Raw genomic sequence first — 53,677 nt, 5'->3', positions numbered from 1 at the left:
GAGCAGCTGACTCTTAATCAGCGGGTCCTTGGTTCGAGCCCAAGTGCGTCCACCATTTCCGTACCTTACGCGGCAACGCGTGTGGACGCATAGCTCAGTTGGTAGAGCAGCTGACTCTTAATCAGCGGGTCCTTGGTTCGAGCCCAAGTGCGTCCACCACCGCCTCCCCTTACAATTTACTAGGCGACAGCCATTCGGCATTGAGCCTTCTGCTGCTCTGTCGGCCATGGCCCGTCGCCTCGATCAGCTTTCGCCGGATCAGCTTTCGGCAGCCGACAGGTTCCGGCGCATGACGGGAATGCCGTAACGCAGCGCCATATCCTCGATCACGGCTTTCGGCAGGGAATTGCGGAAAGCCATGCCGACCCGGCCCTCGCGGACCCAGCGCACTTCCGCTTCCACCGCCTTGAGATTCGCCATGCGCAGCGCGACGCGCTGGCCCTGAACGAAATCCTCGGCCGTACCCACGACGCAGCATCCGCCTTCGGAAATGTCCGCGAGTTCGACGCCGAAGACGTGCCAGCTCGACTTGCGGCAACGTGCCTCCAGCAGGACGGCGTGGCGCGATGTAAGCCTGCCGCAATCGTCCCGTACCTGCATTCCAGCCCCTATTCAGATACCGATGTTCACCGACGACGATCACCGGCGAGACGCGATCTCTAGCAGCGAGAGGTAAACCGTCGGTTGCGTCTAGTCCTTCGAACCCTCTTCTGCCGGAGGTGTAGCTGTGCCCGTGCCCGCGATCTGGGCGTCGATATCACGGGCACGCTTGGCGATCCTGTCATTCGCCGCCTCGTAGCGCTCCTCGAAGCTGGGCTCCTTGTGGCAGCCCGACAGCGCGGCGAGACCTACAAGCAGGATGAGGACCCTGCCCATCAATAATCCTTCTTGATGCGGATATTGAGGCTGTTGACGCCCGAACCGCCTGCCTGGCTCAGAACCGAGAGCCACTTGGTCACGCTCACTTCAAGCTGTGTCGCGGTGAAGCCGCGGGCATCGGTGATCAGTTCCACATAGATATCGTCGGTCAGGTACTGGCCAGCCGCCAGCGCCGTACCGCGACCGCTCGCCTCGTCCGGGCTGAGAATGCGCAGACGGTCGATGCCCGCCGCCGAACGCAGCTTGCCCAGCGGATTGACGCCGCCACCGGTGGCCCGCAGCGAATTGAGCGAGGTCGCCAATTGCACCGCCTGGATCGCCGAGAGGTTCTCGATCGAACTGCCGAACAGGATGCGCGACAGCACTTCGTCCTGCGGCAGGCTGGGATCGGAGCTGAACTCGATCTGCGGGTTATAGGCGCGTCCGCTAACGGTCACCGTGACATCGACGTCATCGATCGTCTCGGTGGCCGTGATCGCCACGCTCGGGTCGATGGTCTGGCCGCCGTTGAAGGAAATCAGACCGTTGGTCAGTTCGAACGACTTGCCCGCGAAACCGAGCGTGCCGCGCACCAGCTTCACTTCGCCGGCCATGATCGGTGCCGAACTGGTGCCGGTCAGCCGGAAATCGGCGCTCCATTCGGATTCGAGGCCCATTCCCGAGACATAGAGCTTTTCCGGAGCCTTGAGATGAAGGTCGAGCCGGACCGACGAGAAGGCGCTGCTGATCTGCGGCGCCGGTTCGTCACCGGTCACGCGCATTGGGCCTGAGCGGGGCTTGAAACGCACGCCAGTAAGGTGCGGCACGTCGACCGCGCCCTGACGGACGATCTCGTAGCGGGTTTCCGGCAGGCGCAAGTCGCCCGAGAGCAGCGGGGTCTCGCCCGCGCGCTTGGTCAGGTTGAGCGTGCCGGTAGCGCTGGCCGAAAGCGAATCGCTCCGCGCCAGCCGGGCCTTGTCGAGCTTGACGTTGAGGTCCATCGGATAGCCCGCATCGGCCGCGAGGCTGAGGCGACCGTTCGCGCTAACCGTACCGCTGCCCGCGTTGGCGTTGAGCGAGGTCAGTTCGAACGAGTTGCCGCTGAACTTGCCCTCCAGCGTCATGTTGGTCAGGCGCGTACCATAGGCCTGATATTCATAGGTCAGGTCCTTGCCCTTCACGAGACCGGTGATGCACGGGTCCGAGACACGGCAGGAGAAGTCCGCCGCCAGGCCGACCGATCCGGTCAGCGTCTGCCCGGGCTGGCCAGCGAAGGAGAACAGGGTGTCGGCCGGACCGTTGTAGCGGATGCCGCCGCCCAGCGGAGCCTGGAGCAGGCGCGTGGTCCAGGCTCCCTCGCCCGGAGGCAGCGGGCTGAGCGTGGCCGCCAGACGGCCGATCACGCTGCCCTGCTTGCGGAACACCGCATGGGCCTCACCGCCGTCGGGGTGGAGCTTGCCGACGAAGTTGATGTCGACCGGCTGGCTCACCGTGCTGGAACTGGTGCGGGTGAAGTTCACCAGGCTCATGCGGGCATCGGCGCGTGGGAAGGCGGTGGCGCTTTCCTGCTCGAAGTCGAGGCTGCCGTTGGCCTTGCCGCCGAGGCCGTAGCCGGGAACGAAGGCATTCACGAGCGCGACGTCGATGTTCTCCAGCCGGCTCTGGAACTTCATGCCGGTGCCGTAATGGCCGGAGACTTTCGCCGTGCCCGAACCGAAGGCGATCGTCGTCGGCAGCAATTCGTAGCCGCCGTCCTTGGGCACGATCCGCGCCGGGGACTGGGTCTTCAGCCCAAGCCCGCGCACGCGTCCCTGCAAGGCAACGCGCCAGAGTTCGGGAGTGAGATCGGCATTGAGACCGACGCGGAACGGCACGCCGCTCACGCCTTCGATCAGGCCCTTGGCCTTGCCGCGCCCGTCGCGGTAATCAACGATCACGCGTGCGGCGGCAAGGTCGACGGCGCCGAACGAGGTTCCGGCAAGCTGGGCATCGGCGACGACGCTGGGCTTGTCATAAAGCACCGCGCGCCCGTCGATGATGGCCGAACCGATCGTCAGCTTGGCTGCACCGGGGAACACTGCATCCTTGGCGCGCAAGTTGAAGTCCACGGCCTGGTACTTGCCCTCGGCATCGAGCTTCAGCGCGCCGCCGATGCCGTTGCCCTTGGCGGTGAGTTCGCCCGCGAATGGACCCGCCTTGGTCTGGACCATGCGGCCCGCGAAATCGACGCCGGAAAGGTTCGCGCTGTTGATGTCCACCGACATCTGCGATCCGAGGCCCAGCGACACGTCAGCTTTGAGCGGGCCGTAGTCAGTGTCACCCGTCACGTCGAAGCGATAGCCGCCGCGAACGCCGGTGATCCGGGCATCGAGATTGGCAAGGCCGATGCCGAGGCCCGGCCGCTCGGCGGTGACATGGGCGTCGGGATTGGCGATCGTGCCGTTCACCCGCACGCCGATGGCGCCATAACGGTTCGAACTGCCGCGCGCGGTGAGAGAAATCCGGCCGTTCGGAGACCAGCTCCCCTGCCCGCCCGTCACCTTGAGATCCGGGGCGTTCAATTGGAGCGAGGAAAAGCGCACGACGCCGTCAGGGCCATAATGAACACGCGAGGATGCCGCGAAATTGCCGCCGAGGTAAGTCTGGAGGCTCTCGTTCAGCAGCTTGGTCGACCGTGCGCGCACGGTACCGTCGAGCGCGAAGCCGCTGCCCTCAGTCTTGAGGTCCATGTTCGTGCGGATGTTGAAGATGCCGACGCTGTCGAGACGGTAATTGTCGATCTTGCCGTCGATCGCGCCAGTGTAGAAACCCTTGGCGAGATCGGCGACGAGGATCAGCCCGGCGTCGATTCGGTCGGAGCGCAGACGCATGTTGTCGGAAAGGACGCGGGTCCCGTCGATCGCGAGATCGCCGTCGAGGCGGACATTGGCCAGCGAACCGCCTGCCACCGTATCCAGCCCGGTGATGCGCTGGACGCGCGCGGAGACCGGGATCAGGATCTTGTCCGCATCTACCCGTGCCGCGCCGCTTGCGGTCAGGCGTTCCAGCCCCATGTCGTTCATCACCACGCGGGCGGCATTGATGCGATAGGCGACCTTGGGGGTGGTGAACGCGCCGTCCAGCGCAAGCGAGGCGGTCAGCCCGGCGCCGCTGAGCTTCGGCGCGATAGCCGCGGGCTTGAGCAGGGCGAAGTCCAGCTTCAGATCGTCGAAGCTGTTGTCCGAGAGGTCCACCACGCCGTTCGGCGTCAGGTTGAAGGCGTCGCTCCAGATCCGGCCGGTGACTTTCGCCCGGCGCTGGTCAAGCGCGGCAGTCACGTCGAGATTGGTGACCGGTCCCAGGAGATTGGCGGTCGGCCCGGTGACGAGCCGCGCCACTTGCGTCGGCCCCTTGATCGTGAAGGTGCCGTCGCGCGCGACGAGGTCCAGTTTGGCAAGATCGCCGCCGCCGAGACCGGCATCGAGCTTGCCGTTCCAGGCCTTCCAGTCGCCCTTGCCGCCGAGCTTCACCGTGAGCGGCTGCTTGAGCCCGCCCAAGGCGGCGATCACACCACCGGTCGGGGCATTGAGGTCGAGGTCGATGGCCAACCGGTTCTTCGAGGGGACAGCGTCGAGCAGGAGGTTGAAGCGGTCTCCGCCTTCCTTGCCCTCGATCGCGATCGTGCCACCCTTGGCGGAGACTTGTGCGCGACCGTCGGAAATGTGCGCCTTGCCGTCGATCGTGACGATACGGCGATTGCCGGAAACCGGCGGCTCGGAGATGAAACGGTCGATGCGCAACTCGCCAACGTCGACGTCGATATCGGGCAGCAGCGGCGCATCGCTTGGCGGCGTGGGCTTGAACTTGGGCACCCGGCGCAGGATCATCCGCTCCGCCACGGCGCTGCGCACGTCGACATGGTTGCTCAGGTAGGCGAAAGGCCGCCAGTCGACATGGATTTCCGGCGAAAACAGGAATTCGCCCTTGGGGTCGCTGACCGAGAGGTTGCGCAAGGTCATGCGCCGGTAGAGCGAACCTTCGATGCGCCCGACCTTGATCCGCATGCCGTTCTCGAAACGCAGGCCCGCGATCTGTTCGGCCACGAAGCGATGGCCCGGCCCGGTGTCGATGCCGAAGATGACGGCGGCGGCCAGCACGACGACGCCCAGCACGAGGCCGACGACCGTCTTGAGGATGCGAATCTGCACGCGGCGCCAGACCGTGGGCTTCGGCTTTCCGCTATCGCCGGCGGTTCCGGCTGAAGTTTCAGGCTCGTCGGCCGGGATCATGGTGTCATCGTCCGACATCAGAAAGCCTGTCCGATCGAAACATAGAGATTGAAGCGGGATTCACCCGGTTGGCGGGCGACCGGCGTCGCGATGTCGAGGCGGACCGGGCCGAAATTGGTATAGAAGCGCCCGCCGATACCCACGCCGTAGCGCAAGTTGTTGAACTGCGGCATCGTCTCGCGATAGGCCTGCCCGGCATCGACGAAGGCGACGACACCGTAGTTGCCGAAGCGATAACGCGCCTCGACCGAGCCTTCATTGAGGCTGCGTCCGCCGACGGCCGTACCGTCCGCGGCCTGCTCGCCCAGCGCCTGGTAGGCATAGCCGCGCACCGAACCGCCGCCGCCCGCATAGAGCCGCCGCGACGGCGCGATGTCGAAGAGACCCGCGCCCTGGATCGTTCCGAAGCGCAGGCGCCCGGCCAGTACCAGGCTGTCGGTCACCGGATAGTAGGCCGAAGCGTCGATCCGCGCCCGCACGTAAGGATCGAAACCGTTGCGAACGGTCGCTTCTGGCTGGATCAGGGTGGTCAGGCGATAGCCCTTGGTCGGATCGAGCAGGCTGTCGCTCCGGTCGAGCCCGATCTGGCCATTGACGCCCGCCACATAGTAAAGCTTGCGGTCGCGATTGCCGGTCGTGCGATTGTAGTCGGTTTCCGCCGTGGCCAGCATTTCGACGCCGAAGGCGTAAGTATACTTCTTCTGCCAGATCGGCGTGGAATCGCGCGCGATGCGGGCCGCGATGCGGCCGGTATAGGCACTGTAGGCATCGTAATCGTTGTGGAAGGCCTCTGCGACCACCTCGAACGTGCGGTCGCGTTTGCCTGCATTGGAGCGACGGAAGGTTACGCCCGCACCCTGCTGCCGTGTACCGGCGATGGCCTTGGCGATCAGCGCGCCTTCCGGCGGGAACATGTTGCGGTTGGTCCAGGTCGCCGCGGCCGTGATGCCCTCGCCCGTCGCATAGCCGAGCGACCCTGCGATCGTACGCGGCGGCCCCGCATCCTGCTGGATATGGAGATCGACATACTGGGTATCGTCCGAGGCCGCCTCGCCGGTCTTGCGCGGCTCGACGGAAACGGTGGAGAACAGGCTCGTCGCTACCAGCGCCTTGCGCAAGTCGTCCACCTTGCGGCTGTCATAGAGTTCGCCGCGCTTGAAACGGGCCAGGACCCCGACGTGCTCGGCGTCGAAGGCAAGGTCGCCCGAGGTGGTGAAACCTCCGAAGCGGCCTCTCGGTCCCACGTCGATCGGCAGCGTGTAGACGCCCTCTCCGGTGTCCTGATCGAGCAGGATGTCGCGGTCGCCGACTTTCGCGAAAGCATAGCCGTTCTCCGGCAGCGCCACGGCCACTTGCGCCTCAGCGCCCTGCACCCGCTCGGCGACGATCGGCTCGCCGACCTTCAGCGCCAGGTTCTTCGCGATGAGATCGGCGGGAACGGTAGGATCGGCCTTCACCACGATTTCGGAGAAATTGTAGCGCTTGCCGGGGCTCACCTTGATCACCGCGACCAACGGCGCGCCCTTCGTGCCGTCGACAGTCCGCTCGACACGGCTGGTCACGATCGGCGAGTACCAGCCTTCCGAAGCCAGCACCGTCTGCATCAGCGTGGTGTCTTCGTTCAGGCGGGCATTGACCATCGCCAGGTTCGCCGCCTTGCCGTCACCCTTTTTCAGCGCCGAATGGGTGCGGAACTCGCTGCGCAGATCGGTGCCGGTTTCGTCGTCGGCAGATTCCAGTCCTTCGATCCGGGTATCGTAGGCAACCTCGACGTCCTTGCTCTCTTCCTTCTTCTCCGCGAACTGGACCGGGGTCACCTCGAACTGGTCGATCGGCGGCAGCGGCGCAGTGAGTTCGGCGTCGCGTACCGGGGCATCGCCGATCGGGATATCCGCCGAGGCATTGGCAGCGCCATCAGTCAGAACAGGGCCGGTTGGAACGGGCGCGGCGACAGGCGCCGCCTGCGCGTCCTTCGGTTTCGCAGCGGCAGCCTGCTTGGCCGCCTCCTGCTCGCTCGCCATGCGGCGCTCGAATTCGTCGATCGATTCGAGCGGCTTGTCGAGTTCCGGATCGTCCTGAGGATCGAGCCGGGGAATGGACCTGTTGAACTCGTCATCGGGAATGATCGGCTTCACTTCGGGCAGCACGACATCCGCCGGCGGAGCAGGCACGACCAGCTTTCCAGCCTGGACCTGGTCGTCCTCGTCCGCAGTACTCGGCGTATCAGGCGTGTCCTGCGAAGTCTGCGCAGACGGCTGCGTACGCTCCTCCTGCGCCGATGCCGGGTTCACCGACAGCGCAAGGAGCAGGGAAATCGTGGCCAGTCCCGCACCGTCGCGCAGCGAGAGGGAACAAGCCGGCTTCTGATTGATTAGCCAAGGCATGAGCAGCGCGATGTAACACCCCCTGTCGAGAATGGGCAACAGGCCCCCTCGTGGAATACCCTATCGCATTGCAACAGCGAAAGTTCCCTGCCGCAAGTGGGTAAGCGATGAAATCCGACGAACCCTCCCCGCCGTCAACCGCCAAGGAAAAGATGTCTACACCGTCCATGCAAATTCAGGCCGGAACCGACGCGAATGCGCCCTGGCAAATTCCGGGCAAGGCCTGGTGGAAGATCCTCAAGCGCGTCTACGTGATGAGCGGTTTCCACGAACTGGGCCTGCTGGCGGGCGGTCTGGCGTTCTATTGCTTCCTGGCCCTCACCCCGCTGATCGGCGCGACGGTGATGATCTACGGCCTGTTCGGCAATGTGGAGAGCGTCCATTCGCAGATGCAGAGCATCGTCGAAGTGGTCCCGCCGGAAGTCGCGAAGATGCTGGAACAGCAACTCGTGCAGATCGTCACGACCAGTCGCGGCGTCACCGGATTCGCACTGCTGATCGCGCTGTTCTTTGCGATATTCGGCGGCATGCGTGCGGCGAACGGCATGATGAGCGCGCTCAACATCATCAACGAGGAGCGCGAGACGCGCGGCACCATCGCGCTCACCTTTCGCGCGGTGGGGCTGACGCTCTCAGCCGTGCTCATCGCCTTGACGGGCGTTCTTTCCGGCGGCGTCTTCGCCTGGCTCCAGACCCAGACCAGCGTCTTCCTCGGCGATGCCACCGCGATTCTCTTCAAATGGCTGACCTGGATCGCTGCCGTTGCCCTCGGCAGCGCCGGTTTCGCCCTCATCATGCGCTACGGACCGGACCGGCGCCCCGCGAAGTGGCGCTGGCTGGCCCCCGGTTCGCTGCTGGCGACGCTGCTGTGGATCGCCGTCTCGTTCGGCTTCTCGCTCTACGTCGCCTATATCAGCGACTACAACGCCACCTACGGCTCGCTATCCGCCATCGTGGTGTTTCTCATGTGGCTCTATCTCTCGGCCTATGGCGTGCTGCTGGGCGCGCTCGTCAATGCCGAGATCGAACGACAGACCTTCTGCGACACGACGACCGGCCCCACGCTTCCCGCCGGAGAACGCGGCGCGGTGCTGGCCGACCTGATGGAAAACCGGGTGCCGTCGGCGTCGGAACTCGAACGCAACAAGCGGCGCCGGGCCGAACAGGTTCGTCGGCAGGCCGAAGTCTAGGAGATCGCTATCGGCCGCCGCCGTTCGTCAAGGCGAATGAGCAAGTCGACACGCGGCGGCATTTCCGCGAGGATCCAGCGGGTCAGCCGCTCGTAATGGGCGATGAAGCGGCCGATCCGCTCTTCGTCCATGACCCGCGCGCCGCCGCCACTAGCGAGAAGTTCACGCTCCTGCTCCAGCCTCCAGTCATGGACGACCGCGAAGCCCGGTGCGGCAAGAAGGACCAGACGGTCAATCCGTGCGAACAGACGCTGATAGGCATCGCCGAGCGCATCGTTGACATAGGCCCGCCACCGCCCGTCCGCGTCCTCCTCCGCTTCCAGCGCGTTGACCGGATGCGCAAGTTCGCCGGCAGGCTGCGGAAAGGCCCCGAGGCACCAGCCTTCAAGGATCAGGACTTCCAGACCGGGCCCGACGATCGGCCAGTCCTGTTCCGGCGCGCGGTCGTCAGCCCCCTTGTCGAAACGGGGCAGCGCTACCGGCATTCCGCTTTCCAGCATATCCAGCGTGTCCAGCCCCAGCGCGATATCATGCGTGCCCGGCACGCCCCGCGTCACCAGCAGAGGATGAACGGTACGCGAGAGTTGCTGCCGCTCCGCATGCGTCAGATAGAGATCGTCGAGCGACAGGGCGGCGCCCTTCAGCCCCTCGCTCGCGCAGGCACCGAGGACGGCCCGCGCCAGCGTCGTCTTGCCCGAACCCTGCGATCCGCACAGCCCGATGACGACAGGACGATGGCCGCCGCTTCCGAGCGCCGAACGGACCTGCCCCATCACGGCGGCAATCACTTCCGGTGCCGGACCTGCCTTTTCGGTATTCCGTCCGTTATCCATGCGCTCTTCCTCGAAATCGACAGATCGCGCCTAGAGCGTTTTCACATGGGGTGAAAACTCCCCGTTCTCCCGATACCGGATTTTCCAGGCCACCGACCGTAAACGGTCAACTTGAAAATGCTCAGACAAAGCCCTGCCTACGACGCGAGACGACAACCTGCATCGTGCCCGCGATCAGCCTCCGCGACGGTTGAAGGCGCACCCCTTCCGGGACTAGCTATCCTCCAAGAAAAATTCACGCGGCCCGGTGCGATCACGCATGCCCGCGAGCGGCGAGAGGAGAACAGGAAGATGACCGACGTTCTGGGTTACAAGGGCAAGCGCGTAATCGTCAGCGGATGCTTCTCCGGCATGGGCGAAGCGACCGCGCGCATGCTGGTCGATCTCGGTGCCGAAGTGCATGGTTTCGATTTCAAGGAAAGCGCCGTTCCGATGGCCTCCTTCACGCAGATCGACTTGCGCGATCCCGCCACGATCGAGGCCGCGGTCGAGGGCGTCGGCGGCAAGGTCGATGCCTTGTTCAACTGCGCGGGCCTGCCGGGCGGCGGCGGCTTTCTCCCGATCGATGTCATGAAGGTCAACTTCCTCGGTACGCGTCACCTTACCGACCGGGTCGTGCCGCTGATGGGCGAAGGCGCCGCCGTGGTCTCGATTGCATCGACCGGCGGTCTCGGCTGGAGCCGCCGCATCCCGGTCCACATGCAACTTCTGGCCACCCAGGGCTTCGAGGCCGGTCTCGCCTGGTGTGAAGCCAATTCCGATCAGGTGGCGGAAGGCTATGCCTTCTCGAAGGAAGCGGTGATCGTCTGGACGCAGTTCATGGGCGCGCAGCTCATCAAGAAGGGCATCCGCATCAACTGCTCGCTGCCCTCGCCCACCCAGACGCCGATGATGGCGACCTTCCATGCGACTTCGGGCAAGGACGTGGTGGATGCCGCCGCCGAGCCGCTCGGCCGCTACACCACGCCGGAAGAACAGGCCGGTCCGCTGGTGCTCATCAATTCCAGGCTTGCGGGCGTCGTCAACGGCATCGTCATGCCGGTGGACGGCGGCTTCATGGGCGGCCTTGCCACGGGACAGGTCGATATTTCCCGGATGATGAGCAGGCAGCCCGCCTGACCTTCAAATCCATCGCCGGGGTGGATGCCGCGACATCCACCCTTTTACCTATGCGTCAACCTGCTAAGCCCTCCGGCAAACGGAGAAGGATCAAGGCGCATGGCAGACGCGGTACTCTACGAAACCGACGATGAAGGCATCGTCACCCTCACGTTGAACCGCCCGGACATGCGCAATCCGATCTCGGACCCGGAAGTGATCGAGGGCCTGCTCGGCGCGCTCGAACGGCTGGACAGCGATCCGGCGGCGCGCGTGGCAATCCTGACCGGCGCGGGCAAGGGGTTCTCCTCGGGCGGCAACATCAACGAGATGAAGCCCGGCGGCAACGTCAACGGCGGCGTACCGACCCGCACGCGCCTCAACTACAAGCGGGGCATCCAGCGCCTGCCGCTGGCCTTCGCGGCGCTCGAAGTGCCGGTGATCGCCGCCGTCAACGGCGCCGCGGCAGGCGCGGGCTGCGACCTCACCTGCATGTGCGACCTTCGCATCGCCGGCGAGAGCGCGCGCTTCGCCGAGAGCTTCGTGAAGATCGGCCTGATCGCGGGCGACGGCGGCTCCTGGCTGCTCCCGCGCGTCGTCGGATGGTCGAAGGCCGCGGAAATGGCCCTTACCGGCGACATGATCGACGCCGCGGAGGCCCTCGCCTGCGGGCTCGTGTCCAAAGTCGTGCCGGACCACCAGCTGATGGATGAAGCCCGTGCATTGGCCCGCCGCATCGCCGCCAATCCGCCGCACGCCGTGCGCATGACCAAGCGGCTGCTGTGGGAAGGCCGACGCAGCGATCTGGCTACCCTGCTGGAAATGGCCGCCGCCATGCAGTCCGCCGCCCACGCGACGGACGATCACGCCGAAGCGGTCGATGCGTTCCTCGAAAAGCGCAAGCCGGTCTTCAAGGGGTCTTGAATTTCGATGTGATCGGTTCATATGGCGATCACATCGAAATGTGAAAATTGGATTCCTGCAATGGCTGCTAATGTGATCGAACAGGTCCGCAAGCTCGTGACCGAAGGCGGCATGAGCAAAGCCGGCCTCGCCCGCGCCGCCGGGCTTCACGCCAACACCCTGCGCGACTGCGCCGAACCCGAGTGGAACCCCACGGCGGAAACGCTGACCAAGCTCGAACGCTTCCTCAACGCCAACGACGACCGCCAGGTCCTCGTGCCGATCGAGGAAATCATCGACGAGGCGCGCAACGGCCGCATGTTCATCCTGGTCGACGACGAGGACCGCGAGAACGAGGGCGACCTCGTGATCCCGGCCCAGATGGCGACCCCGCAGGCGATCAACTTCATGGCCACCCACGGCCGCGGCCTGATCTGCCTCACGCTCACCAGCCAGCGCGTCGAGGAACTCGGCCTCGACCTGATGAGCCGCCATAACGGCACCCGCCATGAAACGGCCTTCACGATCTCGATCGAGGCGCGCGAAGGCGTGACCACCGGCATCTCGGCAGGCGACCGCGCGCGCACCATCTCGGTCGCGATCGACGGCACCAAGACCAAGGCCGATATCGTCACCCCCGGCCATGTCTTCCCGCTGCGCGCCCGCGACGGCGGCGTGCTGGTCCGCACCGGCCACACCGAAGCGGCGGTCGATATCTCGCGCCTCGCCGGTCTCAACCCTTCCGGCGTGATCTGCGAGATCATGAAGGACGACGGCACCATGGCCCGCATGGACGACCTGATCGCCTTCGCCCGCATTCACGATCTCAAGATCGGCACGATCCGCGATCTCATCGCCTATCGCCGCAAGCACGACCGCATGGTCGAAAAGAAGAACGAGATCACCTTCCAGAGCCGCCACGGCGGCCAGTGGCTCGCCCGCAGCTACTTCAACAAGGCGACCGGCGAAGAGACGCTGACCCTCATCAAGGGCCGCATCGATCCCGAAAAGCCCACGCTCGTCCGCATGCACACCCTGTCGGTCTTCGCCGACCTGCTGGGCGAGGAAGCCACCGATCGCGGCGATCTGCTCCACCGTTCGATGGAAATGATCGCCGAGGAAGGCACCGGCGTGATCGTCGTGATCAACCGCCAGATGAACGGCTCCATCTCGCGGGTCATGGACATCAAGAACCAGGTTCGCGCCGGCGAAACGCCGGATCTTGAGGAACTGCGCGATTATGGAGTAGGCGCGCAGATCCTTGCCGAACTCGGCATCCACGACATGATCCTGCTGACCAATACCCATCACTCGCTCGTCGCGCTGGAAGGCTATGGCCTGAACATCGCCGGCGAACGCCCCATCACCGCCCCCGAAGGAGCGAACTGACATGGCCCGTTTTCTCATCGTCGAAGCCCGCTTCTACGACCATCTCAATGACAAGCTGATCGCTGGCGCCAAGGCCGCACTGAAGGCTGCCGGTCACACTGGCGAAGTGATCACCGTGCCCGGCGCGCTGGAAATCCCGGCCGCCATCTCGCTGGCCGACTCCACCGGCGACTATGACGGCTATGTCGCTATCGGCGTCGTCATCCGCGGCGAGACCTACCACTTCGAGATCGTCGCCGGCGAATCCGCGCGCGGCATCATGGCGCTGACCATGGACGGTATCCCGATCGGCAACGGCATCCTGACCGTCGAGAACGAGGAACAGGCCCTCGTCCGCGCCGAACCTTCCCAGAAGGACAAGGGCGGCGAAGCGGCCAAGGCAGCCGTCGCGCTCTACGACCTCAAGGAAAAGTTCGCCTGATCGCGCAGCCGTGCCCGACATGGCAGGCCTGATCTCGCAGGCCCAATAATACAAGGAGGAGCGGGCCCGTCCGTTCCTCCTTTTCTTTTGCAAAATCAGATGCCTCTCGAAGAGAAGCGATTGTCGTCAAGCTGTCACCCGCTGTGAATAGCCGGCGATTCTCCGTTTCTTCGAAGGCTTCAGCATGATCGAATCTCCATTTTCCCGCCGCTCGCTCATCCGCACCGGCGCCGGAGTTGCCGCAGGCACGTTCGCCGCCTCGATCATGCCCTCTGCGATCGCAGCGCCCGTCCCCGCCGCCCGCCAACGTCCGGCCAAGCCGCTGGTTATCGGTCATCGCGGTGCCAGCGCCCTGCGGCCCGAACACACTCTGGCATCCTACGCCAAGGCGATTGCCGACGGCGCCGATTTCATCGAGCCGGATCTCGTCGCCACCAAGGACGGCATGCTGATCGCCCGGCATGAGAACAACATCGCCGAAACCACCGATGTCGCCGATCATGCCGAGTTCGCCGCCCGCAAGACCACCAAGACCATCGACGGCGAACAAGTCACCGGCTGGTTCACCGAAGACTTCACGCTTGCCGAGATCAAGACGCTCCGCGCGAAGGAGCGCCTCGGCCCGCTCCGTCCGGAAAGCCACGGCTATGACGGCCGGTTCCAGGTGGTGACTTTCGAGGAAATCGCCGATTTCGCCGCTGCCGAAGCTGCCGCGCGCGGACGCGTGATCGGCGTGATCCCCGAGATCAAACACTCCACCTATTTCGCCTCGATCGGCCTGCCGCTCGAACAGCGCTTCCTCGACCGCGTCCACGCCAGCGCCTATCTTCAGACCGCCCCGCTGATCGTCCAGAGCTTCGAGGTCTCCAACCTCAAGTGGCTGCGCCAGCGTCTGGACGGCCTCGGCAAAGTCCAGCTCATGCAGTTGACGGTGCCCGGCAAGATGCGCCCGGCGGATCTGGCCGCCAAGGGTTCAGGCCCGAGTTTCGACGATCTCCACACGCCCGCCGGCCTTGCCGAGATGGCGACGTACGCGGACTGGATCTCACCCTACAATCTGGCCTTGATCGCGCGCGACAAGGACAACCGCCTCGCGGCGAAACCAAGCGATCTCATCGCCAATGCCCACAAGGCGGGTCTGCTGGTCTCGACCTGGACATTCCGCCCGGAAAACTACTTCCTCCCGGCGGACCTGCGCAGCGCTGGCGGCGACGGCTCCCGCAACCCCGAGGGCAGCATCGCCGAAATCCGCCGCTATCTTGCACTCGGTCTGGACGCCTTCTTCACTGACGATCCGGCGATCGGCCGCAAGGCGGTCGACGAACGCGCCTGAACTTTTCAGCACAATAAAAAAGCCCGCGAAATTCGCGGGCTTTCTTGTTTTTGGTGCGCCCGACGGGATTCGAACCCATGGCCCCCAGATTAGGAATCTGGTGCTCTATCCGGCTGAGCTACGGGCGCACTCGAGGGGCGTCCTAGCTTGCGCGGAAACGCTTGGCAATCCGTTTACATTGGCCGTTACATCGGCCGTTCAGTTCGCCTGTTCGGGCGGAGTGACCGCAAACGGCAGAGGCGTAAGCGCAATGCCTTCCTCGATAAGTTCCTTGGCCTGCTCCACGCTCGCGCGGCCGTGGATCGATTCCGCTTCGCGTTCGCCATAGTGCATGGCGCGGGCGTCTTCGGCGAAGCTATCTCCCACGAACCGGCTCGATTTGAGCGCTTCGGCCTGCATCACCGCCAACTTCTGGAGCACCTCGATCGCTTGCGGAGGCAAGGGTGCTGCCGGCGCTGGAGGAACTGGTTCCGGCTGAGACGAGGCTGCTTTTGTCGGGGCTTCCGAACGCTGGTTTCCCTTGCGCGCGAGGCGCGGGGCCTGGACCGCCTTGCCGACATCGGCCGACCCGCAGTGCGGGCAGGCAACCAGCCCCCGCTCCTGCTGGCGCGTGTAATCGTCCGAGGACTTGAACCAGCCCTCGAAACGGTGCTGCGCGGAACGGCATTCGAGATCAAAAACGATAGGCATCGCCGCCTATTTGGCGATCTCGCGGCGGTTGGCAAGACTGGGAAGTTGCGCGCGCACTGCGCCAATCCGCGCCGGGTCGAGATCGACGAAGCCCACGTCTGCCCGCTCGCCGCCCATGTCGAGCAGGATATCCCCCCAGGGATCGATCGCCAGCGAGTGGCCGTAAGTCTCGCGGCCGTCCTCGTGACGGCCCACTTGCGCGGCGCTGAGCACGAAAGCGCTTGCCTCCACCGCGCGGGCGCGTTGCAGAAGATGCCAGTGCGCCTTGCCGGTCGGCACGGTGAACGCAGCCGGTGTGGCGATCACGTCGCACCGTGCCCGGCCGAGCGCCTCGAACAGCGCCGGGAAGCGCACGTCGTAGCAGATCGCCAGCCCCAGCCTGCCGAGCGGAGTCTCCACCGTCACGACTTCGTTACCGGGGGCATAAGCGTTCGATTCGCGCCAGGATTCGCCGGTGGCGAGATCGACGTCGAACATGTGCATCTTGTCGTAACGGGCGCGAATCTCGCCGTCCGCATCGATAACGAAAGCCCGGTTCGCATAGCGGCCGTCACCGGGTTCCTCGCGCCGCACCGCCAGCGAGCCGATATGGACCCATAACCCCTCGCGCGCTGCCGCATCGCAGGCCGCGGCGAGAACGCGGTCGTCCGCCTCCCGCACGATATGGCTGGCCGCCCGTTCACGATTGCGGTCAAGCAGACCCGACATTTCGGGCGTAAACAGCATGGCCGCGCCGCCTGCCTTCGCCTCGCGGATCGCAGCGACGATCGCGGCGGCATTGACCTCGGGATCGACGCCCGAAGTCATCTGGAATAGCGCAGCGCGGCCCATCGCCGTCAGAGACCCAGCACCGGATCGAGCTTGCCCGCCCGGTCGAGCGCGCTGATGTCGTCGAAACCGCCATAGGGCTTGTCGTCGACCAGCACCTGGGGAACCGTCATGGCGCCGGGAACGCGCTCGACCATCTCGGCGCGCTTCTCGCCGCCCATCGTCACGTCGTATTCCTCGTAAGTCACGCCTTTGCCGTCCAGCAGAGCCTTCGCCATGACGCAATAGGGGCAGCCCCACTTCGTATAAATCTCGACCTTCGGCTGGCTCATTGAACTTCTTCCTTCAATCTTTTTGCGACCCTTGAAAGGGCGATCCGCTACCATATCTAGGAATGCAAGTCATGGCCCGCCAAGGGGATGACTTGAGAGCGAGGCGCCGCAAACCGGGCCTCATCACACGAAGATTGCTCGAATGAGGATTTTTGTCATGAACCGTATCGATTTTTCGCCTTACCGCCGCACCATGGTCGGCTTCGACCGCCTGTTTGACATGATCGAAAACCAGGGCCGCGTGAATCCGGGCGACAAGTACCCCCCCTTCAACATCGAACGTCGCGGCGCCGATGCCTATCGCATCACGCTTGCGGTCGCTGGCTTCAAGCCTGCCGATATCGACATCACCGCGCAGGCCAACCTGCTGGTCATCAAGGGCCACAAGCCCGAGGAAGCCGTCGACGGTGAGATGCTGCACATCGGCATAGCCCAGCGCGGGTTCGAGCGCCGCTTCGAACTGGCCGATTACGTCCGCGTCGATGCCGCCGACCTTGCCGACGGCCTGCTGGTGATCGACCTCGTGCGCGAAGTGCCCGAGGCGATGAAGCCGAAGAAGATCGCGATCGGCGGAAACACCCTTTCCGTCGTCGAAGGCGGCGATTCGGCTGCCGCCTGACAATTCGATGAACTGACACGTTCCGGGGGCGGTCCGAGTTTATCGGGCCGCCCTTTTTTGCTGCGCCGTTGCAAAGAGCCATGGCGCGCACCCTTGCCGCCCCCTAACCTGGCCCCGTCATTTTTAACGGGCCGCCCTCCTCCATGCTCTCCATCCTGTCGGTCGTCCTGCCGATCTTCGCGCTCACTTTCGCAGGCTGGCTGACCCGCCGCTTCGGCGTGTTCGGGCCGCAGTCGACCACCGAACTCAACCGTTTCGTCGTCTATCTGGCGCTTCCCGCCCTGCTGTTCGACATTGTGGCAAGCGCCCGGCCCGCAGACCTGTGGCAACCGGGCTTCGTCGCCGTCTTCGCCCTGACTACGTTCTGCTTCTTCGCACTCACTGTGACGGTGAGCCGCATGAAAGGTGCTGCGATCGGCAATGCGACGATCCATGGCCTCAACGCCGCCTATTCGAACGTCGCCTTCCTCGGCTTTCCGCTCCTGCTCGCGACGCTGGGACCGGCCTCGCGAACACTGACGCTGATCGCCACGATCAACACCGTCTGCGCCCTCTTCGCGACCTCCATCGTCCTGCTCGAATTCGGCAACCAGACGGGCGGGCGCCCCTCGGTGGTTGTTGCCCGCGTGCTTCAGGCGTTGTTCCGCAATCCACTGGTGCTCGCACCGTCGCTGGGCGCGCTGGTCATGGTCAGCGGGATCGGCATCGCCGCGCCGCTCGACACCTTCCTGAAGCTGCTCGGTTCCGCCGCCAGCCCCTGTGCGCTGGTCTGCCTCGGAATGTTTCTGGCGGAGCCGCGCAAGGTCGAGCCCGGCGACACCGGCCGGACCACTCTGCTCGTCGCGCTGAAACTCTTCGCCTATCCGGCACTCATGCTGGTGATGGCCCGCTGGGTAATCCCGCTCGAAAAGCCGCTGCGCGATGCCGCCGTGCTGCTGGCCGCACTGCCGACCGGGACCGGCCCCTTCATGCTGGCGGAACTCCATCGCCGCGAGGGCGCGCTCACCGCCCGCGTCATCCTCGTCTCGACGGTTCTTTCCGTGGCGACGGTGACGCTGCTGCTCGCCGCCCTACGCTGAATCGAAAAGGGCGGACCATCCGGCCCGCCCTCCCCTAACCCGAAAATCCCGTGATCAGACCAGTCGGGCCTGACGCAGCGCCGCCGCGATGAACCCGGCGAAAAGCGGGTGCGGCTCGAAGGGGCGCGACTTGTATTCGGGGTGGAACTGCACGCCGACGAAGAACGGATGATCCGGACGCTCGACGATCTCGGGCAGCAGGCCGTCGGGCGACATGCCGGAGAAGATCAGGCCATTGCCTTCCAGCGTCTCGCGATAGGAAGCGTTCACTTCGTAGCGGTGACGGTGGCGTTCCGAAATCTCGGTGTTGCCGTAGATCGCGGCGACGTGGCTGTTCGGCGAAAGCTCGGCCTTGTAGGCGCCGAGGCGCATGGTGCCGCCCAGATCGCCGCCTTCGGCGCGCTTTTCCAGGCCGTCCTTGCCCATCCACTCGGTGATGATGCCGACGACCGGCTCCTCGGTAGGACCGAACTCGGTGGAGTTGGCCTTCTCGACACCCGCCGAACGGGCGCCTTCGATGCAGGCCATCTGCATGCCGAGGCAGATGCCGAAGAACGGCACTTCGCGCTCACGGGCGAAGCGGACCGAGGCGATCTTGCCCTCGGTGCCGCGCTCGCCGAAGCCGCCCGGAACCAGAATACCGTGCATCGGTTCGAGCGCGGCGGCGATTTCCGAATCTTCCTTCTCGAAGATTTCGGCATCGATCCAGTTGACGTTGACCTTGACCCGGTTGGCCATGCCGCCGTGCACCAGTGCCTCGTTCAGCGACTTGTAGGCATCCTGGAGGCCGGTGTACTTGCCGACGACGCCGATGGTCACTTCGCCTTCGGGGTGTTCGAAGCGGTCGGTGATGTCGTTCCAGCGCGAAAGGTCGGGCGCCTGCGATTCCATGCCGAAGTGGTGGAGCACTTCCGCGTCCAGACCCTCGTGGTGGTACTGAAGCGGCACCGCATAGATGTTCGGCGCGTCGAGCGCGGGAATGACCGCCTGCGGGCGCACGTTGCAGAACAGCGCGATCTTGCGGCGCTCGCTCTCGGGCAGCTCGCGATCGGCACGGCACAGCAGGATGTCGGGCTGGATGCCCAAGCCGGTCAGTTCGCGCACCGAGTGCTGCGTCGGCTTGGTCTTCAGCTCGCCGGCAGCCGCAATGTAGGGCACCAGCGTCACATGGACGAAGCAGGTCTGCTCACGGCCGAGTTCGTTGCGCAGCTGGCGCAGGGCCTCGACGAAGGGCAGGCCTTCGATGTCACCGACGGTGCCGCCGATCTCGCAGAGCACGAAGTCGAGATCCTCGGTCTCCGTCATCGCGAAGTCCTTGATCGCGTCGGTGACGTGCGGGATCACCTGGACGGTCGCGCCGAGGTAGTCGCCGCGGCGCTCCTTGGCGATGATGTCCTGGTAGATGCGGCCCGAAGTGATGTTGTCCGCCTGACGCGCCGAGACGCCGGTGTAGCGTTCGTAGTGGCCCAGATCGAGGTCGGTCTCGGCGCCGTCGTCAGTCACGTAGACTTCGCCGTGCTGATAGGGGCTCATCGTGCCCGGATCGACGTTCAGATAGGGATCGAACTTGCGGATTCGGACGCGGTAACCGCGTGCCTGAAGCAGAGCCGCGAGGCTCGCCGCCATGAGACCTTTGCCAAGCGAGGAAACCACGCCGCCGGTAATGAAAATATGCCGCGCCATGGGAGTCGGCCCTTAAATTGCATGGGGGCACGAGCGCAAGAGCGCTGTGCCGCAAATCCACAGTTCAACACAAATGAAATGCCGCCTGCCAGAGCCAGACGGCATTCCTGTTACGATGATGCGCCGGGGTGAACCCTGCCGAAAGCCAGATTACTGGCCGGCAGCACCCGAAAGCGGATCGTTGGCCGGAGCGGTTCCGGCCGGAGCCGGAGTCGCGCCACCCGCAGGAGCCGCGGCCGGTGCGGCCGCGCCGGCGAGCGGATCGGCCGGCTGTGCGGGAGCGGCCGGAGCCGTCTCGCGCTGAAGGGAAGTGTCGATGTCGCGGCCGCTGGTCGTGTTGACCGCAAGGGCTGCAAGCACGATCGAGAGAATCACGAAGACCGCGGCGAGGACGCCCGTCGCACGGGTCATGAAGTTGGCCGCGCCGCGCGCCGACATCAGGCCCGAGGGGCTACCGCCGCCGACACCGAGACCGCCGCCTTCCGACTTCTGCATCAGAATGACGACGACGAGCAGAAGCGCGACAATCGCCTGGACAACGGTCAGGAAGGTGAACAGCATCTTGCGTTTTTCTCAGTCATCTCGGGGTCGAAACCCTCATCTCAAGCCGCGCAGATAGGCGCTCGTCGCCTTCTGCGCAAGTCATCAGCCGAACCCTTGGCGCGAAAGGCCGGATCCGGCGGAAATCGGCGTCTCAGTCGTTGCCCATCGAGGCTGCGGCACCGACGATCGCCAGGAAACTCTCGGCGCTCAGGCTGGCGCCGCCGACCAGCGCTCCGCCCACTTCCGGCACGGAGAGCAGTTCGCCGGCGTTCTCCGCCTTGACCGAGCCGCCGTAGAGAATGCGCACGTCCGCCCCGCCCTCGCCGTAGATGGCGACGAGCTTCGCGCGGATCGCCGCGTGCATGGCCGTCACATCCTCGATCGAGGGCACGCGGCCGGTGCCGATCGCCCAGACCGGCTCGTAGGCGACCGAAATCTTCTCGGGCGTGCCGTCGATCGACGGGCACGAACCTTCGAGCTGTGCGGCGACCACGGCTTCGGCATCGCCGGCATCGCGCTGCGCCTCGGTTTCGCCGACGCAGAGAATCACCGCGAGGCCCGCCGACAGCGCGGCCTCGCCCTTGGCCTTCACGTCGCCGTCGCTCTCGCCGTGCAGCGTGCGACGCTCGGAGTGGCCGACGATGGTGAAGTCCGCACCCGCATCCTTGAGCATCGGGGCGGAGATATCGCCGGTGAAGGCGCCGCTGTCTTCGGCGCGGCAGTCCTGACCGCCGACGCCGATCAGTCCGACGGCATCGCGAATGCGGTAGATCAGCGTCGCCGGCGGTGCGACCGCCACCTGCACCTTCGGAAAGCGTGCGGCAGCCCGGTCGATCGCGCGCGCCTCGTTGAGCATCGCACGCGTGCCGTTCATTTTCCAGTTACCGACGATGTAGGGCAGACCAGCCATGATATTAAGAAACCTTGATTTCAGAGCGCGCAGACTGCCCGGGAGTCCTGCGAGAAGCGGGAATCACGAGCTGCGCTTTCCGGGCGCTGCTAGGGCACGGAGGCCTCTCTTGTCAAAATCCGTGCACTTCCGGTTCAGGCACTATTGCAGATGCACGGCGGGAATTCGCGAGTCGCGAGCACCTTACCGAACGCCGGACCGGACCTTGGCCCGAAAGTCGGCATTGCAGGATGGAACAAGCCACCCTAAAGCCTGCCCGTTTCGTGCGCTGGCTCTCCTTATGGCGGCTCAGCCATCGCTCCGACCTGAACCTGAAATTTCCACGCTGATCGGCACGGTACATGCTCTCATTCTTCCGCAACGTCCTGAAGTCCAAGATCGGCGCCGGCATTGGCCTGGCGGTGCTGGTGCTCATCACGCTGGCCTTCGTCGGCGGCGATCTCACCGGCATGAGCGATTCCGGAGGCATCAGCCCCGGCAAGTCGGTCGCCACCGTCGGCAAGGATGACGTGGACGAAAACGGCCTGGCCCTGGCCGCCAAGTCGGCCCTCACCCGCGTCCAGCAGCAGGACCCGACGATGACGATGAAGTCGCTCATCGCGCAGGGCGGGCTGGAGCAGGTGCTCGACGAACTGATCGACCGCACCGCCACCGCGTTCTTCGGCAAGAAGATCGGCGTCGTCGCCGGCGACCGCCTGATCGACAGCGAGATCGCCCGTATTCCGGCCTTCCAGGGCGTGGACGGCAAGTTCGACCAGGCGACTTACCGCCAGCTGCTCGCCCAGCAGGGCCTTTCGGAAAAGTCGCTGCGCGAGGACATCGCCCAGGGCCTTATCGCCCAGCAGCTCATGTTGCCCGCACAGTTCGGCACTACGCTTTCGAGCTTTGCCGCCAAGCGCTATGCCGCCCTGCTCGACGAAAACCGCGCCGGTTCGGTCGTCGCCCTGCCCTCGCAGCTGTTCTTCCCCGCAGGTCAGCCCAGCGATGCCGATCTTCAGGCCTTCTACAAGAGCCATACCGGCGCCTTCGTCCGCCCCGAGCGCCGCGTGATCCGTTACGCCGCCTTCGGTGAGGCTGCCGTCAAGGACGTTGCCGCGCCCACCGACGCCGAGATCGCCAAGCAGTACCAGGCCGACAAGGCGCTTTACGCCGCGCAGGACAACCGCAAGATCACCCAGCTGATCGTCCCCACCGAAGCCGCCGCCAAGGCTGTCGCCGCAGAAGTTGCGGGCGGCAAGACGCTGGAGGCCGCTGCTCAGGCCAAGGGTCTCTCAGCCGCCAAGCTCGAATTCTTCAGCAAGGACCAGCTCTCCAGCCAGTTCTCGCCTGCCGTCGCCGACGCCGTCTTCGCCGCGCCTGTCGGCAAGCTCGCCGCGCCGCAGAAGAGCGCGCTGGGCTGGCACCTGATCCGCGTCGAGGAAGAGCAGAAGAAGCCCGAGCGCGCCCTTGCCTCGGTCAAGGACGAAATCGCCGCTAAGCTCGTCGAAGAGAAGAAGCGCGCGGCCTTCACCGACCTCCTTGCCAAGATCGAGGATGAGTTCAGCAACGGCGCCAGCCTCGTCGAAGTCGCCAAGTCGCTCGGCGCGACGGTCGAGACGACCGCGCCGATCGTCGCCGACGGCCAGATCTACGGCAAGCCCGGCGAAACCGCCCCGGCGCTGCTGCAGCCGGTGCTCAAGACCGCCTTCGGCATGGATCAGGAAAAGCCGCAGAGCGCACAGGTCGGCGGCCAGCCTGCCACGCAGAGCGCTCCCGCCACTCCGCCGAGCTACATCGTCTACGACGTCACCCAGATCACCGCCTCGGCGCCCGCGCCGTTCAAGGAGATCGTCAATGACGTGAAGGCCGCCTGGGCGCTCGACAAGGGCGGTTCCGCCGCCAAGGCCGCCGCGATCCAGATCCAGGCCCAGCTCCGTCAGGGCAAGACCGTGGAACAGGCTGTCGCCGCCACCGGCAAGAAGCTGCCCGTCGAGCAAGTCTCGATGTCGCGCGCCACGCTGACCGCGGCGCTGCGCTCGGGCCGCCAGGTTCCGCCGCCGGTCTCGCTGATGTTCCACATGGCCAAGGGTACCGTGAAGGTGCAGTCGGCCGGACAGGATCGTGGCTGGTTCGTCGTCCTCCTGAAGGACGTGGTGCCCGGCAAGGTCGAATCGCCGCAGCTCGTCGAGGGCACTCAGCGTGAACTCGGCGGCCAGCTCGGCCAGGCCTATACCGACGCGCTGGGCAAGGCGATCCGCAAGGAAGTGGGCGTGACCAAGCACGACAAGGCGATTACCGCCGTGCGCGACCAGCTCGCCGGCGCCGCCAGCGCTGAATGAAAACTGCCGCCAGCGCTGAATAAGACAACTTGAGATGAAGACCGGGGTTATGGAACGCGAATCGGATCGCCTTGCGGCATTGGCGCAGCTCTCTCAGGGCAAGCCCGGCGTGCTCTGGCGCAAGCTCGTGGCCGATACCGAGACCCCGGTCGCCGTCGCGCTCAAGCTCTTCGAGGAAGGGCGCGGCGATTTCCTGCTCGAATCGGTCGAAGGTGGCGAGACGCGCGGGCGCTACAGCCTGATCGGCCTCGATCCCGACCTCGTGTTCCGCGCCGAGGGCCATTCCTGCGAGATCAACCGCAACTGGCGGGACGACCGCGAGGCCTTCTCGCCGCTTCCGGGCGATACCCTCGTGGAACTGCGCGCGCTGGTCGAAAGCTGCCGCTTCGACGTTCCGGCGCAGCTTCCCCCCGCCCTCGCCTGCCTCGTCGGCTATTTCGGCTACGAGACCATCGGCCTGGTCGAGAAGCTGCCGCGTGCGCCGCAAAGTTCCCTCGAAGTGCCGGACATGCTGTTCGTGCGGCCCTCGCTGATCCTCGTCTTCGACCGCCTGAGCGACGAACTGTTCTGCGTCGCGCCGCTCTGGCCGGAGGCAGGCGAGCCGGAAGCGCTGGTGGAGCGGGCATCGGAACGCATCGACGAGGCCCTGCGCAAGCTCGCCGCGCCTGCACCGGTCATGCCGACCGCCGCGGACCTGCCCGAACCCGTCCAGACCCCGGTCATGGCCGCCGCCGACTACGAGGCGATGGTCCTGAAGGCGAAGGACTACATCGAGGCGGGCGACATCTTCCAGGTCGTGCTGGCCCAGCGCTTCACCTGCGAGTTTCCGCTGCCGCCGCTGGCACTCTATCGCTCGCTGCGCCGGGTGAACCCCTCGCCGTTCCTCTACTTCCTCGACATGCCCGGCTTCGCACTGATCGGCTCCAGCCCGGAAATCCTCGTGCGCGTGCGCGAAGGCGAAGTGACGATCCGTCCGATCGCCGGCACCCGCCCGCGCGGTAAGACCGCTTCCGAGGACAAGGCCAACGAAGTCAGCCTGCTGGCCGACCCCAAGGAACGGGCCGAGCACCTGATGCTGCTCGACCTCGGCCGCAACGACGTGGGCCGCGTGGCCGCCGCCGGAACCGTCGAAGTGACGGACAGCTACACGATCGAGCGCTACAGCCACGTCATGCACATCGTCTCGAACGTGGTCGGCAAGCTCGACACCGCCCGGCACGACGCCATCGACGCGGTCTTCGCGGGCTTCCCGGCGGGCACCGTCTCCGGCGCCCCCAAGGTCCGCGCCTGCGAGATCATCGCCGAACTCGAACCGGAAACCCGCGGCGCCTATGCCGGCGGCGTTGGCTATTTCGCCCCGGACGGCTCGGTGGATTCGTGCATCGTGCTGCGGACCGGCGTGCTCAAGGACGGCGTGCTCCATGTCCAGGCCGGTGCGGGCATCGTCGCCGACAGCGTCCCTGCCTACGAACAGCGCGAATGCGAGGCCAAGTCCGGCGCGCTTTTCGCCGCCGCCCGCGAGGCCGTGCGCGTCGCCGGGGAGCCGGGTTTCGGCCAATGATGCGGGCCGCCGCCGCGGCCGCATTGCTTCTAGCCGCCTGCTCGTCGGGCGACGCGAAGCAGGAGGTCGCTGCGCCGCCGCCTCCAGCGTGTGAGGGCGCGACTTTCGAAGGTGTGTCGTTCACCCACTGCACCGCCGACCCTGCCCGCAACACGATCCACATGGTGCTGGGTCCCAAGGACGGCGCGCCTTATCGCAGCCTGTCGGAACTCGCCGCAAGCCGCCCCTCAGGGGGCCACGCGGTTGCCTTCGCGATGAACGGCGGCATGTTCGACGACAAGGGACAGCCGATCGGCTACTATGTCGAGGAAGGTCAACGCGGCCACAAGCTCAACACCAACGACGGCTGGGGCAACTTCCACCTTCAGCCAAACGGGGTGTTCTACGGCGACGCGAAAGGCCGATGGGCCGTGCGCACGACCGAAGACTTCGCGAAGACCGTCTCGAACCGCCCCGATTTCGGCACGCAGTCCGGCCCGATGCTGGTGATCGCCGGAAAGCTCCACCCGAAGATCGACGCGGACGGCGAGTCGAAAAAGCTGCGCAATGCCGTCGGCGTGGACCGCAAGGGCCGCGCCCATTTCCTGATTTCGGACGAACCGGTCTCCTTCGGCAAGCTGGCCCGGTTTTTCCGCGACAAGCTCGACTGCCCCAATGCGCTGTTCCTCGACGGCAGCGTATCCTCGCTCTGGGACCCGGAGCACGGGCGCGTGGACGGCGGACCTCCGCTCGGCCCCTTGATCGTCGTCGAGAAAGCGACGAAAGGCAGACCATGATCCTCGTCATCGACAATTACGACAGCTTCACCTGGAACCTGGTCCATTACGTGATGGAACTTGGCGCCGAAGTCGAAGTAGTCCGCAACGATGCCCTCACCGCCGTCCAGGCGATCGAGAGCGGCGCGCAGGGCTTCCTGCTTTCGCCCGGCCCCTGCACCCCCAACGAAGCGGGCATCAGCCTCGACCTCGTGGGCGCCGCTGCCGATACTGGCAAGCCGCTGCTCGGCGTCTGCCTCGGCCATCAGTCGATCGGCCAGTATTTCGGCGGCAAGGTCGTGCGCGGCGGCTTGATGCACGGCAAGACCTCGCCGGTCACGCACGACGATACCGGTGTGTTCCAGGGCATCCCCTCGCCCTTCACCGCCACCCGCTATCACTCGCTGATCGTCGAGGACATTCCCGAGACGCTGAAGGTCAATGCCCGTTCCGATGACGGCCATGTCATGGGCTTCCGCCATGCCACGCTGCCGATCCACGGTGTGCAGTTCCACCCGGAAAGCATCGCCACAGAGCATGGCCACGCCATGCTGGCCAACTACCTGAGGCTTTGCGGCATCGACGCGCAGCTTCCGGCACGGATTGCGGCGTGACCCTCCAGATGTCCCTGCCCGATCCCCAGCACCCCATTGCCGAAGCCGAGGCTGAAGCAGCCTTCGGCGCGATCCTCGATGGAAAGGTCGACGACGATTCGATCGTCCGCTTCCTCATCGCGCTCACCGAGCGCGGCGAGACCGCCAGCGAGATCGCCGGCGCCGCGCGGGCGATGCGCAGCCGCATGATCCCCATCCACGCCCCCGCGAACGCCATCGACGTCTGCGGCACCGGCGGAGACGGACATCACACGCTCAACGTCTCGACCGCAGTGTCGCTGGTCGTCGCCGCCTGCGGCGTGCCGGTCGCCAAGCACGGCAACCGCGCCGCCAGCTCGAAGGCGGGCGCGGCCGACACCCTCGAAGCGCTCGGCCTCGATCTCGACCGCGCTGCCGAAACCGCCGAGGAAACGCTGAACGACCTCGGCATCTGCTTCCTCTTCGCCGCCCGCCACCACCCGGCGATGGGCCGGATCATGCCGATCCGCAAGGCGATCGGGCGCCGCACGATCTTCAATCTCATGGGCCCGCTGGCCAACCCCGCGAACGTGCGCCGCCAGCTCGTCGGCATCGCCCGCCCCGCCTATGTGCCGATCTATGCCGAAGCGCTGATGCACCTCGGCAGCGAACACTCCTTCGTCATTTCCGGTGACGAAGGCCTCGACGAACTGAGCCTTGCCGGCGGCAACGAAGTGGCCGAGATCAAGGACGGAGAGCTGTCCATGCGCCGGGTCTCGCCCGACGACGTGGGCCTACCCATCGCGCCGGTCGGCGCCATTCGCGGCGGTGACGCGGCCTACAACGCCGAAGCCTTGCGCCGCCTGCTCCTGGGCGACGAAGGCCCTTACCGCGATGCCGTGCTGCTCAATGCTGCCGGTGCACTGATTGTCGCAGGCGAAGTCGAAACCTGGCGCGAAGGCGTCGAGGAAGCCGCCGAGGCTATCGACAAGGGCCTCGCCAATGCCCTGCTGAATTGCTGGATTTCCGCGCTCAAGGCCTGAGCCCGGCGCGTTTTCGAGGTACCGATGTCCGACAAGCTTACTGAGATCTGCGACACCAAGCGCGTGGAAGTCGAAACCCGCAAGGGCTTCGCGACGATCAACGACCTCGACGCCCGCGCCGCCGAGCAGACCGCCCCGCGCGGCTTCGAGGCGGCCCTGCGCTCCAAGGTGGAAACCGGCTTCGCGCTGATCGCCGAGATCAAGAAGGCTTCCCCCTCCAAGGGCCTGATCCGACCGGATTTCCGTCCAGCAGAGCACGCCATCGCCTATGAGCGTGGCGGCGCTGCCTGCCTGTCGATCCTGACCGATGCCCCTTACTTCCAGGGCCACGAGGATTTCCTCGTCGAAGCGCGCGCCGCCGTGTCGCTGCCGGTCATTCGCAAGGACTTCATGGTGGACCCCTGGCAGGTCGCCGAAGCCCGCGCGATCGGTGCCGATGCAATCCTCATCATCGTCGCCGCGCTCGATGACGGCCTCATGGTCGAGCTCGAAGCCGCAGCCCACGAACGCGGCATGGATTGCCTCGTCGAAGTTCACAACGAGTCCGAGATGGAGCGTGCAAGCCGCTTGAAATCGCGGCTTATCGGCGTGAACAATCGCGACCTCAAGCGCTTCGTCACCGATATCGGAACCACCGAACGCCTCGCGCCGCTGACCCCGGAAGGCACGCTTCTGGTCAGCGAGAGCGGGATCAATGCGCATGCCGACCTCCAGCGACTTTCTGCGTGCGGCGCGCGCACTTTCCTCGTCGGCGAGAGCCTGATGCGTGAAGCCGATGTCGAGGCCGCCACCCGCGCCCTCCTGTTCGGATGAGCAAGTCCCTCACCCACATCGATGACGACGGCAACGCCCGCATGGTGGACGTCGGGGCGAAAGCCGAAACCCTCCGCGTCGCAGTCGCCTCGGGCCGCATCTCGATGACGGCAGCGGCGCTGGAAGCCATCCGCGCCGGGAATGCGCCGAAGGGAGACGTGCTCGGCACTGCGAGGGTCGCGGGGATCATGGCGGCGAAGAAGACCGCCGACCTCATCCCCATGTGCCATCCGCTGGCGCTCGATGCCGTCAACGTCGATTTTGCCTTTGAAGACGAAGCTGTCACAGCGACCGCGACTGCGTCGCTGACTGGCAAGACCGGCATAGAAATGGAAGCAATTACAGCTGTTTCCGTCGCACTCGTGACAATTTATGACATGGCCAAAGCGCTCGATAAGGGCATGGTCATCGGAGATATCCGGCTCATCGAGAAACGCGGCGGCAAGTCGGGCCACTGGAAAGCCCTGTGATTCCGCCGATCTCTCTGGAGGAAGCGCAAGCGCGCCTGCTAGCCCTCGCGGAGCCATTGCCAATCGAGCATGTCGATGTCGAAGGCACCCTCGGACGATACCTCGCTTCGCCGATATCCGCCCGCCGCAGCCAACCCGTGGCGGATGTATCGGCGATGGACGGCTATGCCATCATCCCCGGCGATCTCGCCGGGCCATGGAAAGTCATCGGCGAAAGCGCAGCCGGGCACCCGTTTGACGGAACCCTCCGCCCCGGCGAGGCGGTTCGCATCTCCACCGGCGCCCTGCTCCCCGCCGAGGCCGGTGCCGTCATCCTTCAGGAAGACGTGACCCGTGAGGACAACGCTCTCGCCTTGACCGGCACGGCGCCGCAGCCAGGCCACAAGCACATCCGTAGACGCGGCATGGATTTCACCGATGGCGGCCCCCTGCTGGCCCAGGGAATGCCGATCGGCCCCGCCCAGATCGGCTTGGCCGTTGCGGCAGGTCACAAGCACCTTCCGGTCCACCGCATTCCGCGAATCACGGTGATCGACAGCGGCGACGAACTGGCTGCCGAACCCGATTGCTGCGCCGTCCATCAAATTCCTGCCAGCAACGGCGCGATGCTGACGGCAATGATGCACAGCCTTCCCGTCGATGCGAAGCGAATTGGACCTATTCCGGACGATCTCGACGCGCTCGTCCGCGCTTTCGAAGCTGCGTCCGACGCCGATGTGATCGTGACCAGCGGCGGCGCTTCGGTCGGCGATCACGACCTCCTGCGCCCGGCACTGGAGGCCTGGGGCGCCGAGATCGATTTCTGGCGGGTGGCGATCAAGCCAGGCAAACCGCTGCTGGTGGCGACGCGCTTTCACGGCGAGCGCAGGCAACTCGTGATCGGGCTGCCGGGAAATCCCGTATCCAGCCTGGTTACGGCCTATCTTTTCGTTCTGCCGGTCCTGCGCGCCCTCCTCGGCGCCGCCGAACCTTTGCCGCGCAGCATTACGGCGAAGCTTTCCGCCCCCTTGAAGGCCGGCGGAGCGCGGCGGGAATTCCTGCGCGGGGTGTGGAACGGGGAAACCGTGCAGGCCCTTTCGCTACAGGACAGCGGCGCGCTGTCCTCGCTGGCCGCCAGCAACGTCCTGATCGATCGCCCCGCTCGCGCCGAAGCCGTCGATGCGGGCAGTCTCGTTAGAATGTTCTTGCTCCAAAATGGCGGTATTGCTTGACTATACCCTGTTCGTTGCATAATTGTTCCCTCATTGTTCGCAGGAAAGCTCTCTAAACGGCAGATCGTTTCAAATCTGTTCCCTCGGAGATCACCTGGAGAGGCAACACTATCCGGCCGGGCCAAGGGCCGCAGAACATATGAGGCAAAGCCGATGTTGACGCGCAAGCAGCATGAATTGCTCCGGTTCATCCAGGTCCGGCTCGAGGAAAGCGGCATCTCGCCCAGCTTCGAGGAAATGAAGGAAGCGCTCGATCTCAAGTCGAAGTCCGGCGTTCATCGCCTGATCTCGGCCTTGGAAGAACGCGGCTTCATTCGCCGCCTGCCCAACCGCGCCCGCGCGCTCGAAGTCCTGCGCCAGCCTGAGGATACGACGACCAAGCCTGTCCGAAGCGCCCCGGCGGCGAACGAGGCACCGGTTCGTGCTCCGCAGGTCCCGGCACCGGCCAACGACGTCATCGAAATTCCGCTGCACGGACGCATCGCGGCGGGCGTGCCGATCGAAGCACTGGAAGGGCATTCGCTGCTTCCGGTTCCGGCCGCCCTGCTCGGCTCCGGCGAACATTACGCGCTGGAAGTTTCCGGCGACTCGATGATCGATGCAGGCATTCTCGACGGCGACTTCGCCCTCGTGAAGCGTACCAATACCGCCCGCGATGGCGAAATCGTCGTCGCGCTGATCCGCGGCGAGGAAGCAACGCTCAAGTATCTCCGCCGTGAAGGCACCATGCTTCGGCTCGATCCGGCCAATGCCGCTTACGAACCGCAGATCTACGGCCCGGACGAAGTGGAAGTTCAGGGCAAGCTCGCAGGACTTCTGCGCCGCTATCACTGACGTCGTAGGGAAAAGCCTTCGGCTTTCCGGTCCGGCGTCATTCATGCGGACGCTTCGCCTAAGATTCAGTTCCGGGCACGTTACCAGCCATGATCGCCCTGGGTATCGATAACACTTGTCACTCTTCGTTGCTTGAGGTCGATGGTTATGCCGCCGCTGCGATCCAGCATCGCACGGTCGGCTTTCAACCACTTGGGGCGGCAATTGCCCGGAAGACGGCGATCGGCAATGACGACATCGGATCGCTTGCAAGCCCGGGCGAGTTGATCTTCCGGCACTATCAAACGCCCCTTGGCGATCAGCACATGGTGGACGGTTCCGCCGGTTCGCAGCGCTACAGCGCAGAAATCGCTGTTGCATCTGGCTCCCGGAACGCTCGACACCGCCTCGGGCAGTTCACGCAGTCCGGCAACTTCCATCATGTTATCCAGCGCATAGTCGCTGGAACTGTTGCGAAGCATCACGAAACGCCGGCTGACCGGATCGATCCATCCGACATGGCGACCATCACCTGAAACCATCAGATCCGGCGCCTGGATCGTCATCAGGCCCAGAAATCCGATGACGATCGGCGCCAGCCCCCACAGACGCACCCGCCCTTCCCAAAGTCCAAGCCATAGCCCGCCTGCCACGAACAGCAGGAAATGCCATCCACTCAGCGTCGGCATGACACGGACAGAGCCCGGACGGTCCGCGATGAAATGGGCGATCGCAAGCAAGCCATGGATCGCATGATCCGCGAGCCACCAGACCGGCGCACCCGCTCCTGCGATATCGAGCAGAAGCGCCAAGGCAACCAACGGCATGATAATCAGTGTCGTCAGTGGGATAGCAAGAACGTTGGCAAAAGAGCCATAGATCCCCGCGCGGTGAAAATGATAAAGGCCGATCGGCATCAATGCCATTTCGATGGCGATGCCCATCACTAAGACCAGCAGGGCATGGCGCAGGACCTTCAAGGGCACGGCTTCCTCACGGGGCGCGAACCATCGTTTTATCGGTCCGGCATTGCCGAGCGCGACCAGAACCATCACCGCCGCAAAACTCATCTGGAAGCTGGGCCCGACAATCGACTCGGGCCAGACCAGCAAAACCGCGAAAGCCGCCACCGCCAGCAGGCGCATCGACAGAGCCTCGCGCCCAAGAGCCAATGCCGCCAGCACAAGCAAGCCCCCCAGACACGAACGCACTGTCGGCACTTGCGATCCGCTGAGCAGCGTATAGCCGATACCGGCCAAGGCGCCGCAACCGGCAGCAAGGACCGGCAATCGAATCCGCAAGGCCAAAGCCGGTGACAGCGCCAGCAGGCGAAGGGCGAGAAGATAGACCCCGCCGATCACCGCGCTCACATGAAGCCCGCTGATCGACAGCAGATGCGCAAGCCCGGCATCCCGCATCGCCTGCGCATCCCCCTTGGAGATCGCTCCCATATCCCCGGTAGTCAGCGCCGCGGCGATGCCCCCCGCCGATCCGGCCAGGCTTCCGGTTATATGACGGGAGAGTTTCGTCCGCTGTTCGCCGAGCCAGTCGTCACCGCCGCTCTCGGAAAGGACCTCGATCGGCGCGGTCACCAGACCCGTGGCCGAAATCCCTGAGAACCATGCTGTTCGGGCGAAATCGTAGCCCCCCGGAAACATCGGCGCCGCGGGCGGGGCAAGTCGCCCACGAAAGCGGATGACCGTCCCGGTCGCAAGCACCTGCTCCCGAAACGAGACCGGCAGGTTCACGCGTACCTTGATCGCCCGGCCGGCACCCGGTTCGCGCAGCGCCATGGTCAAGCGGTCTCGCTCCAGTGCAGGCTGTTCTTCCAGCGCGATCACCCGGCCAGTGAAGGTCCCTGACAGCGGACGCGGAATCGCCGGAACACCAATCATCTCGGAGCGCATCCATACTCCCAAGCACCCCGCCATGGTCAGCAACAACAGCGACAATATCGCCTGCCGGATATACGGATAGCGAAGTCCGCCGGATCGCCAGTAAAGTGCGAATAACGCAATTGCGACGCATACTACGCAAAGCCCCGCCCAAGCCTCTCTGGAGGGCAGCGAAAACCACGCAACTGCGCCGCTTCCAAAGGCTACGACGAGCCACGGTCCCCTAGCGAAACCGCAGTTCGAAAGAAAACACTCGACACCGGCCAAACTGCTCGACAAGTGGCTCTGGCTGATCCATGGGCGATGCTGCAATGCAGCGGCTCCGGCGAAATCCGGATGCTCTAGATCAACCGTCGTGGCGGCTTGGCTGGCCATGGCGCGCATAGGACAGGAAGGTTATAATAATGGCAAGCGGCAGCGCATCGAGCGGATCGACGGCAGGCAAGACCGTCGTCACGCGCTTTGCCCCCTCGCCCACGGGTTATCTCCATATCGGCGGCGCCCGTACCGCGCTCTTCAACTGGCTGTTCGCCCGTCATCACGGCGGCAAGTATCTGCTCCGCATCGAGGACACCGATCGTGCCCGGTCGACCGAACCGGCGATCGAGGCGATCTTCGACGGCCTGACCTGGCTCGGGCTCGACGGCGACGAACCCGCCGTGTTCCAGTTCGCCCGCTCGGACCGCCACGCGGAAGTGGCAGCCGCGCTGTTGGCTAGCGGCCATGCCTATCGCTGCTACCTTACGCCCGAGGAACTGGCCGAGCGCCGCCAGAAGGCCCAGGAAGAACGCCGCCCGTTCCGCATCGACAGCGAATGGCGCGATGCCGATCCTGCGACCTGGCCGACCGACCGCTCCTATGTCGTGCGCGTCAAGGCCCCGCGCGACGGCGAGACCACGATCACCGACCTCGTTCAGGGTGAAGTGACCGTCAAGAACGAGGAAATCGACGACTTCGTCATCCTGCGCTCCGACGGCACCCCGACCTACATGCTGGCCGTGGTGGTCGACGACAACGACATGGGCGTGACCCACGTCCTGCGCGGCGACGATCATCTCAACAATGCCTTCCGTCAGCTCGTGGTCATTCACGGCATGGGCTGGGAAGTGCCGACTTACGGCCACGTGCCGCTGATCCACGGATCGGACGGCGCCAAGCTTTCCAAGCGTCACGGCGCGCTGGGCGTCGATGCCTATCGCGACGAGATGGGCGTGCTTCCCGAAGCGCTGTTCAATTATCTGCTGCGCCTCGGCTGGGGCCACGGCGACGAGGAATTCATCGGCCGCGAAAAGGCGATCGAGTGGTTCGACATGGCCGACGTCGGCAAGTCACCCTCGCGCTTCGACCTCGCGAAGCTGCAAAATCTCAACGGCCACTACCTGCGCGAGGCGGAAGACGCCCGCCTGGCGGAACTGGTCCTGCCGCGCCTGGTTCAGGCCGGTTACGAAAACCCCGACTTCGCCTTGCTCACGCAGGCGATGCCGGTGCTGAAGGTCCGCGCAAAGGACCTCAACGAACTTGCAGAAGGCGCAGCCTTCCTGTTTGCCAAGCGCCCGCTCGCGTTCAGCGAGAAGGCGCAGGCGCTGCTGACGGACGAGGCGCGGGGGCGCCTCGCCGCCATTCATGAGCGTCTTTCCGGCGAGTCCGACTGGGCGCTGGAGGCACTGGAAGCCAACCTGAAGGCAATGGCCGAGGACTTGGGATTGGGCCTCGGCAAGCTCGCGCAGCCATTGCGAGCGGCCCTGACTGGTCAGACGACCTCTCCGGGTATTTTCGACGTATTGGTTCTGCTCGGCCGGGACGAAAGCCTCGCACGCATTGGCGCGCAGGCGGACGCCGCTGCCGGGACACACATATAAGGAGTAAGAACTGGTGGGTGATCAGGTCAAACTGAATGCTGGTGGCACGGAATTCGACTACCCCGTGCTCAAGGGCAGTGTCGGCCCGGATGTCATCGATATCCGCAAGCTCTATGCCCAGACGGGCAAGTTCACGTACGATCCCGGCTTCACGTCGACGGCGAGCTGCGAATCCGCGCTGACCTACATCGACGGTGACGAAGGCGTACTGCTCCACCGCGGCTATCCGATCGGCCAGCTGGCCGAGAACTCGTCGTTCATGGAAACCAGCTACCTGCTGCTCAACGGCGAACTGCCGAACGCAGACGAGCTGGCCACTTTCGAGAACACCATCACGCGCCACACCATGCTCCACGAGCAGCTGGCGAACTTCTACCGCGGTTTCCGCCGTGACGCCCACCCGATGGCGATCATGTGCGGCGTGGTAGGCGCCCTTTCGGCGTTCTACCACGACTCGACCGACATCTCGGATCCCGAGCACCGCAAGATCAGCTCGCATCGCCTCATCGCCAAGATGCCGACGATCGCCGCTGCCGCTTACAAGTACTCGGTCGGCCAGCCTTTCCTCTACCCGGACAACAAGCTGAGCTACACCGGCAACTTCCTGCGCATGACCTTCGGCGTGCCGGCGGAAGAATATGAAGTGATCCCCGCCGTCGAAAAGGCGATGGACCGCATCTTCATCCTCCATGCCGACCACGAGCAGAACGCCTCGACCTCGACCGTGCGTCTTGCAGGGTCCTCGGGCGCCAATCCGTTCGCGTGCATCGCCGCCGGCATCGCCTGCCTCTGGGGCCCTGCCCACGGCGGCGCGAACGAAGCCGCGCTCAACATGCTCAAGGAAATCGGTACGCCGGACAAGATCCAGCACTACATCGATCGTGCGAAGGACAAGAACGACCCGTTCCGCCTGATGGGCTTCGGTCACCGCGTCTACAAGAACTACGATCCGCGCGCCACGGTCATGCAGAAGACCGTCCGCGAGGTGTTCGACGCGCTCAAGGTCACCGACCCGCTCTTCGAGACCGCCCTGCGCCTCGAGGAAATCGCCCTCAGCGATCCGTACTTCGCCGAGAAGAAGCTGTTCCCGAACGTCGACTTCTACTCGGGCATCATCCTCTCGGCCATCGGCTTCCCGACCACGATGTTCACCGCGCTCTTCGCCCTTGCCCGCACGGTGGGCTGGGTCGCGCAGTGGAACGAAATGATCTCGGATCCCGGCCAGAAGATCGGCCGCCCGCGTCAGCTCTACACCGGCCCGACGCAGCGCGACTACGTGCCGCTCGGCCAGCGCTGATCGCACGGCTCGCCGGAGCCTGTTCGGTAAAGGAGGCCCTCGCGAAAGCGGGGGCCTTTCTTTTTGCGCAGCGCCTGCGCGAAAAATTGGTTCTTATCCATTCCCCACCGAAACGTGTATGATGGCGCCGGAAAGGACGATCGCTGGCGAGGCTGCGCCGTCGCCACAATCTCGCCGCAAGCGCTTCCTATCCTGGCCTTGTTTCGCAAGGGGGAAACCGTGATGCTGTTCCTCAGACTTCTTGCCGTTTTCGTGGGCTTGCTGGGAATTGCCGTGGGACTGCTATGGGTCGCTCAGGGTACCGGCATCCTGTCCTGGCCGAACGGTAGCCTGATGCTCGACGACCGGGGTTGGGCGATCCGCGGCGCGGTGATGACGGCTGTGGGCGCAATTCTGCTCTGGCTCGCCCGGCGTGGCAACGAGACCAACAACAATCATCTGTGACTGGCCGCCTGTGATCCAGACCCTTTAACGCAGAAAATCAGGCGTCGAGGTCGGCCGGGACTTCGAGAATGAAGCGCGCGCCCTGCCCCGGCGCGCTGTCCACGAACAGTTCGCCGTCCATTGCACGGGCCAGACTGCGCGAGATGTAGAGTCCGAGCCCCGAACCGCCGTCGCCGCTGCGACCGAGCCGTTCGAACTTGTCGAATATCTTGTCCTGCTGCTCTTCGGACAGGCCCGGCCCCTGATCGGCGACGATTACCCGTGCACGACCTTCCAGCGCTTCGAGCCGGATCCAGACCTGCGAATGCTCCGGCGAATAGCGGATGGCGTTGCCGATGAGATTGAGCAGAACCTGAAGCACGCGGCGATACTCGGCCACGGCAGGAAGCGTTTCCGCGACATGCGGCGCCTCGATGACGATACCCTTTTCCTGCGCGCGCACGTTCAGGATACCCGCCGCCTGACGCGCCAGTTCCGACAGGTCCACCCTGTCCGGTGCGGTGCTGAACCCCTCGGTCTCGACGACTTCGAGGTCGGCCAAATCCTCCAGCAGCCCCAGCAGCAACTTGCCTGCACCCGCAATCTCGCCCGCATACTCGGCATAGGCGTCGGGCAGCGGTCCGGCGAGCCGGGTGCGGATGGTCTCGGCATTGGCGATGATCCGCGCGATCGGCTGGCGCAGGACCGGGGCGAGATCGTGCCCGACGAGACTGCGCCGCAGCAGCGGCTCCATCGGCTCGCGCACCGTCGAAGCGGGCGCCGGCGGCGTATCCGATACCAGCAGGAGTTCGAAACCGGCCGGATCGAAACCGGGGCGCATATGCGGAATGAGCGACACCCGCCAGGATCGCCGCGATCCCGGCACCGTCACCGGCGCACCGTCGAGCAGGCGCCAATGCAGCGGCTGCTGGTGCGTCACTTTCTCGGGCGGCAGGAACTCGGTCCAGAGACGACCGAATCCGCCCTGCATGGCCGCTGCCACCAAAGCCAGCTCCGGACTGTCGGCGAGAACCGACAACACGCGCTGATCGGCATCGAGCTGCGCGCTCAGTTCGGCAAGGTGGCGATCGATCATCGTCCGGCGGCGCTCCACCGAAGCCGCATCCTCGACGGGCGCGGGCGCGGTCTGCCAATTGCGGACGACGATCTGGCAGCCCTCATTCAGGCCCTGCGGCTCCACTTCGATCCAGGCCGTGACGACATCGCCGCCGTCGTGCGCCGTAACGGCGCGGGCGAGTCGGAAGCCATAGCGCCGCGCCTTGCGGACGAGTTCGAGCAGCTCGGGTATGGCGATCGTGCCGGGAAGCTCGCCGCCGCAGCGCTCCTGAAGCCCGGCGAGCGGCTCGTCCGCTTCCAGCAGGCGGTCCTGCACATCGCTGACGGCACGAGCCAGAATGGTTCCTTCCATCAGCATCAGCCGCCCTGCCGTCCGCTGGCCAGAATCGAGGCGGCAAGATCGACACCCAGCCTTTCGAAGCCTTCGGGCAACATCGCTTCCGGATGAATGGCGAGGAATTGCTTTTCGATATCGGCGGCTTTGAGGCCCGCCGCGCGCAGGGCCAACGCCAGACGCGCAAGCTGCGCCTCATGCGTGGCCAGCACGGCCGCCTCGCGGCGCAGCCCGGCCCCCATCGCCAGCGCCGTGAAGAACAGCGCAGTCCCGGCATGGGCCACCGAGAGCGCGACATGGAAAGCTCCGCCGAGCGCCGTCAGCAACCGGGCCGACAGTCCAAGCCGGGTCGCGCCCTCATCGTAAGTCCGGCGAATGTCCGCTTCGAACCGTACGAGACGTTCGGCCAAGGCGGCACGCCCGGCCAGAGACGCCTTGACCGCCAGCAGGACCCGGTGGAGCAGATCGCCGGGAAGCTCGGTCAGCGGCAGGCTCATCCGGCGCTGGGCCTGGCACCAGCGGGCCTGCGCGGCCAGCCAGCTTACCGCCAGGCCGTGCATCTGCCCCTCGGCCGAGGCCAGCATGGCCTGGATGAGCGGCGATACCACCGGATCCAGCGCGAGCCGCGTCTGCAACCGCTCGGTCATCTGCCATTCCAGCGCCATCGCATGGACATGCGAAAGCAACAGGGAATCGGCCATGAAGATACGGGCAAGGTCTTCCACGTCTTCGGCGAACTGGACCGAAGCCGCTTCTTCGTCATGAAGGCTTTCCACGATCCCGCGGGCCAGACCACACAGCATCCCGCGCACCCGCGCCAGGATCTCGTCGCTGAAAAGCGCACTGTCCTCGGCCGCAAGAAGATACTGCAGGATCGGCAACACCGAACCGGCCATGGCATCGCCGCGCGCCAGGTCTGCGCGGAGCAAGGCCTCCGCGGTCTGGTCGTCGGCCGGATGAACAGCGTTGTCGATCATCCGTCCCGTTTACCCTGTATCTGGTTAAGCCCCGGTTAGTCCTTCCGACGTAGCGGAAGGAGCATGCCGACCACAACGAGCGTGATCGCCAGAACTTCCACCAGCGGTTCAATTTGCCCGAATCCTGCGGCAAAAGCCAGAAGAAGTCCCAATGTGGCACGGTCCGAGACGAGCGAGGCCGCCGTTCCCGTCACGAAACGCGGGATCATCGCCAGCAGCAGCATCAGCATGAACGGCGCGAAGAACCAGGAGATCACCGATTCGCCGCCGAGCCGGGGGATTCCGGCAAGCAGCGAAAGCCCGAACACGACATCGACGAGCCACCCCAACGCGTCCGCGCGCGGGATCGCCGGCGGCAATTGTCCCAGCGCCTGACGCTCCGCCAGACGCAGCAACCGGCTCGCCTCGACCAGCACGGCGGCCACGAACAACGAAAGGAAAGCGACGGTCAGGAAGCCGAACCAGGCGAAGCCTCCCGCGATCGCCAGGGCCGCCAGAACGCCGAGGCTCAGGATACTGCTGGCATTACCGGCATGCAGCAGAGAGGAACCGAACGTCAGCACGCCGTAGCGTGCGATCGTCCTTCCCGGCGAAACGCGTTCTCCCTCGCCAAACCGCTCGCGCAGCCATTCGAGTTCGACGCCGTGCGCCTCGCTCTCGTCGCGAATCAACCGCCAGTCGGCGCCGCTTCGCAGGTCTGCCGGAACTTCACGCATCGAAACGCCCGATTGCAGGGCGATCCGGGTCAACGCCGAAGGCACGTCGCAGTCTCCAGGAAGCTCCTGGAGATTCTCCACCAGATTGCCCGGAATCCGCATGACCCCGGCACTGGCACGATTGATGTCGATCCGCTCGAAGCCCGCCGCCAGGCCGCCTTCCACCGGCTGGACGAGCACCGCAGGCGCCTTGCCGTCGAACAGCGCCGCAACCCCGGCCGGTTGGACGAAAAGCCCCTCGCCGATCACGACGAGTTCGTCATTCGCCGTCACCAGTCCGGAAAGCGGGCGGGCGCCGGTGGCGATGTAGAATTGCAGCCCGGCATCCTCGGCCATGTGCTGGAGCGCGATCATCTCCGGCGAAGGCCCACGTGCGAGGCAGATGACCCGCTGGCAATCGAGCGCGAGCGCAAGCCCCAGTTGATGCTGCGCCAGCGTCGCCCCGCCGATGCGCAGGAAGGCGCGCGGCTGGGTCTGGCCCGCCACGGCAGGCTCCATCATGGCGAGCAAGGCAATGCGCAGTTTAATGACCTCCAGCAAGGCTCTACCGTTTAGGGAAAGCGCCGCCCGGTGCCAAGCTCGGCGCGTAATTCAGCCGACGGAAAACTCTGCAAGATAGGCCTGTAGACGGCGGATCACGGTCGGCTCGCCCGGCGCGCTGTCGAGCGCGCGTTCGGCCAGCGCCAGCAACTGCGCCGAATGGAAACTGGCGGCCAGTCCCTTGAGGCGCATCGCGGCGACATGCCAGTTGCCGTCGCAGCGCGCCCGCGACAGCAGATCGACCTGCCGCGTCACGCTCTCCAGGTAGGAGGCGCGCAATTCCGCGAAAAGTACGGGATCTCCGCCCGCTGCCGCGGCGAGGGTCGCTTCGAGGGCACCTGCTTCATACGCCATTTCCCCAGTTTAATCCGGAAAGGGTTAAACCGGGGTTTATCGATGCCCCCCGCGTGGTATCCTGACCCGCATGTCTGGGGAAAACAGGATCATCGCGTTCGGCGCGAACGGCAGCGAACCCGTTTCGAGCGGAAATTCGGAAGAACCCATGGAAAAACCGGCTGCTCCGGCCCCGGAAATCGAGGACGACACCTCCGACGACGCATGGCGCAACGCCTGGGTCGCAACCGAAGAGGCCGCCACTCAGGAAGGGTCGCCCCGATCGCTCGACTGGCTTGCGCCCGCGATTGCCGGGACGGTTGCGCTGGGCTGGAGCGCCTTCTTCCTTTACGCGCGCTGGCCCGATTTCGGCCAGGGCCTTGGGCTCGTCGCGGTTCCCGCGCTGATCGTGCAATGGGCCGTGCCCCTGCTGCTGATCGGGATGGTCTGGTTGCTGGCGCTGCGCCACAGCAGCCGCGAGAGTCGCCGCTTCGGCAATATCGCCCGCGCGCTGTCCCATGAATCCACCCAGCTTGAAACCCGCCTGACCACGGTCAACCGCGAACTCAGCCTCGCCCGCGAATTCATCGCGGCCCAGTCGCGCGATCTCGAATCCCTCGGCCGCATCGCCGCCGAGAGGCTGTCCTCCAACGCCGAGCGGCTCCAGGATCTGATCCGCGACAATGGCACGCGCGTCGAATCCATCGGCGGCGTCAGCCAGGCCGCGCTCGACAATATGGAGAAACTGCGCGGGCAACTCCCCGTCATCGCCAGTTCTGCCAAGGACGTCACCAACAACATCGGCAATGCCGGGCGCGCCGCCCATGTCCAGCTGGAGGACATGGTCAACGGCTTCAAGCGCCTCAACGAATTCGCGACAGGAAGCGAATTGCAGGTCTCCCGCCTCGGCAGTGCCGTGGAAAGCGCGCTGACCGCGATCAATGCCCGCAGCGAGCAGATCGGTACGCTTGCCGAGCAGCGCTTCGCCCTGCTTTCGGAACGTGGCGAGGCTTTCCGCAGTGAACTGGATAGCCACGAAGTCACCGCCCTGGCTTCCATCCGCACCCGCGCCGCAGCGCTGGACGCGGAGATCACGGAAACACGCGGCCAACTCGACCGCCACGAGGAAGAGAGCCTCACTTCGCTGCGCGCGCGCCTCGTCGCCTTGCGCGAGGAAAGCGACGTCGTTTCGCGCGCCCTGCGCGACGGCGAAGGTCGTGCGGCCGAAGCCTGGCGTCAGGCTCTCGACGAACTGCACGAGGAACAGGCGGAAGTCGCCCGCGGTATCTCCCAGGTCCAGGATGCCGCCGTCTCGGCGCTGCGCGGATCGCTGGGTGCGATCGGCAGCGACGCCGCAGCGCTTGACCACGAGATTGCAACGCGGCGCGACAGGCTGGCAGGGGAAACGAGCGAACGCCTCGCCCGTCAGGCCGAACAGGAACGCCATGCCATCGCCCGCATCGAACAGATGCTCGGCGATCTCGACAACGCCATCGCCGAACGCCTTGAACGCCAACGCCTGCAGGCCGCGGCCCTCGGCGAGCATGCTGCCGCCATCACCGGCGAACTCGGCGAGTACGAAGCCCGCTTCGGCGCGATCGCCGGCAGCAGCGAATTGCTCGAAACCCGCCTGCGCGGCAGCCTCGCCTCACTGGGCGAGCGCCTTACCGCCGCCCGCGCGACCCTTTCGGCAACCGATGCCGATGCCGAGAAGCTGACCGAGACGAGCGTGCGTCTGCTCGAACTCATCCAGGGCAGCGCCCGCTATGCCCACCACGACTTGCCCGAGGCGCTCACGGTTTCCGAAGATCGCCTGAGCCGCCTGCAATCCGGCACCGCCACCGTGCTCGAAGCGCTGGGGCAGTCGGCCCGAAGTGGGGCCGAACTCGCTGTAGGAGTCGAACAGTCCGGCAACAATCTCAAGGACTTCGCGGATGAACTTTCCGCCATGCATTCGGATCTGTCCGAGCACGGCGCGGCGCATGCGCAGCTTCTGAAGGTTCTGCACACCTCGCTGACCGAGATCGATGCCGCAACCCAGTCCGCTGCCTCGCGCGCGCAGGATGAACTGCGCGAGGCCATCGCCGCGCTCGGTACGACCATCGACCAATCCGTCGCCGCCATCGAAACCGAGAGCGCCGCGCGCATCGCCAAGGTCGCCGAAGATCTCGGCAGCGAAAGCGCACAGGCCATCGACCGCTCGATGCGCACCCGCGTCGCCGAAGTCACCGGGCAGCTCGACCAGGCCGTCGCCCACGCCTCTGGCGCGACCCGTGAGGCAACGATCCAGCTGCGCGAACAGCTGGCTAAGGTCGACGAGCTTGTGGGCAGTCTGGAAAGCCGCGTGACCGAGGCGCGCGAAAAGGCCGAGGAGCAAGTCGATAACGACTTCGCCCGCCGCGTCGCCCTCATCACGGAAGCGTTGAATTCCAACGCAATCGACATCGCCTCCGCCTTGTCGAGCGAAGTCTCCGACACCGCCTGGGCTTCCTATCTGCGCGGCGATCGCGGGATCTTCACGCGCCGCGCGGTCTCGCTGCTCGACGCCGGGGAGATCAAGTCGATCCAGCAGCTGTTCGAGCGCGACGAAGCCTTCCGCGAACACGTCAGCCGCTACATCCACGACTTCGAGTCGATCCTGCGGCAGGTCCTCTCCACCCGCGACGGCAATGCCCTGGGCGTAACCCTGCTCTCCTCCGACATGGGCAAGCTCTATGTCGCTCTGGCACAGGGGATCGAGCGGCTGCGAAGCTGATCGAAGCACGGTTACCGCAACAAAAAAGCCCGCTCTTTCGAGCGGGCTTTTTTAGTATCCGAGGTCCTGAACCGGCGGCTTTCCGAAGAAATTGAGATCGGCCACCGTGATCCACTGCTCGGCGTAGTTCACGTAATAAAGACCGAACAGTACCACCGCGAGAACGGTGGCCCGCTTGGCGATCAAGCGCGGCCTGAAATTGACCGGCGCGCTGTCCGCATGGCCTTTCTCGACCTGGAAGCCCTGGACCTCGTTCGGCGTGCGCAGGCCGAACGGCATGACCAGAAAGGCGCTGAGGACCCAGAACAGGCCGTAGATCGCTACCATCGAGGTCCATTGCATCGCCATACGGTCAATCCTCCAGCAACATCACCTGCACTTGCGGCTTCTTGCCCGACCAGCGCGTGGCAGCGCGGCGTGCGGCCAGACGGGCAGCCTCGACGCGCACCTCGCGGTCCGACTTCTTGGCGCGGCCCAGTGCATCGGCGACATCGCGCTGCGCTTCCTCGACGAACTTCAGGTAGTCCTCGTCCAGCGGCAGACCGATGGCCGCCACCTGCACATGACCCTTGCGATCCGCCGCGACCGAAACCACGCCGTTGAACGCGATGCGGCGGCGCATGACCATCGCATCTCCGTCCGCCGGCGCGATGATGTCGCCGTCGAGGATCAGGCGGCCGGAATGGACTTCTCCGAACTTGCCCGGCTTGCCCGGCGCAAGACGGACCAGATCGCCGTTCTTCTGGAACACCGCATGGGGAACACCGCTTTCCAGCCCCAGGCGGGCCTGTTCGCGCATGTGGCGGATTTCACCGTGAACCGGCAGCAAAATCTCGGGCCGCAGCCAGCCATAGAGCGCGACGAGTTCCGGGCGTCCCGGATGGCCGGAAACGTGGATCATGCTCTGGCGGTCGGTGACGATGACGATGCCAGCATCAGACAGCCGGTTCTGGATGCGGCCGATCGGGATTTCGTTGCCAGGGATCTGGCGGCTGGAAAACAGGACGACATCGCCCTTCTCCAGCTTGATCGGGTGATTGCCCTCGGAAATGCGCGAGAGCGCCGCTCGCGGCTCACCCTGCCCGCCGGTAGCGACGATCAGCACTTCGCCGCGCGGCAGGTCCATCGCGGTCTCGACATCCACCAGTTCGGGCAGCTTCTTGAGATAGCCGCTGGCCTGTCCGGTCTCGACGATGCGGTCGAGCGAGCGCCCGGCGACGCAGAGCTTGCGATTGGTCTTGCGCGCCACTTCGCCCAGCGTCTGGAGGCGAGCGACGTTGGAGGCGAATGTCGTGACCAGCACACGGCGGCCGCGATGCTTCTTCACTTCCTCCAAAAGCCCGCGATAGACCTCGCCTTCGCTGCCCGAAGCCTCGGGATTGAACACGTTGGTGGAATCGCAGACCAGCGCCAGCACGCCCTCGTCCCCGATCGCGGTCAGTTCCGCCTTGGTGGCCGGGGTGCCGACTTGCGGCTCATCGTCGAGCTTCCAATCGCCGGTGTGGAAGATGCGGCCGAACGGCGTATCGATCAGCAGCGCATTGCCCTCGGCAATCGAGTGCGCGAGCGGCACGTAGCGAATGCCGAAAGGCCCGAGTTCGAAGCGGTCCAGATGATCGATGACGATCAGTTCGACCTCGCCCAGAATGCCTGCTTCCTCCAGCTTCGCCGCGACAAGGCGCGCGGTGAAGGGCGTGGCGTAGATGGGAACGTCCAGTTCCTGCGCGAAGTAGGGCACCGCACCGATGTGGTCTTCATGCGCGTGGGTCAGGACGATGCCCAGCAGGTTCTCGCGCTCACCCTCGATGAAGTCGAGATCGGCGAAGACCAGATCGACGCCGGGATATTCGTTCATGCCGAAGGTCATGCCCAGGTCGACCATCAGCCATTTGCCCTGGCAGCCGTAGAGATTGACGTTCATGCCAATCTCGCCCGAGCCCCCGAGCGCACAAAACAGCAGTTCGTTACCTGGAATCACGTCTTCGATGCCCTTTCGGCAAGAATGGCGAGGCCTTCGAGCGTCAGGTCAGGATCGACCGCGTCGAAAATATCGGAAGCCTCATCGAACAATACGGCGAGCCCACCGGTCGCAATGACCTTGGCGGGACGCCCGATTTCGGCGCGCATGCGGGCGATCAGGCCCTCCATCATCGCCACATAGCCCCAGAACACCCCGATCAGCATCTGGTCCTCGGTATTCCGGCCGATCACGCTCTTGCTGGCGGGAACGGCAATGGCAATGCGCGGCAACTTGGCCGTATTGCCCACCAACGCGTCCAGCGAAAGGTTGATGCCAGGCGCGATGATGCCACCCTTGTAGGCGCCGTTGTAGTCTACCACATCGAACGTCGTTGCGGTGCCGAAATCGACGACGATCAGGTCTCCGCCATGGCGTTCATGCGCGGCGATCGCATTTACGGCGCGGTCGGCGCCCAGCGACTTGGGCTGATCGACGTCGATGTCGATCGCGTAGTCCGCCTTGCCGACGCCCGCCACCAAAGGCTCGACGTCGAAGTAATGGCGGCAGAGAATTTCGAGGTTGTGCAGCGCGCGCGGCACCACGGTCGAGATGATGATGCTCTTGATCTCGTCCGCCGCCACGCCGCGGATCGAGAGTAGCTGCATCAACCAGACCGCATATTCGTCACCGGTGCGGCGCGGATCGGTGGCGATGCGCCAGCGGCCGCGCAAGGTGCGGCCCTCGAACAGCGCGAAGACGACATTGGTGTTGCCGGCATCGATGGCAAGCAGCATGGATTTTCCTTCAGGCGAGCGAAACGTCACCGGCGTGGACGACACGTAGGGACCCGTCGGCCAGACGCAAGCGCAATGCTCCATCCGGGTCAAGCCCGGCAAAGGCGCCGGGCAAAAGCCCTTCCTCGTCCAGCGTTACCAACAGCGGCGTTCCCTGCGGGTGCGCATGGCGGGTCCAGTCGGCGAGCGTCGATGGCAGCCCTTCCCGCCGCCACTGGGCGAGACGCACCGCGAGACCATCCGCGAGCCGCTCCAGAACGGTCTGCGCGTCGTTATCGCTATCGGGGTTCGCGGCGCGGATCGAGATCGTTGCGCGGTCCGGAAGATCGGGCGCGCTGACGACGTTCACGCCGATGCCGATAATGACATGATCGCCCGCGCGTTCCAGCAGGATGCCGCAGATCTTCGCGCCGTCGACGAGAACGTCGTTGGGCCATTTGAGCTGGCAGTCCGCCTCGCGCGGCAATTGCGACAGCATGAGGTCGTACACGGCCAGTGCCGCCACGAAGGCCAGGCTATGGACAGGGGGATCGTACGCTCTCAGCTGGACGACGGTGCTGGCGTAGAGATTGCCCTCCGGAGAGGACCATTGGCGACCGCGGCGGCCGCGTCCGGCGCTCTGCCTGACTGCGCGCAACCAGAAACCTTCCGCGAGGCCCTCCCCGGCGCCTAGGCGCCGGGAAAGGTCCGCGTTGGTCGAGGCGGTCTCTTCGACGACCTCTATCAAAGGCCGGAGTAGAGCGCGGCCGCAGCCGTCTCGGTCAGGTGGCCGAGCCACTTGGTCAGCAGGAAGCCCAGCGGCGAGATGACCACGCACGAGACCACGAGGATCAGCTTGTGCCAGATGTCGCTCTCACCCTTCACCACGTCGGCGGGTTCGTCGAAATAGACGACCTTGACGACCTTCAGGTAGTAGAAGGCTCCGATCACCGAGGCCGCGAAGCCGATGGCCGCCAGAGCGATCATGCCGCCGTCGACAGCCGCCTTGAAGACCAGGAACTTGCCCCAGAAGCCGAACATCGGCGGGATACCGGCAAGGCTGAACATGACCATCGCAAGCGCCAGCGCCAGGCCGGGACGCGTGCGCGACAGGCCTGCCATCTTGGCAAGATCCTCGACCGGATTGCCGTCGGCATCCTTGAGCATCAGGATCACGGCGAAACCGCCCACCGACATCGCGACGTAGATCGCAAGGTAGAACAGCATGGCCGAGACGCCCTGCGGCGTTGCCACCGCGAGACCGACGAGCATGAAGCCGACGTTGTTGATCGACGAGTAGGCCATCAGGCGCTTGATATTGGTCTGGCCGATGGCGCCGAGGGCACCGACGACGATCGAGGCAAGCGCCGCGAAGACCACGATCTGCTGCCAGGCAGCAGCCTGATCGCCGAAGGCTTCGATGGCGACGCGCATGGTCAGGCCCATGGCCGCGACCTTGGGCGCCGTGGCGAAGAGCGTGGTGACCGGGGTCGGCGCGCCTTCGTAGACGTCCGGGGTCCACATGTGGAACGGAACGGCGCTGATCTTGAACGCAAGGCCGGCGAAGACGAAGACGATACCGAACAGCGCACCGTTCGAGAGGCCCTGCGCCATCGAGGCGCTGATACCGGCGAACGAGGTCGTTCCGGCGAAACCGTAGGTCAGGCTCATGCCGAAGAGCATGATGCCCGAAGCCAGCGCGCCCAGCACGAAGTACTTGAGGCCCGCTTCGGCCGAACGACCGTCGGTACGCAGGAACGCCGCCAGGACATAAGCCGCGAGCGAGTTCATCTCGAGACCGATGTAGAGCGTCAGCAGGTCGGTGGCCGAGACCATCATGCCCATGCCGATCGCGGCCAGCAGCACGAGGACCGGATATTCCGCCCGCATCGCCTTGAAGCGGTCGAAATAGGCAGGCGCCACCACCAGCGACACGGCGGCCGAGAGGTAGATCAGGATCTTGGCGTAGGACGAGAAGGCGTCGGCACGGTACTGGCCGAAGAAGGCCGAGGTTTCGGCACCCATGTGACCGCCGCAGAGCGCGGGGGCAACCAGGATACCGGCGGCGACGAGCGCCGCCACGGCGAGAACGGAGATCAGCTTGGCCGCCTTGTCGCCGCCCCAGGCGGCAACAAGGAGCAAGACCAGGCTTGCTACGCTAAGCGTTTCTTCCGGCGCGATCAGGCGCAGCGACTGTGACCAGTCCATCAGTGTGCCCCCTCATGCGCGGCTGCTTCTTCATGTGCAGGCTTTTCCTTGCCCATGGCCAACTTGGCGTCTCCTTCCGGCTTTGCGCGAGCGAGCCGGGCGTCGAGTGCGGCAATGTCTGCGCGCATCGGAGCAATGAAGCTCTCGGGATAGACGCCCATCCACAGCACCGCGAGGCCGAGCGGGATAACCATCAGGTATTCACGCAGGTCGAGGTCGGCCATGGCGGCGGCATCGGCATTCTTCTGGTCGCCAAAGACGACACGGCGATAGAGGTAGAGCATGTAGGCAGCGCCCAGGATGATGCCGGTGGTGCAGATCAGCGCCGTCCAGCTCGATGCCTGGTAGATACCGCCGAGGCTCAGGAATTCGCCGACGAAACCGCTGGTGCCCGGAAGGCCGATCGAGGCCATCGTGAAGAGCAGGAAGAACAGCGCGTAACGCGGCATGTTGATGGCGAGGCCGCCGTAACGGGCGATCTCACGGGTGTGCAGGCGGTCGTAGATGATGCCGACGCAGAGGAACAGCGCGCCCGAGACGAGGCCGTGGCTGAGCATGACCAGCATCGAGCCTTCGAGGCCCTGCGGATTGAAGGCGAAGAGACCGATGGTCACGACGGCCATGTGGGCGACCGACGAGTAGGCGATCAGCTTCTTCATGTCGTCCTGCACCAGCGCGATGAGCGAGGTGATGACGACGGCGGCCATCGACAGGCCCCAGACCAGCGGCGCGAAATAGGCCGAAGCTTCGGGGAACATCGGCAGCGAGAAGCGGATGAAGCCGTAGCCACCCATCTTCAGCAGCACGCCGGCCAGGATGACCGAGCCTGCGGTCGGCGCCTGAACGTGTGCCGCCGGAAGCCAGGTGTGGACCGGCCACATCGGCATCTTCACCGCGAAGCTGGCGAAGAAGGCGAGCCACAGCCAGGTCTGGACCTGCGGGTCGAAGTCGTAGGTCATCAGCGTCGGAATGAAGGTCGTGCCGGCGGTGTGGACCATCCACAGCATCGCCACGAGCATCAGCACCGAGCCGAGCAGCGTGTAGAGGAAGAACTTGTAAGAGGCGTAGATGCGATCCGCGCCGCCCCAGATGCCGATGATCAGGTACATCGGGATGAGGCCGGCTTCGAAGAACATGTAGAACAGGAAGATATCCTGGGCCGTGAAGACGCCAATCATCAGCGTTTCGACGAGCAGGAAGGCCGCCATGTATTCGCCAACACGCTTCTCGATCGAGTTCCAGCTCGCACCGATGCAGATCGGCATGAGGAAGACGGAAAGCTCGATCAGGAGCAGCGCGATACCGTCGATGCCGAGGGCGTAGGAGAAGCCCGAGAACAGCTCATGCCGTTCCTGGAACTGCCACTGCGCGCCGCCGACGTCGAAGTTCAGCCAGAGGACGACGCCAAGGGCAAGGTTCGCAAGGGTGGCGAGAAGCGCCACCGTGCGTGCCGATTTGGCATCAAGGTAGAGACATGCCAGTGCCGCCGCGAGCGGCACCAGCAACATCAGACTGAGGATCGGAAAACCACTCATCATCTTATCCCGCGATCACCCAGCTGATGGCGCCGACAAGGCCCAGCAGCATGACAAGAGCGTAGCTGTACAGATAGCCCGACTGGACCTTCTGCGCGTAAGTCGAACCCCTGGCGACGACCCAGGCCGCACCGTCGGGACCGAACTTGTCGATCACGCCGATATCCAGGACCTTCCAGAACACCTTGCCGAGCCAGAAGGCGGGGCGAACGAAGATGTTGTGGTAGAGTTCGTCGAACATCCACTTGCGGAACACAAAGGTGTAGACCGGCCCGAGCTGTTCGGCGACTGCCTTGGGGAACGAAAGGTTCTTGATGTAGCCGTACCAGGCGATCAGCAGGCCCAGCGACATCACCGTGAACGGAGCCCACTTCACCCAGGTCGGCACGCCGTGCATCGCGTGGATCAGGTGTTCGTGGAACACCAGGGCGCCCTTCCAGAACTCGCCGGTCCCTTCCGAGACGAAGGCGTGGTTGAAGACGAAGCCGGCAGCAACAGCGCCGATCGAGAGGATCACCAGCGGCAGCAGCATGACCAGCGGGCTTTCGTGCGGATGATATCCGCCCGTGCCGTCGCCGTGCTGCGTGTAGTCCGGACCGCGCGAACCGAGTTCGGGAGCGGCATGGGCGTGCGCATCGTCGGCATGGTCATCGTGAGCGTGATCGTCGTGCGCATGATCGTCATGGCCGTGGCCGTGGGCGTCATGGACGGCGTGCTGGATGTGCTCCGACTGGATCCAGCGCGGCTTGCCGAAGAAGGTCAGGAAGACCAGGCGCCAGGAGTAGAAGCTGGTCATCAGCGCGGCGGCGATGCCCATCCAGAAGGCGAAGCCGCCCACTGCCGTGCCCGAACCGAAGGCCGCCTCGAGGATCGCGTCCTTCGAGTAGAAGCCTGCGAAGCCCACGAAGCCCGCGATACCAACGCCGGTGATGGCCAGCGTACCCGCCGTCATCGTCCAGAAGGTGATCGGGATGTGCTTACGCAGCGCGCCGTAGAAGCGCATGTCCTGCTCGTGGTGCATCGAGTGGATGACCGAGCCGGCACCGAGGAACAGCAGCGCCTTGAAGAACGCGTGCGTGAACAGGTGGAACATGGCCGCGCCATAGGCGCCGACGCCGGTGGCGAAGAACATGTAGCCGAGCTGCGAGCAGGTCGAATAGGCGATGACGCGCTTGATGTCCCACTGCGTGCAGCCGACGGTGGCGGCGAAGAAGCAGGTGCAGGCGCCGATGAAGGCGATGAAGTGCATCGCCGTCTCGCTGGTTTCGAACAGCGGCGACAGGCGGCAGACCATGAAGACACCGGCGGTGACCATGGTGGCTGCGTGGATGAGCGCCGAAACCGGGGTCGGGCCTTCCATCGCGTCCGGAAGCCAGGTGTGCAGGCCGAGCTGCGCCGACTTGCCCATCGCGCCGATGAACAGGAGGATGCAGATCACGGTCATGGTGTCGAAGCGGGTGCCGAGGAACCCGATCGTCGAACCGGCCATGCTGGGCGCGGCGTGCAGGATCTCGGGGATCGACACGGTGCCGAACACCAGGAAGCAGCCGAAGATGCCGAGCATGAAGCCAAGGTCACCAACGCGGTTGACCACGAAGGCCTTGATCGCGGCGGCACCGGCAGAAGGCTTGCGGAACCAGAAGCCGATCAGAAGGTACGAGGCCAGGCCCACGCCTTCCCAACCGAAGAACATCTGTACCAGGTTGTCCGCGGTCACCAGCATGAGCATGGCGAAAGTGAACAGCGAGAGGTACGCGAAGAAGCGCGGCTGATCCGGCTCCTCGCTCATGTAGCCCCACGAATAGAGGTGCACGAGCGCGGAAACCGAGGTGATGACCACCAGCATGACCGCGGTGAGCGAGTCCACCCGCAGCGACCAGTCCCAGGTCATGGCGCCGGACTGGACCCACTTGAGGACCGGCACGACGCTGGCTTCGGCGCTTCCGCTGAGGAAGCTGATGAAGATCGGCCAGCTCAAGCCGCAGGCAATGAACAGCGCGCCGGTCGTCAGGACCTTTGCGGGAACATTGCCCAGCTGCTTGTTGCCGAGCCCGGCGATGATCGCTGCCAGTAACGGCAGGAAGACGATGAACAGGATCGGGTGCAAGGCCTTATCCCTTCATCCGGTTGACGTCGTCGACAGCGATGCTGCCGCGTCCGCGGAAATAGATCACGAGGATTGCGAGCCCCACTGCGGCCTCGCCGGCAGCGACCGTCAGCACGAACATCGCGAAGATCTGGCCCGTGAGGTCGTGCAGGAACGCGCTGAACGCGACGAGGTTGATGTTGACCGCAAGCAGGATCAGTTCGATCGCCATGAGCAGAACGATGACGTTCTTGCGGTTCAGGAAAATGCCGAGGACGCCGAGCACGAAGAGGATCGAGCTCACGACCACGTAATGTTCGACGCCGATCACAGCTGGACCCCCTTGCCGATTTCCGGCTTGACGTTGACGGTCGCCTCGTCCGGACGACGCGCGATCTGCTTGCTGATCTTCTGGCCGCGGGTATCGCCGCGCTGACGGTGGGTCAGGACGATGGCGCCGACCATTGCGACGAGCAGGATCAGACCGGCCGCCTCGAACAGGAACAAGTAGCGGCTGTACATCAGACCGCCGATCGCCTCGATGTTCGAAGCACCGACCGGCGTGACCGCCGTGCCGTCAGGCGTACCGAGGTTCAGCGAACCCGCCTTGTAAGCGCCGATGCCGAGCACCATTTCGGCGAGCAGCACCAGGGCCACCAGCATGCCGAGCGGGAAGTTCTTGATGAAGCCTGCACGCAGTTCGGCGAAATCGATGTCGAGCATCATGACGACGAAGAGGAACAGCACCGCGACCGCGCCAACATAGACGATGACGAGCAGCATGGCGATGAACTCGGCTCCGGTGAGCATCATCAGCCCGGCAGCGTTGAAGAACGCCAGGATGAGGAACAGCACCGAGTGAACCGGGTTGCGGGCGAGGATCGTGGTGGCCGCCGAAGCGATCGTCAGCACCGCGAAAAGGTAGAAGGCAAAAGTCTGGATCATGTCCGCGGCCCCCTATCGGTACGGTGCGTCGGCTTCAAGGTTCGCGGCGATCGCACGCTCCCACTTGTCCCCGTTCGCCAGTAGCTTGGCTTTGTCATAGAGCAGTTCTTCGCGCGTTTCGGTCGCGTATTCGAAGTTCGGCCCCTCGACGATGGCATCGACCGGGCAGGCTTCCTGGCAGAAGCCGCAGTAGATGCACTTCGTCATGTCGATGTCGTAGCGCGTGGTGCGGCGCGAACCGTCGGTACGCGGCGCAGCCTCGATCGTGATCGCCTGCGCCGGGCAGATCGCCTCGCATAACTTGCAGGCGATGCAGCGCTCCTCGCCGTTGGGATAACGGCGAAGGGCATGCTCACCACGGAAGCGCGGCGAAAGCGGGTTCTTCTCGAAGGGGTAGTTGATCGTCGCCTTGGGCTTGAAGAAGTACTTCAAGGTCAGCCAGTGCGCCTTCACGAACTCCCAGAGCGTGAAGCTCTTTATGAGTTGTCCGACGGTCATTGGAAGTGTCCGGTAGCCATGAGGTAGCCGCTGACGATTACGACGAACAGCAGCGATACGGGCAGGAAGACCTTCCAGCCCAGGCGCATCAACTGGTCATAGCGATACCGGGGAACGGTGGCCTTGATCCAGCTGAACACGAAGAAGAAGAAGAAGACCTTGAGCAGGAACCAAACGAAGCCCGGCACGAGGTAGAGAACGGGGATGTCGAGCGGCGGCAGCCATCCGCCCCAGAAGAGCGTCGCGTTGAGCGCACACATCAGGAGCACGTTGGCATATTCGCCCAGCCAGTAGGCGGCGAAGGCCATCGACGAATATTCGGTCTGGTAACCGGCGACGAGTTCCGATTCCGCTTCGGCAAGGTCGAAGGGCGCGCGCTGCGTTTCCGCAAGGCTCGAAATGAGGAACATCACCCACATCGGGAAGAGCAGCGGGTTCGCGACGAAACCGTTGATGATCCCGAAGACGTGGCCCTTCTGCGCCCAGACGATGTCGTTCATGTTGAACGTGCCCGCCCAGAGAACGACGCAGATCAGGATGAAGCCGATCGAGACTTCATACGAGATCATCTGCGCCGAGGCGCGCATCGCCGAGAAGAACGGATACTTC

Annotated in this window: 48 protein-coding genes and 3 tRNA genes (1 of these 51 cut by a window edge); 23 read left to right on the top strand and 28 right to left on the bottom strand. The window is 64.8% G+C overall.

The genetic code is table 11. The features are described from left to right. Together V7066_RS21480 and V7066_RS21475 are read left to right on the top strand one after the other, a co-directional pair. A tRNA-Lys gene (locus V7066_RS21480) sits at positions 1 to 55 on the top strand (it extends 121 nt beyond the left edge of the window). 28 nt (positions 56 to 83) lie between these two features. Further along, positions 84 to 159 (top strand) — tRNA-Lys (locus V7066_RS21475). A 99-nt stretch (positions 160 to 258) separates the two neighbouring features. Here V7066_RS21475 and V7066_RS21470 read toward each other — a convergent pair. The 4 genes from V7066_RS21470 to V7066_RS21455 form a co-directional block, all read right to left on the bottom strand. Next, positions 259 to 600 (bottom strand): PilZ domain-containing protein, encoded by a 342-nt coding sequence (locus tag V7066_RS21470; RefSeq protein WP_334185022.1) that lies wholly within the window; start codon positions 598 to 600, stop codon positions 259 to 261. Positions 601 to 690: 90 nt separating this feature from the next. After that, complete coding sequence (locus V7066_RS21465; RefSeq protein ID WP_334185021.1) at positions 691 to 876, bottom strand: hypothetical protein; 186 nt, start codon at positions 874 to 876, stop codon at positions 691 to 693. Continuing rightward, the gene (locus tag V7066_RS21460) at positions 876 to 5,144 is read right to left on the bottom strand and encodes a translocation/assembly module TamB domain-containing protein (RefSeq protein ID WP_334185020.1); all 4,269 of its coding nucleotides are present in this window, start codon (positions 5,142 to 5,144) and stop codon (positions 876 to 878) included. Before V7066_RS21460 ends, V7066_RS21465 begins: the two co-directional genes overlap by 1 nt. Further along, positions 5,144 to 7,510, bottom strand: a complete 2,367-nt coding sequence (locus V7066_RS21455; protein ID WP_334185019.1) for an autotransporter assembly complex protein TamA — start codon at positions 7,508 to 7,510, stop codon at positions 5,144 to 5,146. Before V7066_RS21455 ends, V7066_RS21460 begins: the two co-directional genes overlap by 1 nt. Before the next feature lie 152 nt (positions 7,511 to 7,662). On the opposite strand from V7066_RS21455, the gene V7066_RS21450 reads away from it, so the two are divergent. Beyond that, entirely contained in the window at positions 7,663 to 8,700 is a 1,038-nt protein-coding gene (locus V7066_RS21450) for a YihY/virulence factor BrkB family protein (RefSeq protein ID WP_334185018.1), read from the top strand. Here V7066_RS21450 and V7066_RS21445 read toward each other — a convergent pair. After that, positions 8,697 to 9,473 carry a kinase gene (locus V7066_RS21445; RefSeq protein ID WP_334185039.1) on the bottom strand — a complete coding sequence of 259 codons (777 nt, stop codon included), beginning with the start codon at positions 9,471 to 9,473 and terminating at the stop codon, positions 8,697 to 8,699. The genes V7066_RS21450 and V7066_RS21445 overlap by 4 nt on opposite strands. A gap of 351 nt (positions 9,474 to 9,824) precedes the next feature. On the opposite strand from V7066_RS21445, the gene V7066_RS21440 reads away from it, so the two are divergent. The 5 genes from V7066_RS21440 to V7066_RS21420 all read left to right on the top strand — a co-directional run bounded on the left by V7066_RS21440 (position 9,825) and on the right by V7066_RS21420 (position 14,677). Continuing rightward, positions 9,825 to 10,652, top strand: coding sequence for a coniferyl-alcohol dehydrogenase (locus V7066_RS21440; protein ID WP_334185017.1), 828 nt, complete (start codon positions 9,825 to 9,827; stop codon positions 10,650 to 10,652). Between the two features lie 99 nt (positions 10,653 to 10,751). Beyond that, positions 10,752 to 11,555: a crotonase/enoyl-CoA hydratase family protein gene (locus tag V7066_RS21435; protein ID WP_334185016.1), complete on the top strand. Its 804-nt coding sequence runs from the start codon at positions 10,752 to 10,754 to the stop codon at positions 11,553 to 11,555. 60 nt (positions 11,556 to 11,615) lie between these two features. Beyond that, entirely contained in the window at positions 11,616 to 12,923 is a 1,308-nt protein-coding gene (gene ribB, locus V7066_RS21430; protein ID WP_334185015.1) for a 3,4-dihydroxy-2-butanone-4-phosphate synthase, read from the top strand. A gap of 1 nt (position 12,924) precedes the next feature. Then, positions 12,925 to 13,344 (top strand): 6,7-dimethyl-8-ribityllumazine synthase, encoded by a 420-nt coding sequence (gene ribH, locus V7066_RS21425; protein WP_334185014.1) that lies wholly within the window; start codon positions 12,925 to 12,927, stop codon positions 13,342 to 13,344. Between the two features lie 184 nt (positions 13,345 to 13,528). Further along, positions 13,529 to 14,677 (top strand): glycerophosphodiester phosphodiesterase family protein, encoded by a 1,149-nt coding sequence (locus V7066_RS21420; protein WP_334185013.1) that lies wholly within the window; start codon positions 13,529 to 13,531, stop codon positions 14,675 to 14,677. 51 nt (positions 14,678 to 14,728) lie between these two features. Here the strand turns inward: V7066_RS21420 and V7066_RS21415 are convergent. From V7066_RS21415 to grxC, 4 genes are all read right to left on the bottom strand, one after another. Next, a tRNA-Arg gene (locus tag V7066_RS21415) sits at positions 14,729 to 14,805 on the bottom strand. A 70-nt stretch (positions 14,806 to 14,875) separates the two neighbouring features. Further along, the gene (locus V7066_RS21410) at positions 14,876 to 15,367 is read right to left on the bottom strand and encodes a DUF1178 family protein (protein ID WP_334185012.1); all 492 of its coding nucleotides are present in this window, start codon (positions 15,365 to 15,367) and stop codon (positions 14,876 to 14,878) included. A gap of 6 nt (positions 15,368 to 15,373) precedes the next feature. Continuing rightward, entirely contained in the window at positions 15,374 to 16,198 is an 825-nt protein-coding gene (locus tag V7066_RS21405; protein WP_334185011.1) for a carbon-nitrogen hydrolase family protein, read from the bottom strand. A gap of 5 nt (positions 16,199 to 16,203) precedes the next feature. Continuing rightward, positions 16,204 to 16,467 carry a glutaredoxin 3 gene (gene grxC, locus V7066_RS21400; RefSeq protein WP_147215062.1) on the bottom strand — a complete coding sequence of 88 codons (264 nt, stop codon included), beginning with the start codon at positions 16,465 to 16,467 and terminating at the stop codon, positions 16,204 to 16,206. Between the two features lie 157 nt (positions 16,468 to 16,624). Here grxC and V7066_RS21395 point away from each other — a divergent pair, with 157 nt between their 5' ends. Both V7066_RS21395 and V7066_RS21390 read left to right on the top strand, forming a co-directional pair. Continuing rightward, the gene (locus V7066_RS21395; protein WP_334185010.1) at positions 16,625 to 17,086 is read left to right on the top strand and encodes an Hsp20 family protein; all 462 of its coding nucleotides are present in this window, start codon (positions 16,625 to 16,627) and stop codon (positions 17,084 to 17,086) included. A 143-nt stretch (positions 17,087 to 17,229) separates the two neighbouring features. Next, a complete protein-coding gene (locus V7066_RS21390; RefSeq protein WP_334185009.1) occupies positions 17,230 to 18,165 on the top strand; it encodes an AEC family transporter in 936 nt (311 codons plus the stop codon). Between the two features lie 54 nt (positions 18,166 to 18,219). Here the strand turns inward: V7066_RS21390 and V7066_RS21385 are convergent, their stop codons facing one another. The 3 genes from V7066_RS21385 to tpiA form a co-directional block, all read right to left on the bottom strand. Next, complete coding sequence (locus V7066_RS21385; RefSeq protein WP_334185008.1) at positions 18,220 to 19,848, bottom strand: CTP synthase; 1,629 nt, start codon at positions 19,846 to 19,848, stop codon at positions 18,220 to 18,222. A gap of 150 nt (positions 19,849 to 19,998) precedes the next feature. Further along, positions 19,999 to 20,406: a preprotein translocase subunit SecG gene (secG, locus tag V7066_RS21380; RefSeq protein ID WP_334185038.1), complete on the bottom strand. Its 408-nt coding sequence runs from the start codon at positions 20,404 to 20,406 to the stop codon at positions 19,999 to 20,001. Positions 20,407 to 20,542: 136 nt separating this feature from the next. Then, positions 20,543 to 21,301: a triose-phosphate isomerase gene (tpiA, locus tag V7066_RS21375; RefSeq protein ID WP_334185007.1), complete on the bottom strand. Its 759-nt coding sequence runs from the start codon at positions 21,299 to 21,301 to the stop codon at positions 20,543 to 20,545. A 341-nt stretch (positions 21,302 to 21,642) separates the two neighbouring features. Between tpiA and V7066_RS21370 the strand changes: the two genes are divergently transcribed. The 9 genes from V7066_RS21370 to lexA all read left to right on the top strand — a co-directional run bounded on the left by V7066_RS21370 (position 21,643) and on the right by lexA (position 30,878). Continuing rightward, complete coding sequence (locus tag V7066_RS21370) at positions 21,643 to 23,619, top strand: peptidylprolyl isomerase (protein ID WP_334185006.1); 1,977 nt, start codon at positions 21,643 to 21,645, stop codon at positions 23,617 to 23,619. 49 nt (positions 23,620 to 23,668) lie between these two features. Further along, positions 23,669 to 25,180, top strand: a complete 1,512-nt coding sequence (gene trpE, locus V7066_RS21365; protein ID WP_334185005.1) for an anthranilate synthase component I — start codon at positions 23,669 to 23,671, stop codon at positions 25,178 to 25,180. Then, complete coding sequence (locus V7066_RS21360; protein WP_442947359.1) at positions 25,177 to 25,956, top strand: phosphodiester glycosidase family protein; 780 nt, start codon at positions 25,177 to 25,179, stop codon at positions 25,954 to 25,956. Before trpE ends, V7066_RS21360 begins: the two co-directional genes overlap by 4 nt. Further along, complete coding sequence (locus V7066_RS21355) at positions 25,953 to 26,549, top strand: anthranilate synthase component II (RefSeq protein ID WP_334185004.1); 597 nt, start codon at positions 25,953 to 25,955, stop codon at positions 26,547 to 26,549. Before V7066_RS21360 ends, V7066_RS21355 begins: the two co-directional genes overlap by 4 nt. A gap of 8 nt (positions 26,550 to 26,557) precedes the next feature. Further along, entirely contained in the window at positions 26,558 to 27,550 is a 993-nt protein-coding gene (trpD, locus tag V7066_RS21350) for an anthranilate phosphoribosyltransferase (RefSeq protein WP_334185036.1), read from the top strand. Positions 27,551 to 27,574: 24 nt separating this feature from the next. Further along, entirely contained in the window at positions 27,575 to 28,363 is a 789-nt protein-coding gene (gene trpC, locus V7066_RS21345; protein ID WP_334185003.1) for an indole-3-glycerol phosphate synthase TrpC, read from the top strand. After that, positions 28,360 to 28,833, top strand: a complete 474-nt coding sequence (gene moaC / locus V7066_RS21340; protein ID WP_334185002.1) for a cyclic pyranopterin monophosphate synthase MoaC — start codon at positions 28,360 to 28,362, stop codon at positions 28,831 to 28,833. Before trpC ends, moaC begins: the two co-directional genes overlap by 4 nt. Further along, positions 28,830 to 30,044, top strand: a complete 1,215-nt coding sequence (locus tag V7066_RS21335) for a molybdopterin molybdotransferase MoeA (protein WP_334185001.1) — start codon at positions 28,830 to 28,832, stop codon at positions 30,042 to 30,044. Before moaC ends, V7066_RS21335 begins: the two co-directional genes overlap by 4 nt. A gap of 153 nt (positions 30,045 to 30,197) precedes the next feature. Continuing rightward, positions 30,198 to 30,878 (top strand): transcriptional repressor LexA, encoded by a 681-nt coding sequence (lexA, locus tag V7066_RS21330; RefSeq protein WP_334185000.1) that lies wholly within the window; start codon positions 30,198 to 30,200, stop codon positions 30,876 to 30,878. Positions 30,879 to 30,958: 80 nt separating this feature from the next. Here lexA and V7066_RS21325 read toward each other — a convergent pair whose 3' ends face one another. Next, positions 30,959 to 33,127 carry a ComEC/Rec2 family competence protein gene (locus V7066_RS21325; RefSeq protein ID WP_334184999.1) on the bottom strand — a complete coding sequence of 723 codons (2,169 nt, stop codon included), beginning with the start codon at positions 33,125 to 33,127 and terminating at the stop codon, positions 30,959 to 30,961. A 29-nt stretch (positions 33,128 to 33,156) separates the two neighbouring features. On the opposite strand from V7066_RS21325, the gene gltX reads away from it, so the two are divergent. The 3 genes from gltX to V7066_RS21310 all read left to right on the top strand — a co-directional run bounded on the left by gltX (position 33,157) and on the right by V7066_RS21310 (position 36,352). Then, on the top strand, positions 33,157 to 34,611 hold the full coding sequence (gene gltX / locus V7066_RS21320; RefSeq protein ID WP_334184998.1) for a glutamate--tRNA ligase: 1,455 nt from the start codon (positions 33,157 to 33,159) through the stop codon (positions 34,609 to 34,611). Positions 34,612 to 34,624: 13 nt separating this feature from the next. Then, positions 34,625 to 35,908, top strand: coding sequence for a citrate synthase (locus V7066_RS21315; RefSeq protein WP_334184997.1), 1,284 nt, complete (start codon positions 34,625 to 34,627; stop codon positions 35,906 to 35,908). Between the two features lie 222 nt (positions 35,909 to 36,130). Further along, the gene (locus V7066_RS21310) at positions 36,131 to 36,352 is read left to right on the top strand and encodes a hypothetical protein (protein ID WP_334184996.1); all 222 of its coding nucleotides are present in this window, start codon (positions 36,131 to 36,133) and stop codon (positions 36,350 to 36,352) included. Between the two features lie 37 nt (positions 36,353 to 36,389). On the opposite strand, the gene V7066_RS21305 is transcribed toward V7066_RS21310, so the two are convergent. From V7066_RS21305 to V7066_RS21290, 4 genes are read right to left on the bottom strand one after another with little or no spacing between them, the layout of a single operon-like run. Further along, positions 36,390 to 37,766 carry a sensor histidine kinase gene (locus tag V7066_RS21305; RefSeq protein WP_334184995.1) on the bottom strand — a complete coding sequence of 459 codons (1,377 nt, stop codon included), beginning with the start codon at positions 37,764 to 37,766 and terminating at the stop codon, positions 36,390 to 36,392. Further along, entirely contained in the window at positions 37,766 to 38,719 is a 954-nt protein-coding gene (locus V7066_RS21300) for a hypothetical protein (protein WP_334184994.1), read from the bottom strand. The genes V7066_RS21305 and V7066_RS21300 overlap by 1 nt, the downstream gene beginning before the upstream one ends. Before the next feature lie 35 nt (positions 38,720 to 38,754). Then, positions 38,755 to 39,975: a hypothetical protein gene (locus V7066_RS21295; RefSeq protein ID WP_334184993.1), complete on the bottom strand. Its 1,221-nt coding sequence runs from the start codon at positions 39,973 to 39,975 to the stop codon at positions 38,755 to 38,757. A 51-nt stretch (positions 39,976 to 40,026) separates the two neighbouring features. Continuing rightward, positions 40,027 to 40,329, bottom strand: a complete 303-nt coding sequence (locus V7066_RS21290) for an Hpt domain-containing protein (RefSeq protein ID WP_334184992.1) — start codon at positions 40,327 to 40,329, stop codon at positions 40,027 to 40,029. A gap of 148 nt (positions 40,330 to 40,477) precedes the next feature. On the opposite strand from V7066_RS21290, the gene V7066_RS21285 reads away from it, so the two are divergent. Beyond that, positions 40,478 to 43,063 carry an ATPase gene (locus tag V7066_RS21285; protein WP_334184991.1) on the top strand — a complete coding sequence of 862 codons (2,586 nt, stop codon included), beginning with the start codon at positions 40,478 to 40,480 and terminating at the stop codon, positions 43,061 to 43,063. Between the two features lie 51 nt (positions 43,064 to 43,114). On the opposite strand, the gene V7066_RS21280 is transcribed toward V7066_RS21285, so the two are convergent. The 11 genes from V7066_RS21280 to V7066_RS21230 all read right to left on the bottom strand — a co-directional run. Next, positions 43,115 to 43,405, bottom strand: a complete 291-nt coding sequence (locus tag V7066_RS21280) for a DUF1467 family protein (RefSeq protein WP_334185035.1) — start codon at positions 43,403 to 43,405, stop codon at positions 43,115 to 43,117. Between the two features lie 10 nt (positions 43,406 to 43,415). Next, entirely contained in the window at positions 43,416 to 45,041 is a 1,626-nt protein-coding gene (locus V7066_RS21275) for a ribonuclease J (protein ID WP_334184990.1), read from the bottom strand. Continuing rightward, positions 45,038 to 45,817 (bottom strand): type III pantothenate kinase, encoded by a 780-nt coding sequence (locus V7066_RS21270; protein ID WP_334184989.1) that lies wholly within the window; start codon positions 45,815 to 45,817, stop codon positions 45,038 to 45,040. Before V7066_RS21270 ends, V7066_RS21275 begins: the two co-directional genes overlap by 4 nt. Positions 45,818 to 45,827: 10 nt before the next feature. Then, on the bottom strand, positions 45,828 to 46,595 hold the full coding sequence (locus tag V7066_RS21265; RefSeq protein WP_334184988.1) for a biotin--[acetyl-CoA-carboxylase] ligase: 768 nt from the start codon (positions 46,593 to 46,595) through the stop codon (positions 45,828 to 45,830). After that, positions 46,541 to 48,004: an NADH-quinone oxidoreductase subunit NuoN gene (gene nuoN, locus V7066_RS21260; RefSeq protein ID WP_334184987.1), complete on the bottom strand. Its 1,464-nt coding sequence runs from the start codon at positions 48,002 to 48,004 to the stop codon at positions 46,541 to 46,543. The genes V7066_RS21265 and nuoN overlap by 55 nt, the downstream gene beginning before the upstream one ends. Continuing rightward, positions 48,004 to 49,539, bottom strand: a complete 1,536-nt coding sequence (locus V7066_RS21255; RefSeq protein WP_334184986.1) for an NADH-quinone oxidoreductase subunit M — start codon at positions 49,537 to 49,539, stop codon at positions 48,004 to 48,006. Before V7066_RS21255 ends, nuoN begins: the two co-directional genes overlap by 1 nt. A gap of 4 nt (positions 49,540 to 49,543) precedes the next feature. Continuing rightward, complete coding sequence (gene nuoL, locus V7066_RS21250) at positions 49,544 to 51,646, bottom strand: NADH-quinone oxidoreductase subunit L (RefSeq protein WP_334184985.1); 2,103 nt, start codon at positions 51,644 to 51,646, stop codon at positions 49,544 to 49,546. A 4-nt stretch (positions 51,647 to 51,650) separates the two neighbouring features. Further along, a complete protein-coding gene (gene nuoK / locus V7066_RS21245) occupies positions 51,651 to 51,956 on the bottom strand; it encodes an NADH-quinone oxidoreductase subunit NuoK (RefSeq protein WP_054437643.1) in 306 nt (101 codons plus the stop codon). Beyond that, positions 51,953 to 52,570 (bottom strand): NADH-quinone oxidoreductase subunit J, encoded by a 618-nt coding sequence (locus V7066_RS21240; protein ID WP_334184984.1) that lies wholly within the window; start codon positions 52,568 to 52,570, stop codon positions 51,953 to 51,955. Before V7066_RS21240 ends, nuoK begins: the two co-directional genes overlap by 4 nt. Before the next feature lie 12 nt (positions 52,571 to 52,582). After that, a complete protein-coding gene (gene nuoI, locus V7066_RS21235) occupies positions 52,583 to 53,068 on the bottom strand; it encodes an NADH-quinone oxidoreductase subunit NuoI (RefSeq protein ID WP_086490631.1) in 486 nt (161 codons plus the stop codon). Next, the coding region (locus tag V7066_RS21230; RefSeq protein WP_334184983.1) for a complex I subunit 1/NuoH family protein at positions 53,065 to 53,677 on the bottom strand (613 nt) is incomplete at its 5' end. The genes nuoI and V7066_RS21230, both read right to left, overlap by 4 nt.

It is taken from the genome of Novosphingobium sp. (assembly GCF_036820275.1).
In the GTDB taxonomy this organism is placed as follows: domain Bacteria; phylum Pseudomonadota; class Alphaproteobacteria; order Sphingomonadales; family Sphingomonadaceae; genus Novosphingobium.
The sequence above is the reverse complement of the archived record's forward strand: the minus strand, read 5'-3'. Positions and strand labels throughout refer to the sequence as shown.

Coding starts and splice junctions, on each gene's coding strand:
- V7066_RS21470 (WP_334185022.1), bottom strand. CDS start 600: ATGCAGGTACGGGACGATTGCGGCAGGCTTACATCGCGCCACGCCGTC.
- V7066_RS21465 (WP_334185021.1), bottom strand. CDS start 876: ATGGGCAGGGTCCTCATCCTGCTTGTAGGTCTCGCCGCGCTGTCGGGC.
- V7066_RS21460 (WP_334185020.1), bottom strand. CDS start 5,144: ATGTCGGACGATGACACCATGATCCCGGCCGACGAGCCTGAAACTTCA.
- V7066_RS21455 (WP_334185019.1), bottom strand. CDS start 7,510: ATGCCTTGGCTAATCAATCAGAAGCCGGCTTGTTCCCTCTCGCTGCGC.
- V7066_RS21450 (WP_334185018.1), top strand. CDS start 7,663: ATGTCTACACCGTCCATGCAAATTCAGGCCGGAACCGACGCGAATGCG.
- V7066_RS21445 (WP_334185039.1), bottom strand. CDS start 9,473: ATGGGGCAGGTCCGTTCGGCGCTCGGAAGCGGCGGCCATCGTCCTGTC.
- V7066_RS21440 (WP_334185017.1), top strand. CDS start 9,825: ATGACCGACGTTCTGGGTTACAAGGGCAAGCGCGTAATCGTCAGCGGA.
- V7066_RS21435 (WP_334185016.1), top strand. CDS start 10,752: ATGGCAGACGCGGTACTCTACGAAACCGACGATGAAGGCATCGTCACC.
- ribB (WP_334185015.1), top strand. CDS start 11,616: ATGGCTGCTAATGTGATCGAACAGGTCCGCAAGCTCGTGACCGAAGGC.
- ribH (WP_334185014.1), top strand. CDS start 12,925: ATGGCCCGTTTTCTCATCGTCGAAGCCCGCTTCTACGACCATCTCAAT.
- V7066_RS21420 (WP_334185013.1), top strand. CDS start 13,529: ATGATCGAATCTCCATTTTCCCGCCGCTCGCTCATCCGCACCGGCGCC.
- V7066_RS21410 (WP_334185012.1), bottom strand. CDS start 15,367: ATGCCTATCGTTTTTGATCTCGAATGCCGTTCCGCGCAGCACCGTTTC.
- V7066_RS21405 (WP_334185011.1), bottom strand. CDS start 16,198: ATGGGCCGCGCTGCGCTATTCCAGATGACTTCGGGCGTCGATCCCGAG.
- grxC (WP_147215062.1), bottom strand. CDS start 16,467: ATGAGCCAGCCGAAGGTCGAGATTTATACGAAGTGGGGCTGCCCCTAT.
- V7066_RS21395 (WP_334185010.1), top strand. CDS start 16,625: ATGAACCGTATCGATTTTTCGCCTTACCGCCGCACCATGGTCGGCTTC.
- V7066_RS21390 (WP_334185009.1), top strand. CDS start 17,230: ATGCTCTCCATCCTGTCGGTCGTCCTGCCGATCTTCGCGCTCACTTTC.
- V7066_RS21385 (WP_334185008.1), bottom strand. CDS start 19,848: ATGGCGCGGCATATTTTCATTACCGGCGGCGTGGTTTCCTCGCTTGGC.
- tpiA (WP_334185007.1), bottom strand. CDS start 21,301: ATGGCTGGTCTGCCCTACATCGTCGGTAACTGGAAAATGAACGGCACG.
- V7066_RS21370 (WP_334185006.1), top strand. CDS start 21,643: ATGCTCTCATTCTTCCGCAACGTCCTGAAGTCCAAGATCGGCGCCGGC.
- trpE (WP_334185005.1), top strand. CDS start 23,669: ATGGAACGCGAATCGGATCGCCTTGCGGCATTGGCGCAGCTCTCTCAG.
- V7066_RS21360 (WP_442947359.1), top strand. CDS start 25,177: ATGATGCGGGCCGCCGCCGCGGCCGCATTGCTTCTAGCCGCCTGCTCG.
- V7066_RS21355 (WP_334185004.1), top strand. CDS start 25,953: ATGATCCTCGTCATCGACAATTACGACAGCTTCACCTGGAACCTGGTC.
- trpD (WP_334185036.1), top strand. CDS start 26,558: ATGTCCCTGCCCGATCCCCAGCACCCCATTGCCGAAGCCGAGGCTGAA.
- trpC (WP_334185003.1), top strand. CDS start 27,575: ATGTCCGACAAGCTTACTGAGATCTGCGACACCAAGCGCGTGGAAGTC.
- moaC (WP_334185002.1), top strand. CDS start 28,360: ATGAGCAAGTCCCTCACCCACATCGATGACGACGGCAACGCCCGCATG.
- lexA (WP_334185000.1), top strand. CDS start 30,198: ATGTTGACGCGCAAGCAGCATGAATTGCTCCGGTTCATCCAGGTCCGG.
- V7066_RS21325 (WP_334184999.1), bottom strand. CDS start 33,127: ATGGCCAGCCAAGCCGCCACGACGGTTGATCTAGAGCATCCGGATTTC.
- gltX (WP_334184998.1), top strand. CDS start 33,157: ATGGCAAGCGGCAGCGCATCGAGCGGATCGACGGCAGGCAAGACCGTC.
- V7066_RS21310 (WP_334184996.1), top strand. CDS start 36,131: ATGCTGTTCCTCAGACTTCTTGCCGTTTTCGTGGGCTTGCTGGGAATT.
- V7066_RS21305 (WP_334184995.1), bottom strand. CDS start 37,766: ATGCTGATGGAAGGAACCATTCTGGCTCGTGCCGTCAGCGATGTGCAG.
- V7066_RS21300 (WP_334184994.1), bottom strand. CDS start 38,719: ATGATCGACAACGCTGTTCATCCGGCCGACGACCAGACCGCGGAGGCC.
- V7066_RS21290 (WP_334184992.1), bottom strand. CDS start 40,329: ATGGCGTATGAAGCAGGTGCCCTCGAAGCGACCCTCGCCGCGGCAGCG.
- V7066_RS21285 (WP_334184991.1), top strand. CDS start 40,478: ATGGAAAAACCGGCTGCTCCGGCCCCGGAAATCGAGGACGACACCTCC.
- V7066_RS21280 (WP_334185035.1), bottom strand. CDS start 43,405: ATGCAATGGACCTCGATGGTAGCGATCTACGGCCTGTTCTGGGTCCTC.
- V7066_RS21270 (WP_334184989.1), bottom strand. CDS start 45,817: ATGCTGCTTGCCATCGATGCCGGCAACACCAATGTCGTCTTCGCGCTG.
- nuoN (WP_334184987.1), bottom strand. CDS start 48,004: ATGGACTGGTCACAGTCGCTGCGCCTGATCGCGCCGGAAGAAACGCTT.
- V7066_RS21255 (WP_334184986.1), bottom strand. CDS start 49,539: ATGAGTGGTTTTCCGATCCTCAGTCTGATGTTGCTGGTGCCGCTCGCG.
- V7066_RS21240 (WP_334184984.1), bottom strand. CDS start 52,570: ATGATCCAGACTTTTGCCTTCTACCTTTTCGCGGTGCTGACGATCGCT.
- nuoI (WP_086490631.1), bottom strand. CDS start 53,068: ATGACCGTCGGACAACTCATAAAGAGCTTCACGCTCTGGGAGTTCGTG.